Annotated in this window: 51 protein-coding genes and 1 riboswitch (1 of these 52 only partly in view); of the genes, 17 read left to right on the forward strand and 34 right to left on the reverse strand. The window is 72.6% G+C overall.

Translation table 11 applies throughout. The features are described 5' to 3' along the window. Positions 1-53: 53 nt before the first annotated feature. Both IG86_RS0109355 and IG86_RS0109360 read right to left on the reverse strand, forming a co-directional pair. Positions 54-2,504: a DUF4132 domain-containing protein gene (locus IG86_RS0109355; protein WP_051785061.1), complete on the reverse strand. Its 2,451-nt coding sequence runs from the start codon at positions 2,502-2,504 to the stop codon at positions 54-56. After that, positions 2,504-2,896, reverse strand: a complete 393-nt coding sequence (locus IG86_RS0109360) for a hypothetical protein (protein ID WP_030896202.1) — start codon at positions 2,894-2,896, stop codon at positions 2,504-2,506. The genes IG86_RS0109355 and IG86_RS0109360 overlap by 1 nt, the downstream gene beginning before the upstream one ends. Positions 2,897-3,132: 236 nt before the next feature. Between IG86_RS0109360 and IG86_RS0109365 the strand changes: the two genes are divergently transcribed. From IG86_RS0109365 to IG86_RS0109380, 4 genes are all read left to right on the forward strand, one after another. Continuing rightward, positions 3,133-3,681: a hypothetical protein gene (locus IG86_RS0109365; protein WP_030822756.1), complete on the forward strand. Its 549-nt coding sequence runs from the start codon at positions 3,133-3,135 to the stop codon at positions 3,679-3,681. A gap of 158 nt (positions 3,682-3,839) precedes the next feature. Beyond that, complete coding sequence (locus tag IG86_RS0109370; RefSeq protein ID WP_030659403.1) at positions 3,840-4,244, forward strand: hypothetical protein; 405 nt, start codon at positions 3,840-3,842, stop codon at positions 4,242-4,244. 3 nt (positions 4,245-4,247) lie between these two features. Then, the gene (locus IG86_RS38545; RefSeq protein WP_030822752.1) at positions 4,248-4,673 is read left to right on the forward strand and encodes a thiol-disulfide oxidoreductase DCC family protein; all 426 of its coding nucleotides are present in this window, start codon (positions 4,248-4,250) and stop codon (positions 4,671-4,673) included. Positions 4,674-4,684: 11 nt separating this feature from the next. Beyond that, positions 4,685-5,413 (forward strand): TetR/AcrR family transcriptional regulator, encoded by a 729-nt coding sequence (locus tag IG86_RS0109380; protein ID WP_030822749.1) that lies wholly within the window; start codon positions 4,685-4,687, stop codon positions 5,411-5,413. On the opposite strand, the gene IG86_RS0109385 is transcribed toward IG86_RS0109380, so the two are convergent. From IG86_RS0109385 to IG86_RS0109395, 3 genes are all read right to left on the reverse strand, one after another. Next, the gene (locus IG86_RS0109385; RefSeq protein ID WP_030822746.1) at positions 5,410-6,966 is read right to left on the reverse strand and encodes an ABC transporter substrate-binding protein; all 1,557 of its coding nucleotides are present in this window, start codon (positions 6,964-6,966) and stop codon (positions 5,410-5,412) included. The two genes, IG86_RS0109380 and IG86_RS0109385, sit on opposite strands and share 4 nt — an antisense overlap. Before the next feature lie 123 nt (positions 6,967-7,089). Further along, positions 7,090-8,421 (reverse strand): metallophosphoesterase, encoded by a 1,332-nt coding sequence (locus IG86_RS0109390; protein ID WP_030896206.1) that lies wholly within the window; start codon positions 8,419-8,421, stop codon positions 7,090-7,092. A 5-nt stretch (positions 8,422-8,426) separates the two neighbouring features. After that, positions 8,427-8,696: an SCO4848 family membrane protein gene (locus IG86_RS0109395; RefSeq protein ID WP_030822740.1), complete on the reverse strand. Its 270-nt coding sequence runs from the start codon at positions 8,694-8,696 to the stop codon at positions 8,427-8,429. Positions 8,697-8,874: 178 nt separating this feature from the next. Between IG86_RS0109395 and IG86_RS38550 the strand changes: the two genes are divergently transcribed. Beyond that, positions 8,875-10,068 (forward strand): D-alanyl-D-alanine carboxypeptidase family protein, encoded by a 1,194-nt coding sequence (locus IG86_RS38550; protein ID WP_078658825.1) that lies wholly within the window; start codon positions 8,875-8,877, stop codon positions 10,066-10,068. Between the two features lie 194 nt (positions 10,069-10,262). Here the strand turns inward: IG86_RS38550 and IG86_RS0109405 are convergent, their stop codons facing one another. The 4 genes from IG86_RS0109405 to IG86_RS0109420 all read right to left on the reverse strand — a co-directional run bounded on the left by IG86_RS0109405 (position 10,263) and on the right by IG86_RS0109420 (position 14,524). Further along, positions 10,263-11,201, reverse strand: a complete 939-nt coding sequence (locus tag IG86_RS0109405; protein ID WP_030896211.1) for a YihY/virulence factor BrkB family protein — start codon at positions 11,199-11,201, stop codon at positions 10,263-10,265. A 178-nt stretch (positions 11,202-11,379) separates the two neighbouring features. Then, entirely contained in the window at positions 11,380-11,985 is a 606-nt protein-coding gene (locus IG86_RS0109410) for a 2'-5' RNA ligase family protein (protein WP_030822734.1), read from the reverse strand. 97 nt (positions 11,986-12,082) lie between these two features. Then, a complete protein-coding gene (trpS, locus tag IG86_RS0109415) occupies positions 12,083-13,096 on the reverse strand; it encodes a tryptophan--tRNA ligase (RefSeq protein WP_030896214.1) in 1,014 nt (337 codons plus the stop codon). Positions 13,097-13,255: 159 nt separating this feature from the next. Beyond that, the gene (locus tag IG86_RS0109420; protein ID WP_030896217.1) at positions 13,256-14,524 is read right to left on the reverse strand and encodes a serine hydroxymethyltransferase; all 1,269 of its coding nucleotides are present in this window, start codon (positions 14,522-14,524) and stop codon (positions 13,256-13,258) included. A gap of 34 nt (positions 14,525-14,558) precedes the next feature. Further along, a riboswitch (ZMP/ZTP riboswitch) is annotated at positions 14,559-14,649 on the reverse strand. A 170-nt stretch (positions 14,650-14,819) separates the two neighbouring features. Between IG86_RS0109420 and rocD the strand changes: the two genes are divergently transcribed. Further along, positions 14,820-16,025 (forward strand): ornithine--oxo-acid transaminase, encoded by a 1,206-nt coding sequence (gene rocD / locus IG86_RS0109425; protein ID WP_030822724.1) that lies wholly within the window; start codon positions 14,820-14,822, stop codon positions 16,023-16,025. A gap of 21 nt (positions 16,026-16,046) precedes the next feature. Here rocD and IG86_RS0109430 read toward each other — a convergent pair whose 3' ends face one another. Beyond that, positions 16,047-17,249 (reverse strand): glutathionylspermidine synthase family protein, encoded by a 1,203-nt coding sequence (locus IG86_RS0109430; protein ID WP_030822721.1) that lies wholly within the window; start codon positions 17,247-17,249, stop codon positions 16,047-16,049. A gap of 7 nt (positions 17,250-17,256) precedes the next feature. After that, positions 17,257-17,553: a hypothetical protein gene (locus IG86_RS0109435; protein WP_030659419.1), complete on the reverse strand. Its 297-nt coding sequence runs from the start codon at positions 17,551-17,553 to the stop codon at positions 17,257-17,259. A 104-nt stretch (positions 17,554-17,657) separates the two neighbouring features. On the opposite strand from IG86_RS0109435, the gene IG86_RS0109440 reads away from it, so the two are divergent. After that, positions 17,658-18,512 carry a DMT family protein gene (locus IG86_RS0109440; RefSeq protein ID WP_030896219.1) on the forward strand — a complete coding sequence of 285 codons (855 nt, stop codon included), beginning with the start codon at positions 17,658-17,660 and terminating at the stop codon, positions 18,510-18,512. A 64-nt stretch (positions 18,513-18,576) separates the two neighbouring features. Here IG86_RS0109440 and pdxR read toward each other — a convergent pair whose 3' ends face one another. Continuing rightward, positions 18,577-19,974: a MocR-like pyridoxine biosynthesis transcription factor PdxR gene (gene pdxR, locus IG86_RS0109445; RefSeq protein ID WP_030896222.1), complete on the reverse strand. Its 1,398-nt coding sequence runs from the start codon at positions 19,972-19,974 to the stop codon at positions 18,577-18,579. 47 nt (positions 19,975-20,021) lie between these two features. Here pdxR and IG86_RS0109450 point away from each other — a divergent pair, with 47 nt between their 5' ends. Next, on the forward strand, positions 20,022-20,546 hold the full coding sequence (locus tag IG86_RS0109450) for a carboxymuconolactone decarboxylase family protein (RefSeq protein WP_030822711.1): 525 nt from the start codon (positions 20,022-20,024) through the stop codon (positions 20,544-20,546). A 104-nt stretch (positions 20,547-20,650) separates the two neighbouring features. Here the strand turns inward: IG86_RS0109450 and IG86_RS45010 are convergent, their stop codons facing one another. From IG86_RS45010 to IG86_RS0109480, 6 genes are all read right to left on the reverse strand, one after another. After that, complete coding sequence (locus tag IG86_RS45010; RefSeq protein WP_051785063.1) at positions 20,651-21,574, reverse strand: hypothetical protein; 924 nt, start codon at positions 21,572-21,574, stop codon at positions 20,651-20,653. A gap of 2 nt (positions 21,575-21,576) precedes the next feature. Beyond that, positions 21,577-21,960: a hypothetical protein gene (locus tag IG86_RS0109460; RefSeq protein WP_030822705.1), complete on the reverse strand. Its 384-nt coding sequence runs from the start codon at positions 21,958-21,960 to the stop codon at positions 21,577-21,579. Then, entirely contained in the window at positions 21,947-23,668 is a 1,722-nt protein-coding gene (locus tag IG86_RS0109465) for a hypothetical protein (protein ID WP_078848112.1), read from the reverse strand. Before IG86_RS0109465 ends, IG86_RS0109460 begins: the two co-directional genes overlap by 14 nt. 143 nt (positions 23,669-23,811) lie before the next feature. After that, the gene (locus IG86_RS0109470) at positions 23,812-24,801 is read right to left on the reverse strand and encodes a malate dehydrogenase (RefSeq protein WP_030659435.1); all 990 of its coding nucleotides are present in this window, start codon (positions 24,799-24,801) and stop codon (positions 23,812-23,814) included. Positions 24,802-25,023: 222 nt separating this feature from the next. Further along, a complete protein-coding gene (locus IG86_RS0109475; RefSeq protein WP_045936367.1) occupies positions 25,024-25,455 on the reverse strand; it encodes a DUF3017 domain-containing protein in 432 nt (143 codons plus the stop codon). Next, positions 25,445-26,305: a bifunctional methylenetetrahydrofolate dehydrogenase/methenyltetrahydrofolate cyclohydrolase gene (locus IG86_RS0109480; RefSeq protein ID WP_030659440.1), complete on the reverse strand. Its 861-nt coding sequence runs from the start codon at positions 26,303-26,305 to the stop codon at positions 25,445-25,447. The genes IG86_RS0109475 and IG86_RS0109480 overlap by 11 nt, the downstream gene beginning before the upstream one ends. A 244-nt stretch (positions 26,306-26,549) precedes the next feature. On the opposite strand from IG86_RS0109480, the gene IG86_RS0109485 reads away from it, so the two are divergent. Beyond that, on the forward strand, positions 26,550-27,227 hold the full coding sequence (locus IG86_RS0109485; RefSeq protein WP_030822697.1) for a hypothetical protein: 678 nt from the start codon (positions 26,550-26,552) through the stop codon (positions 27,225-27,227). Between the two features lie 81 nt (positions 27,228-27,308). Here the strand turns inward: IG86_RS0109485 and purH are convergent, their stop codons facing one another. Both purH and purN read right to left on the reverse strand, forming a co-directional pair. Beyond that, entirely contained in the window at positions 27,309-28,904 is a 1,596-nt protein-coding gene (gene purH, locus IG86_RS0109490; protein WP_030896228.1) for a bifunctional phosphoribosylaminoimidazolecarboxamide formyltransferase/IMP cyclohydrolase, read from the reverse strand. Continuing rightward, entirely contained in the window at positions 28,901-29,524 is a 624-nt protein-coding gene (gene purN, locus IG86_RS0109495; protein ID WP_030822691.1) for a phosphoribosylglycinamide formyltransferase, read from the reverse strand. The genes purH and purN overlap by 4 nt, the downstream gene beginning before the upstream one ends. A gap of 243 nt (positions 29,525-29,767) precedes the next feature. On the opposite strand from purN, the gene IG86_RS0109500 reads away from it, so the two are divergent. After that, entirely contained in the window at positions 29,768-30,352 is a 585-nt protein-coding gene (locus IG86_RS0109500) for a hypothetical protein (protein ID WP_030659451.1), read from the forward strand. A 278-nt stretch (positions 30,353-30,630) separates the two neighbouring features. Here the strand turns inward: IG86_RS0109500 and IG86_RS0109505 are convergent, their stop codons facing one another. Further along, a complete protein-coding gene (locus IG86_RS0109505; protein WP_157854799.1) occupies positions 30,631-32,217 on the reverse strand; it encodes a cell division protein PerM in 1,587 nt (528 codons plus the stop codon). Between the two features lie 119 nt (positions 32,218-32,336). Between IG86_RS0109505 and IG86_RS0109510 the strand changes: the two genes are divergently transcribed. Continuing rightward, positions 32,337-33,551 carry a helix-turn-helix domain-containing protein gene (locus IG86_RS0109510; protein WP_030896235.1) on the forward strand — a complete coding sequence of 405 codons (1,215 nt, stop codon included), beginning with the start codon at positions 32,337-32,339 and terminating at the stop codon, positions 33,549-33,551. Between the two features lie 75 nt (positions 33,552-33,626). Here IG86_RS0109510 and sucD read toward each other — a convergent pair whose 3' ends face one another. The 5 genes from sucD to IG86_RS0109535 form a co-directional block, all read right to left on the reverse strand. After that, the gene (gene sucD / locus IG86_RS0109515; RefSeq protein ID WP_030659457.1) at positions 33,627-34,517 is read right to left on the reverse strand and encodes a succinate--CoA ligase subunit alpha; all 891 of its coding nucleotides are present in this window, start codon (positions 34,515-34,517) and stop codon (positions 33,627-33,629) included. A gap of 21 nt (positions 34,518-34,538) precedes the next feature. Then, positions 34,539-35,717, reverse strand: a complete 1,179-nt coding sequence (sucC, locus tag IG86_RS0109520; protein WP_030659459.1) for an ADP-forming succinate--CoA ligase subunit beta — start codon at positions 35,715-35,717, stop codon at positions 34,539-34,541. Between the two features lie 291 nt (positions 35,718-36,008). Then, positions 36,009-37,205 (reverse strand): VWA domain-containing protein, encoded by a 1,197-nt coding sequence (locus tag IG86_RS0109525; protein WP_045936798.1) that lies wholly within the window; start codon positions 37,203-37,205, stop codon positions 36,009-36,011. 40 nt (positions 37,206-37,245) lie between these two features. Beyond that, positions 37,246-39,537 (reverse strand): DUF5682 family protein, encoded by a 2,292-nt coding sequence (locus tag IG86_RS0109530; RefSeq protein WP_037848382.1) that lies wholly within the window; start codon positions 39,535-39,537, stop codon positions 37,246-37,248. Then, entirely contained in the window at positions 39,534-40,640 is a 1,107-nt protein-coding gene (locus IG86_RS0109535) for an ATP-binding protein (protein ID WP_030896241.1), read from the reverse strand. Before IG86_RS0109535 ends, IG86_RS0109530 begins: the two co-directional genes overlap by 4 nt. A gap of 134 nt (positions 40,641-40,774) precedes the next feature. Between IG86_RS0109535 and IG86_RS0109540 the strand changes: the two genes are divergently transcribed. Further along, entirely contained in the window at positions 40,775-42,118 is a 1,344-nt protein-coding gene (locus tag IG86_RS0109540; protein ID WP_078848337.1) for an SWIM zinc finger family protein, read from the forward strand. Between the two features lie 252 nt (positions 42,119-42,370). Further along, on the forward strand, positions 42,371-43,951 hold the full coding sequence (locus IG86_RS44245; protein ID WP_037848380.1) for a DUF5691 domain-containing protein: 1,581 nt from the start codon (positions 42,371-42,373) through the stop codon (positions 43,949-43,951). A 112-nt stretch (positions 43,952-44,063) separates the two neighbouring features. Here the strand turns inward: IG86_RS44245 and IG86_RS0109550 are convergent, their stop codons facing one another. Continuing rightward, positions 44,064-44,465, reverse strand: coding sequence for a coenzyme B12-dependent isobutyryl CoA mutase small subunit (locus tag IG86_RS0109550; RefSeq protein WP_030659469.1), 402 nt, complete (start codon positions 44,463-44,465; stop codon positions 44,064-44,066). 173 nt (positions 44,466-44,638) lie between these two features. Here IG86_RS0109550 and IG86_RS0109555 point away from each other — a divergent pair, with 173 nt between their 5' ends. Continuing rightward, entirely contained in the window at positions 44,639-45,421 is a 783-nt protein-coding gene (locus IG86_RS0109555; protein ID WP_030822667.1) for an esterase/lipase family protein, read from the forward strand. A 164-nt stretch (positions 45,422-45,585) separates the two neighbouring features. Further along, positions 45,586-47,193 (forward strand): M23 family metallopeptidase, encoded by a 1,608-nt coding sequence (locus IG86_RS0109560; RefSeq protein WP_244305821.1) that lies wholly within the window; start codon positions 45,586-45,588, stop codon positions 47,191-47,193. Positions 47,194-47,286: 93 nt separating this feature from the next. On the opposite strand, the gene pcrA is transcribed toward IG86_RS0109560, so the two are convergent. Beyond that, positions 47,287-49,806: a DNA helicase PcrA gene (gene pcrA / locus IG86_RS0109565; protein ID WP_030896248.1), complete on the reverse strand. Its 2,520-nt coding sequence runs from the start codon at positions 49,804-49,806 to the stop codon at positions 47,287-47,289. Then, entirely contained in the window at positions 49,790-50,137 is a 348-nt protein-coding gene (locus IG86_RS0109570; RefSeq protein WP_030896252.1) for an ArsR/SmtB family transcription factor, read from the reverse strand. The genes pcrA and IG86_RS0109570 overlap by 17 nt, the downstream gene beginning before the upstream one ends. 145 nt (positions 50,138-50,282) lie before the next feature. Here IG86_RS0109570 and IG86_RS0109575 point away from each other — a divergent pair, with 145 nt between their 5' ends. Together IG86_RS0109575 and IG86_RS0109580 are read left to right on the forward strand one after the other, a co-directional pair. Next, a complete protein-coding gene (locus IG86_RS0109575) occupies positions 50,283-50,636 on the forward strand; it encodes a hypothetical protein (protein ID WP_030822657.1) in 354 nt (117 codons plus the stop codon). Positions 50,637-50,782: 146 nt separating this feature from the next. After that, on the forward strand, positions 50,783-51,832 hold the full coding sequence (locus tag IG86_RS0109580; protein WP_030896254.1) for a C40 family peptidase: 1,050 nt from the start codon (positions 50,783-50,785) through the stop codon (positions 51,830-51,832). A gap of 48 nt (positions 51,833-51,880) precedes the next feature. On the opposite strand, the gene IG86_RS42175 is transcribed toward IG86_RS0109580, so the two are convergent. The 5 genes from IG86_RS42175 to IG86_RS0109605 all read right to left on the reverse strand — a co-directional run. Beyond that, positions 51,881-52,570, reverse strand: a complete 690-nt coding sequence (locus IG86_RS42175) for a hypothetical protein (RefSeq protein ID WP_051785066.1) — start codon at positions 52,568-52,570, stop codon at positions 51,881-51,883. A gap of 1 nt (position 52,571) precedes the next feature. After that, positions 52,572-53,882 carry a hypothetical protein gene (locus IG86_RS0109590; protein ID WP_157854800.1) on the reverse strand — a complete coding sequence of 437 codons (1,311 nt, stop codon included), beginning with the start codon at positions 53,880-53,882 and terminating at the stop codon, positions 52,572-52,574. Between the two features lie 234 nt (positions 53,883-54,116). Then, positions 54,117-55,220 carry an alpha/beta hydrolase gene (locus IG86_RS0109595; RefSeq protein ID WP_030822645.1) on the reverse strand — a complete coding sequence of 368 codons (1,104 nt, stop codon included), beginning with the start codon at positions 55,218-55,220 and terminating at the stop codon, positions 54,117-54,119. Between the two features lie 138 nt (positions 55,221-55,358). Further along, positions 55,359-56,057: a LuxR C-terminal-related transcriptional regulator gene (locus tag IG86_RS0109600; RefSeq protein WP_030659486.1), complete on the reverse strand. Its 699-nt coding sequence runs from the start codon at positions 56,055-56,057 to the stop codon at positions 55,359-55,361. Further along, positions 56,054-56,375 carry the 3' portion of an ATP-binding protein gene (locus IG86_RS0109605; RefSeq protein WP_030822642.1) on the reverse strand. Its footprint extends 974 nt past the window's final position, so only the last 322 of its 1,296 coding nucleotides appear in the window; its start codon lies off the right edge, out of view; its stop codon occupies positions 56,054-56,056. The genes IG86_RS0109600 and IG86_RS0109605 overlap by 4 nt, the downstream gene beginning before the upstream one ends.

Below are 56,375 nucleotides of genomic sequence, written 5' to 3' on the forward strand. Positions count from 1 at the left end.
CCCGTCCCCGGTTCGTCCGGGGGCGGGGCCCTCGTGCGTCGCGGGAGGCGCCGTCAGCGGCGCCGCAGCTGGCTGGTGATCGTCGGGTCGGTGATCTCCGTGTCCTTCGCGAGGAGCATCGCCTTGGAGAGGATGACGGCGAGGGTGCGGTCCCCCTCGAAGGGCAGGTAGCCCGGTTCGGTGGCGGCCGGGGCGCCCGCGCCGCCGGGCACGATGCACAGGTACTGGTCGTTCGGCGACATCAGGATGTTCCCCGAGCCGAGGTGGATCTTGTACGTGTGCAGCTCGCCGCGGACGTGCAGGAAGCGGCCCTCGACGGTGCAGCGGTCCGCGACGGCGAGCCTCGGCACCAGCCGCTCCAGCAGGGCCCGCCGGGTCTCGGCGCTCGCGCCCAGCTCGCCGAAGCCGTAGGAGGTCCAGTAGTCCCGGAAGCGGCCCTGCGGCCCGCCGTCGGACCAGGTCGGGTCGTTGCCGACGCTGGCCACGCCGACGAACAGGTCCACGTCGCGCATCACCTCGCTCAGCACCAGCTCCGGTACCTCGGTGAGCGGCAGTGGATCGGCCCCGGTGCGCCGGCCGTCCGCCGGCCACATCTCGTACCCGCCGCCGTAGGTGCTCGCCCAGTTCTGCGGGGCGTCGATCGGATAGAAGCGCACCTGGTCGGTGCGCAGCCGCAGGTAGGTGCCCGACTCGGTGGTGTCGATCCCGTACTCGTGCCCCTCGCCCTCGATCCAGTACTCGGCCCGCAGCCCCCACTGGGGCAGCTCGCGGGTGGCGGGCGGGACGGAGTCGTCGACGCACAGGCGGAGCCTGTTGTGCCATCCCCGGGCCGAGGTGAGCGAGTTGAACTGGTGCTGGCGCAGGACGTGCGCGGCGAACCGGTTGGAATACGTCCGCGTCCTGCGTTCGGCGTCGGTCAGCAGGTACACCTCGCGGTGGGCCTGCTTGAAGGGCTGGGTCACGGCGTACCGCTCCAGCCACTCCCGCCAGGCGAGCACCTCGGCGGGCTCCCGGCCGACGGGGTGCCACAGCTCGACGGCGGCCCCTTCGGCGGGGGCGGTGCGGCCGGTGAGGTCGGTGAGGGCGGCTCCCGCGAGGGTGCGCAGCGCACCGTCCACGAAGCAGACGGGCGTCCCGTCCACGGTCCAGATCAGCCGCCGGGCCAGCGTGCCGACCAGCGGGTGGTCGAGGTACCGCTCGCGCCATTGCCCGTACGTCCACCGGCGGCGGGCGAGGAACTGCCGGTCCAGCCGCTCGGCCTGCGCCGACAGTGACTTGTCGATGTCCTTGACCAGGCCCTTGAGCTCCTTGAGTTCCTCGGGGTGGTCCCGCCGCACGGCGGCGGGCACGGTCTTGACCGGCCTTCCGGCGGCGTTGCGCCAGACCAGGACCGCCCGGTTCCCGCGCACCGCCAGCTCCGCGGTGGCCTCCCCAATGTGGTGGACGGCCTTGCCCACCTCCGTGAGCCCGTACGCGGGAACGGCCAGCTCCTCGATCTCCTCGCGGCTCAGCCCGAGCGCGGTGGCCCGGGCCTCCAGCGCCGCGTCGACGAGCTTGAGGGTGCCCTTGTACGTGACCCGGGTGCCGAGCCGGGCCAGTTCGGCCAGCGTGGCCTCGCCGTCGGCCCGGGCCAGGGCGCCCACCGCCGCGTTGGCCACCTTGGGGTTGCGCGGGCCGAGGCCGGCGGCCTTGCGCAGCGATGTCTCCACGAGCGAGCCCAGTGCGCGCACCGTGTCGGGGTGCGACGGGAGCAGAGCCAGCAGCCAGACCAGGCCGCGCAGGGCGTTGGCGTTGTAGGGGTCGAAGGCGGCGTTGACGTCCGGCTCGTATTCCGCCCGGTCCAGCTCGAAGGTGCGGGGCCGGCCGACCAGGGCGAGCAGGGGCAGCACCGCCTCGCGCACGGTCGCGGCCCCGAGGGCCTCGACGAGCGCCCGGCCGCGCTTCTCCCAGGCGGCGGAGGGCTTGGCGGCCTTGGCGGTCAGCGCGTGCGCCAGCACCTCGCGCAGGCGCTCGTCCTCCATGGCCCGCTCCGCCCACGGCTCGCCGACGTTGAGCACGGGTTCGGTGAACCGCCCGGCGAACCGGACGATCTCCTGGTCGGCGTAGGCGCCCACGGCGGTGCGCCGGACGGTCGCGATGACGGCGGGCGAGAGTGCCCGGCCGGCGGCGGCCTCGGCCTCGACGAGGGTCTCGCAGCGGTCGCCGTACCAGAAGGAGTGGGCGCGGCCGAGGACGTCGAGCTGCGCGGCCCGCTCCGCGGCCAGCGGGAGGCCGCCCAGGCCCCGGCCGACCAGCGCGGTCAGCGTGAGCAGCTTGAGCCGCACCGGGTCGGTGTCGCTCCCCTGCCGGTGGCGCTCGGCGAACGCCTCGACCAGCGGGAGCCGTTCCTCCGGCGGGAGCTGCTGGATCTCGCCGAGCCGCTGCTTGACGGCGGGGTGGTGGAAGGAGCAGTCGACCACCCTGCGCACCAGCCGGTCCGCCATGACCTTGACGTTCTGGGTCATCAGCCACCCACCAGCGCGACGAGCTTGAGGAAGGTGACCTCGACGCCGAGCGGGAGGGCCACCTCCTCGTCCAGTCCGGTGATCTGACGGTCCCCCACCAGGACCAGGAACCCGTTGCGCTCGAAGGCCCGCAACGCCAGCTCGGTCTGCTGCTGCGGGTCGATGCGGCGCGGTGTCCGCAGCGCGTAGCCGTTGAGGGTCCGCTCGGCGCCCTCCGGCTGCACCAGGCCCTGGAACACCTCGGGCCGCCGGGCGTGGTACTCCGCGACCTCCTGGAACACCCTGCGCCTGATCAGCTCGCGCAGCGCGAGCCGCTCCTCGGCGATCTCAAGTCCCCAGCCGTCGCCACGGCCCCCGGCGGTCGTCTCGTCGACGAAGGTCACCATTCCCATGCCTTCGACCGTAGGGGGGACCACTGACAACGGCCCCCGCGCGCCGGTGCGGCCGTGGCGGAGGGCGGCATGGTCCCCAACGCCCCGATCTGGAAAGGTTCATGACACGAGCGGGGTGTTCGCCACCGAGGGCGGGCGCCGGACCGCCGTCCCTCCCCCGTCCCGCCCTCCGACCGGGCCGCCGAGCTGCGGGACCCGGGGTACAGGGCGGGGGTGCCTGTGGAAGGATCGGCCGTATGAGCGAGCAGCAGCCCAACCCGTACACGAGCGGTCCCGCCGGCCAGGGCGGCCCGGCCGGCGCGCCCGGCCAGGGCGACTACAAGTGGGGCCCCGGTGAGGCCAGTTACGGCTACCCCCAGCCCTACCCGGCGGCCCCGGCGTACCAGCCGACCATCGGCGCGGGCATGTCCGTCCCCGGCGGCTACCCCGCCGCGCCGGTCGGCGGCGCCGGCTTCGCCCTCGGCGACATCACCGTGGCCGGCGACCAGATCATCACCCCGTCGGGCCCCATGCCGCTCAGGGGTGCGATGTGGAACGCGACCGACTTCTCGCGCACCGAGGAGAAGATCCCGCCCCACGCGATCGTGCTGGCGATCGTCTTCTTCCTGTTCTGCCTGCTCGGCCTGCTCTTCCTCCTGATGAAGGAGAAGACCACCACCGGCTACATCCAGGTCACGGTGACCAGCGGCGGCCGCCACCACTCCACGATGATCCCGGCGGTGGACGCGAACACCTACCACTGGGTGATGTCGCAGCTCAACCACGCGCGTGCGCTCAGCATGTGAGGTTCACGCGCGACGCTTCGGGCCCCGGCCACACGGCCGGGGCCCGCGCGCGTTTCCGGGCCGCCCGAAACGGGCGGGACATCGCTTGAACTTGTTCAAAAAAGGCTCTAGAGTCGTCGACGTCAGAGCATTTGAACATGTTCAAGGGGGCTGGGGCAATGGACCTCACCGTGGTCACGTACGTCATCTACCTGCTCATCAGCATCGCGCTCACCGTCTGGGTGGCGCGCACGCTCAGCCGCAACGGGCGCGTCTTCATCGGCGACGTCCTCCAGGGCAACGAGAAGCTCGCGGACGCCGTCAACCAGCTGCTCGTGGTCGGCTTCTACCTCGTCAACATCGGGTTCGTGACCCTCTACCTGCGCTCCAGCGAGGAGATCGACACCGCACGCGCCCTCTTCGAGGCGCTCTCGGTCAAGCTCGGCGTCGTCCTGCTGGTCCTGGGCGTCATGCACCTCGGCAACGTGTGGGTGCTGAACAGGATGCGCCGCCGCGGCATCATGGAGCGCCAGCAGACCCCGCCCGTCGCCCCGCAGGGGTGGACCGCGCCGGTCGGGGCCTGAACCGTGGCGCCCACCGGGGCCGTGCGGCACCTGACCGTCCTCTACGACGCCGACTGCCCGCTCTGCGTGCACATCCGGCACTGGCTGCTCGCGCAGCGCCGGCTCCTCCCGATCGCCCTGGTCCCCGCCGCGTCCTGGGAGGCGCGGCGGCGGTTCCCCCGGCTCGACCACGCCTCGACGCTCCGGGAGATCACCGTCGTGGGGGAATCCGGGCAGGTGTGGACCGGGACCGACGCCTTCATCGTGTGCCTGTGGGCACTGGTCGAACACCGGCCGAAGGCGAACTGGCTGGCGACGCCGGCCGGCCGCCCGTTCGCCCGGGCCGCCATGTACACGGCCTCCGCGTGGCGGCAGGCCGTGCGCACCGAGGGCCCGCCCGCGGCCGTCGAGGGACCGGCCTGTGACGACCAGTGCTCCGTCCCCCGATAGGCTCATACACCGTGACTGATCAGAAGGCTCCCAAGAGCGAGCAGACCCGCACGCTCATCCTCGAAACCGCGCTCCGCCTCTTCCAGGAGCGCGGCTTCGACAAGACGACCATGCGGGGCATCGCGAAGGAAGCCGGTGTCTCGGTCGGCAACGCCTACTACTACTTCGAGTCGAAGGAACACCTGGTCCAGGGCTTCTACGACCGGATCAGCGCCGCCCACCAGGCGGCGGTCCGGCCCATCCTGGACAACGAGACCGATCTGCAGAAGCGGCTCGCGGGCGTGCTGACGAGCTGGCTGGACATCGGCGCTCCGTACCACGAGTTCGCCTCGCAGTTCTTCAAGAACGCGGCCGACCCCGAGAGTCCGCTCAGCCCCTTCTCACCGGAGTCGGAACCGGCGCGCAAGGCCGCGATCGACATCCACCGCGAGGTGCTGGCGGGCGCGAAGACCAAGGTGCCGGCCGAGCTCGCCGACGTCCTGCCCGAGCTGATGTGGCTCTCGCAGATGGGCCTGGTCCTGTACTGGGTCTTCGACCGCTCCCCGGACAGCGAGAAGTCGCGGCGGCTCGCCGAGCGCGGCGCGCAGCTCACGACGCGGGGCATCGTGCTGGCCCGCTTCCGCGTGCTGCGGCCGCTGGTGCGCGAGGTCCACGAGCTGTTCGCGGACTTCCTGCCGGGCATGGCCCAGACGGCGGCGGGCCGGCGCAAGGCGTCGGATCCGCACCCGGACGCCGACTAGAGCCAGTTGAGCTCCCACAGACGCCAGACGCCGGTGCCGTCGGACAGGTTCTGGGCACCGGTGACGGCCTCGCGGGACATCACGTAGTCCTTCTTCTGCCAGATCGGCACCATCGGGGCCTGCTGGGCGACCACCTTCTGCAGGTCGCGGAACTCGGCGGAGGCGTCGGCGCGCTCCGAGTGGGACTGGGTACGGGTGATCAGCTCGTCGACGTGCTTGTCGGAGAAGCCGTTGTTCATGGAGGAGTCGGCGCCGACGAGCGGGGCGAGGAAGTTGTCCGCGTCCGGGAAGTCCGCGATCCACCCGATCGTGTAGGCGTCGAACTCGCCCGCCGCGTAACCCTTCTGGAAGTCCTTCCACTCCTCCACCGGCTTGAGGGTCACCTGGAAGAGGCCGGTGGCCTCCAGCTGCCGCTCGATCTCCTCGGCCTCGGGCATGTTCGCGCCGCGTACGTTCACACCGAGCCCGAGGTGCACGGGGCCGTTGATCCCGGCGTCCTTGAAGAGCTTCTTGGCGGTGGCCCCGTCGGGCGCCGGATAGGCGTCGAAGAACGGCGTGCTGTGGCCGGCGATGCCCGCCGGGACCAGGGAGTACAGCGGAGTGACCGTGCCCCGGTAGACGTCGCCGGCGACCTTGGTGCGGTCCAGGACGGCGGCGACGGCCTGGCGGACGGCGAGCGGGGCGGCGGCGGAGCCCGGGCGGACGTTGAAGACGATCGAGCGGGTCTCGCTGCCGCCGGATGCCTGGTAACGGGTGTCCTTCATGCCCGGGTTGAGGCCGGCGAGCACAGCAGGCGGCATCTCCCGGTGGGCGACCTCGATCTGGCGGCCGTTCCAGGCCTGGTCGAGCTGCTCGGAGTCCTTGAAGTACTTGACCGTGACGGACGCGCGGGCGGGCTTGCCCTGCCCCTTGTACGAGGTGTTGGGCCTGAGCTCGGCGCTCGCACCGGCCTTGTACGAGCCCAGCGTGTACGGGCCGGAGCCGTCGACCTTGGCGTCCTCGCGCAGGGACTTCGCCGGGTACTTGTCCTTGTCGACGATCGAGGCGGCACCCGTCGCGATCTTGAACGGGAAGGTGGCGTCGCCGGCGGACAGGGTGAAGGTGACCGTAAGGCCCTCGGCCTGGACCGATTCCAGGGTGTTGAAGAGCGGGGCCGGACCCTGGTCGGAGTTGATCGCCTTGATCCGGTCGAAGGAGTGCTTGACGTCCTCGGCGGTGATCGCGCGGCCGCCGGCGAACTTCACGTCGGGGCGGAGTTCGCACCGGTAGGTGGTGAGCTTCTGGCCGACGAAGGCGCAGGAGGCGGCGGCGTCCGGCACGGGCGCGTCGGAGCCGGGCCTGATGGTCAGCAGCGACTGGTAGACGTTGCTGAACAGGGCCCAGGAGCCCGCGTCGTACGCCCCGGCGGGGTCGAGGGAGGAGACGACGTCACTGGTCCCGACGCGGATGGCGCCGCGGTCGCCGCCGCCCTCGGGCAGCAGCTGCCAGGCGCCGACACCGGCCACGCCGAGGACCAGCCCGGCCGCGATGATCTTCCAGCGGACAGACCGCATCCCGTGAACCCCACCCCTAGTCCCGGAGACAGCGACCCGCTGTCCGATTAACGGATATCCCATCACGGAATATCAGCCACCGGAAGATCGGTTCGTGCAGGGCCAGTTGACGGTTGGGGAGGGTCAGGCCTGGTATGAGGCGAGTTCTACGACTGTGATGTCGGACGGCGCGCCGACGCGCACCGGCGGCCCCCAGGCGCCCGCCCCGCGGGAGACGTAGAGCTGGGTGTCGCCGTAGCGCTCCAGCCCGGCGACGGTGGGGTTGGCCAGCTCGGCGAGGAAGTTGCCGGGCCAGAGCTGGCCGCCGTGGGTGTGGCCGGAGAGCTGCAGGTCGACGCCGTGCCGGACGGCGTCGTGGATGACCACCGGCTGGTGGGCGAGGAGTACGGCGGCCCGCGTCCGGTCGCGGTCGCCGAGGGCGGCCCGGAAGTCGGGGCCGCTCCCCTCCCGCTCCCCCTGGATGTCGTTGACGCCCGCGAGGTCGAAGTGCGGCAGGGCGCGCCGGGCGTTCTCCAGCGGGGTCAGGCCGAGTTCGCGGACGTGCTCGACCCACTGCTCGGCGCCGGAGAAGTATTCGTGGTTGCCGGTGACGAAGAAGGAGCCGTGGCGGGCGGTCAGCCCGCGCAGCGGCTCCGCCGCCGGCCCGAGGTCGGGGACGCTGCCGTCGACGAGGTCGCCGACGATGGCGATGAGGTCGGGCTGGGTGCGGTTGACCGTGTCGACGACGCGCTGGGCGTGGGCGCGGCCGAGCACCGGTCCGAGGTGGACGTCGCTGACGACGGCGATCCGGAAGCCGTGTGCCGCGCGCGGCAGTTTGGCCAGGGGGACCTGGACGCGCCGCACGCCGGGCCCGCGCAGCACGCCGTACGTGCCGTTGCCGACGGTGCCGAGGGCGACGGCGGCGGCCGCCCCGCCCACCGTGCGCGCGACGAAGGTGCGCCGGCTGAGCCCGCCGCCCGGCGCCGCCGCGGCCGGGCCCCGGGCCGCGCCGTCCGCGGCGAGCACCGCGCCGGGCTCCGCACCGGCACCGGCACCGGCACCGGCGGAGGACGACGACGCCGCGGCCGTGCCGGATTCGGAGGTGCCCGACGGGGCAGCGGAGGGCTCCGCCGGAGGTCCCGCTACCGCCCCGGAGGGGTCCCGGTGGGCCAGACGGCGGAGCAACAGCGCGCGGATCGGCTCCGCGACCAGCATCGTCAGGGTCAGGTACAGGAGCACCGCGAGCCACAGGTACCCCGGCCAGGACACCGTCTGCTGCAGCCAGAACGGGGCCCCGGCGCGGCCCGCGGTCAGGGCGGCGACGGCGAGGAGGGGCAGGGCGATGGCCAACGCGGTGCCGACGCGGCGGGGCAGGCCGCCCGGGGCGGTGGTGTCACGGACCAGCCGGATCCACAGCCAGCGGTGCACCGCGGCCAGCAGGGCGCAGACCGCCAGTGCGACCAGGGCGAAGACCACGATCGTCATGCCGCACCGCCCTCGGCGCCGGAACGTGATCCGCGCCGCAGGGCCAGGACCCCGCGCAACCCGATCACACCGACCGCCGTCCCCAGGAGAAAGGACGTCACCGCAAGCGTCAGGTGGACCCAGAAGTAGGCAGTGGGGTCGCCCGCCGTGTCAAAGGCCAGGCCACTGCCGTTCTTCCACAGGTTCCGGACGAAAGACACCCAGATGAACCAGGTCCACACTCCGAAGGCGAGCAGGAACCAGGAAGCGGCACGGCTGAGTTTCATGTCCTCAGTATCGGTTTCGTCCCCGGGACGGACGCGCCGGGGTGGGCTGTCCCGGGGTTGGTTGCCACGAAATGGCCGGTCCGCGACGCCATCCAGCTCATCGGGAGGTACTTTCACCTGCGTGTCTGCCAAGACGACCGCTCTGACGGTCCTTACCGCCGCGTTGCTGGTGCCCACCATGCTGGTGGCGCCCGCGCACTCCGCGCCGACCCCGCCGGCCGACGGGAAGGGCGGGCCGGCCAAGGCTCCCGCGGCGCCCGCACCGCCCGCGTCGATGTCCACGGTCGGCGGATCCCTGCTCGGTCAGCCCGGGACGCAGGTGAACCTGCTGCCCGGCGCGCCCGCCCTCCCGACCACCCTCACCGGCCGGTCGTGGATCGTGGCGGACGCCGAGTCCGGCGAGGTCCTGGCGGCGTACAACGCGCACTGGCGGCTGCCCCCCGCCTCCACGATGAAGATGCTCTTCGCGGACACCCTGCTGCCGGGCCTGCCCAAGGAGCAGGTCCACAAGGTCACCGACCAGGACATGGACGGCGTGGGCCCGGGCAGCAGCCTGGTCGGCGTCAAGGAGGACCACGAGTACTCCGTCCACGACCTGTGGCTGGGGGTGTTCCTGCGGTCGGGGAACGACGCCGTGCACGTACTTTCGGCCATGAACGGCGGCGTCGAGAAGACCGTCAAGGACATGCAGGCGCACGCGGAGGAGCTCCAGGCGCTGGACACCCACGTGGTGTCGCCCGACGGGTACGACGCCCCGGAGCAGGTGTCGAGCGCGTACGACCTCACGCTGATCGCCCGCTCCGGACTGCAGAAGCAGGACTTCCGGGAGTACTGCGGCACGGCGAGCGCGAAGTTCCCCGGACTGCAGGAGCCGGGGAAGCCGCGGGACTACTTCGAGATCCAGAACACCAACCGGCTGATGACGGGCGCGGGCGGGATCTCCCCGTACAAGGGCATCGCCGGGGTGAAGAACGGCAACACGACCATGGCGGGCTCCACCTTCACGGGCGCGGCGCAGCAGGGCTCCCGGAAGCTGCTGGTCACCGTGATGAACCCGGGCGCGGGCGGCGCGAACTCGGTCTACGAGGAGACGGCCGCACTCTTCGACTGGGGCTTCGCCGCGGCCGGGAAGGTCAAGCCGGTGGGTGAGCTGGTGCCGCCGAAGAGCGCGGACACCTCCCCCCACGGCTCGCCCGCCCAGTCGCACGAGAACAACGCGTCGGGAGACGGCCTGGGTCCGGCCGGCGGTGTGGGCACCGCGCTGGGCGTCGCGGGCGGTGCGCTCGCGGTCCTGGCGGGCGGCGCCTTCGTGGTCAACCGCCGCTGGCCCCGCGGCCGGCGCAGCCGGGGCCACGACGAGGAGCTCGTCTAGACACCCCCGGGTCGTGGACCCCCGCCACCCGCTCGGGCGGCGGGGGTCCACGACCGGACGCTCAGGCGGCCGGGCCGATCGGTCCCGTGCATCGTGCACGGAACCTCGCGGACGGCCTACCCCCCTCGTGCGGCCGAGCCCTGGGTTCACTCGAACGGGTCCTTCGGAGGTCTCACCTGCGGGGTTCGCGCACCTCACCGCCCGCCGGCCGGCTCCTGTTCCGCCGCGGCCGGGGGCTCCCCGTCGCCGTCGTCGCCCCCCTCGCCGTCACCGCCGCCGTCGCCGTCCTCGCGCGTGGCCGTCCAGGAGGAGACGTACAGCAGCAGCTTCGCCATGAAGTTGATCCAGAGCAGCAGGGCGATCGGCACGCCGAAGGCGCCGTACACGCTCTTCGCGGCGACCTCGCGCATGTAGCCGCTGAGGAGCAGCTTCAGCAGCTCGAAGCCGGCCGCGCCGATCAGCGCCGCCTCGATCAGCCGGCGCCTCGGCGGTTCGACGCCGGGGAGCAGGGTCAGCAGGTAGAGCAGCACCAGGAAGGCGGCGACCACGCCGACGAGGAAGGCGAAGGCGCGCAGCAGCGCGCCGCCCGGGCCCTCGCGCGGGATGCCCAGCCAGTCGGCGGTCTTCCCGACCGCGCTGGACCCGAGGATCGAGGCCGCCGCGGAGACCAGGCCGACGGCGCCGAGACCGAGCAGGACGAGCCCGTCCTTGCCCTTGCGGACGATGGGGTTCCCCTCGTCCTCGTCGTCCTTCTCCCACACCGCGCGCAGGCAGTCCCGCATCGAACCCACCCAGCCGATGCCGGTGAAGAGGAGGAGGGCGCCGGCGACGAGGCCGATCGTGGCGGCGTTCGCGACGAGCCCCCCGATGTCGAGCTGGTCGGAGATGCCGGGGACCTGTTCGGCGAAGTTCTTCTCCAGCGTGTCCAGCTGCTCGTCGCTGAGCAGCGCCGCCCCGACCGCGGCGGCCACGGCGATCAGCGGGAAGAGCGCGAGGAAGCTGATGAAGGTGATCGCGGCGGCGAGCCGGGTCCAGTGCACGCGGTCGAGGCGTTCGTAGGAGCGCCACGCGTGCGTCTTCATCAGACGGTCCGCCAGCGGCCCGACCACCGGGAGTTTCGTCAGCCAGTCCATGGGGTCACCGTAAATGAGGCGCCGGAAATAGCCGGGATTGTCGCTTTCAGGGACTACGGTCGTCGATTGTGACTTTTCGCCCAGCGCCCTCGACGGGGCGCCCGTTCCACACCCTGGTCCTTCGGAGGCTGAGGTTCCGTGCCCGGCGCACCGCCCGGCTGACCCTGCGCCCGCTCCGTCAGGAAGGCCGTACGGTCGCCCCGGCCGCCTCGGCGGTCTGGTCCGCGGGCGAACCCGGCTGCGCCGGAACGCCTATGGGCCCACTCCCGAACGGGTACTCGCGCAGCTTGCGCCAGACCCCGTCGGAGCCCTGCTCGTAGAGGGCGAACCCGGCGCAGACCCACTCGGCGGCGTACTCGGCCAGTGTCGTGAACGCCAGGTCCATCGCCTCTTCGGAGATGCCGTGGGCGACGGTGACGTGCGGGTGGTACGGGAAGGCCAGCTCGCGGCTGAGCGGCCCGGAGGGGTCGCGGACCTCGCCCTGGAGCCGGGTGCAGCCCGCGGCACCCTCGACGATCTGGACGAAGACGACCGGCGAGACGGGCCGGAAGGTGCCCGTCCCCTCCAGTCGCATCGGGAAGGCGCGGAAGGCGGCCGCCACCGCGGTCAGGTGGGCCCGGATCGCCGGGAGCCGGTCCGCCTCCACCTCGGTCGGCGGTACGAGGGTGACGTGCGTGGGGATGCCGTGCGCGGCAACGTCCCCGAAGCCCGCGCGCAGCTCCTGGAGCTGGCTGCCGTACGGCTCCGGGACCGCGATCGAAACGCCGAGCGTTACGGTCCCCACGTATCTCTCCTCCGCTTGTCCCTGTGGACTCCTGCCGCCCCAGTGTGCGGCCAGGACCCCTCTTCGTGCCAGAGCCGACTTTCCGTAGGTGCGTTCGTCAGTGCTTGGCGGGCAGCAGACCCAGCCGGTCGTACGCCTGCGCGAGGGTCTCCGCGGCCACCGCGCGGGCCTTCTCCGCGCCCTTGGCCAGGATGGAGTCCAGCGTCTCGGGGTCGTCCAGGTACTCCTGGGTGCGCTGCTTGAAGGGTGTGACGAAATCGACCATCACACCGGCCAGGTCCGTCTTGAGCGCGCCGTAGCCCTTGCCCGCGTACTTCTCCTCCAGGGCGGGGATCGACTCGCCCGTGAGGGTGGAGTAGATCGTGAGCAGGTTGCTGACGCCGGGCTTCTTCTCGGTGTCGAACCGGATCTCGGCCTCGGTGTCGGTGACCGCGCTCTTGATCTTCTTCTCGGTGACCTTGGCCTCGTCGAGGAGGTTGATCAGGCCCTTGGGGGACGACGCCGACTTCGACATCTTGATCGCCGGGTCCTGGAGGTCGTAGATCTTCGCGACCTCCTTGACGATGTGCGCCGCCGGGAGGGTGAAGGTCTGGCCGAAGCGGCCGTTGAAACGCTCGGCCAGGTCGCGGGTCAGCTCGATGTGCTGGCGCTGGTCCTCGCCGACCGGGACGGCGTCCGCCTGGTAGAGCAGGATGTCGGCGACCTGGAGGATCGGGTACGTGAAGAGGCCGACGCTGGCGCTGTTGACGCCGCCCTTGGCGGACTTGTCCTTGAACTGCGTCATCCGGCTGGCCTCGCCGAAGCCGGTGATGCAGTTCATCACCCAGCCGAGCTGCGCGTGCTCGGGGACGTGGCTCTGGATGAAGAGCGTGCAGCGCTCCGGGTCCAGACCGGCGGCGAGCAGCTGCGCGGCGGAGAGGCGGGTGTTCGCGCGCAGGTCCTTCGGATCCTGGGGCATGGTGATCGCGTGCAGGTCGACGACCATGTAGAACGCGTCGTGCGTCTCCTGGAGGGCGACGTACTGGCGGATGGCTCCGAGGTAGTTCCCGAGGTGGAACGAACCGGAGGTGGGCTGGATGCCGGAGAGCGCGCGAGGACGATCAGAAGCCATGGCCCCATTCTCTCAGGTGCGGAGCGGGCTCACGCCCGCCCTCGGCCGGTTCCTTGCGCCGCGCGGTGCCCTTCGGGCGCTGCCGACCCCCGCGCCTCGAACGCCGGCGTTCGAGGCGCGGGGGTCGGGGGGCGGCGCCCCCGGCAGCGGCGGCGCAGGTCAGGACAGCGGCAGGCCCGGGGCCGGGAAGGCGGCCATCAGGTCGCCCACCTCCGCACGGATCACGGCCAGGGCCGGCTCGTCGCCCTTGGCCGCGGCGTCCACCGCCCGGGCGATCCAGTCCGCGACCACCGGCATGTGCTCCGTGGTCAGCCCCCGCGACGTCAGCGACGGCGTACCGATCCGCACCCCCGAGGGGTCGAACGGCTTGCGCGGGTCGAACGGCACCGTGTTGTAGTTCACGACGATCCCCGCCCGGTCCAGCGCCTTGGCCGCGACCTTGCCCGGCACCTCCTTGCCCGTCAGGTCGATCAGGATCAGGTGGTTGTCCGTACCGCCCGACACCAGGTCGAAGCCCCGCTCCAGCAGTGCCGCGGCCAGCGCCTTGGCGTTGGCCACGACCGCGTGCGCGTACCGGACGAAGGACGGCTGCGCCGCCTCGTGCAGCGCCACCGCGATGCCGGCCGTCGTCTGGTTGTGCGGACCGCCCTGCAGGCCCGGGAAGACGGCCTTGTCGATCGCCTTCGCGTGCTCCTCGCGGCACATCAGCATCGCGCCGCGCGGTCCGCGCAGGGTCTTGTGGGTCGTGGTGGAGATGACGTCCACGTGGTCCGCCGGGGACGGGTGCGCGCCGCCCGCGATCAGGCCGGCGATGTGGGCGACGTCCGCGACCAGGACCGAGCCCGCCTCGCGCGCGATCTCCGCGAAGGCGGCGAAGTCGATGGTCCTCGGCAGGGCCGTGCCACCGCAGAAGATCACCTTGGGCCGCTCGGCGAGGGCCAGCTCGCGCACGGCGTCGTAGTCGATCAGGCCCGTGTCGGCGCGGACGCCGTACTGCACGCCCCGGAACCACGAGCCCGTCGCCGAGACGCCCCATCCGTGCGTCAGGTGGCCGCCCATCGGCAGCGCCATGCCCATGACCGTGTCGCCGGGCTTCGCGAAGGCCAGGTACACGGCCAGGTTGGCCGGGGAGCCGGAGTACGGCTGCACGTTGGCGTGGTCCACGCCGAACAGGCCCTTGGCGCGCTCGATCGCCAGCGCCTCGACCCGGTCGATGTTCTGCTGGCCCTCGTAGTAGCGGCGGCCGGGGTAGCCCTCGCTGTACTTGTTCTGCAGCACGGTGCCGGAGGCTTCGAGGACGGCCGCGGACACGTAGTTCTCGCTGGGGATCAGGCGCAGGGTCTCCGCCTGGAGGACTTCCTCCGCGGCGACGTAGGACGCCAGTTCGGGATCGGTCGCGGAAAGGGCGGGATGGCGGCTCGCGGACACGGCGGGCTCCTCCGGGGTCGATGTGATCGGTACCCCGCGAGGCCCAGGCGAGCGGCCCTGTATGCGGTCGAGCGCGCACGACTCCCCCGGAGTTGGTTCTCCGTACGCCAGTCGCCGTGCGTACCGACACCCTAGATGAGCGGGTCCGCAGCGTCGCCCGCGGGGCCGCCGCCAACCCGCTCGCCCGGCGGGCGCGCCGCGGAACAGGTTTCTGCGTCCGGGATACGAGCGACGATAAGAAGGTGACGCCACCCTCGTCACCGCTTCACCGGCCAGACGGACGATCGGAGACCCCGTGTCGACAACAGCTGATGCCATCCGCTCCGCCGACGCGCACAGCGCGCACAACTACCACCCGCTGCCCGTCGTCGTCGCGTCCGCGGAAGGCGCGTGGATGACCGATGTGGAAGGCCGCAGATACCTCGACATGCTCGCCGGGTACTCCGCGCTCAACTTCGGTCACGGCAACCGCCGTCTGATCGACGCCGCGCACGCCCAGCTGGAGCGGGTCACGCTCACCTCGCGCGCCTTCCACCACGACCGTTTCGCCGACTTCTGCACCGAACTCGCCGCGCTGTGCGGCAAGGAGATGGTGCTGCCCATGAACACGGGTGCGGAGGCGGTGGAGACGGCGGTGAAGACCGCCCGCAAGTGGGGCTACGAGGTCAAGGGCGTCCCGGACGGCCACGCCAAGATCGTGGTGGCCGCCGACAACTTCCACGGGCGGACCACGACCGTCGTCTCCTTCTCGACGGACCACGACGCCCGCGACCACTTCGGCCCGTACACGCCCGGCTTCGAGATCGTCCCGTACGGAGACCTCACCGCGCTGTCCCACGCCGTCACGGAGAACACCGTGGCCGTGCTGCTGGAGCCGATCCAGGGCGAGGCGGGGGTGCTGGTGCCGCCCGCCGGATACCTGAGCGGCGTACGGGAACTGACCCGCGAACGCAACGTGCTCTTCATGGCCGACGAGATCCAGTCGGGCCTCGGCCGGACCGGGAAGACCTTCGCCTGCGAGCACGAGGGGGTCGTCCCCGACGTCTACATCCTCGGCAAGGCGCTCGGCGGCGGGGTCGTGCCGGTGTCGGCGGTCGTCGCCGACCGGGACGTGCTGGGGGTGTTCGGGCCCGGCCAGCACGGGTCCACCTTCGGCGGGAACCCGCTCGCCTGCGCCGTCGCGCTGGAGGTGATCGCCATGCTGCGGACCGGCGAGCACCAGCAGCGGGCCACCGAACTGGGCGACCACCTCCACCGCGAGCTGAACCTGCTCGTCGGCGGGGGCGCCGTGACCGCGGTGCGCGGCCGCGGCCTGTGGGCGGGCGTCGACATCGACCCCTCCCGCGGTACGGGCCGGGAGATCTCCGAGAAGCTGATGGAGCTCGGGGTGCTCGTGAAGGACACCCACGGCTCGACGATCCGGATCGCCCCGCCGCTGGTGATCACCAAGGAGGACCTGGACTGGGGCCTGGACCAGCTCCGCTCGGTGCTCGGCGCGTAGGACGAGCCGGGCACACACCCCTCAGAGGATGACGTGGGGCAGGAAGCGGGCGTACTCGTCCGTGACCGGCCCCGCCGATTCGCGGATCCCGAGCCCCGCCGCCTCGTCCTCGACGACCCACGCGCCGAGCACCACGCGGTTGCCGTCGAAGTCGGGCAGCGGGGCCAGCCCCTGGAAGCAGTACCGCTCCCCCGGCTCGGGTACGAACGGCTCCCCGTCCGGGCCCGGCCCGTGCAGGGTGACGCCGGCGCCCTCACGGCCGAGGAGGGGCTTGGCCACGTAGCCGGCCGACCCGGGCTCCGCCAGCTCGCGCGGGCCGTCGAGGTAGGCGGGCAGCAGGTTCGGGTGCTCCGGGAACAGCTCCCACAGGATCGCGAGCAGCGCCTTGTTGGAGAGCAGCATCTTCCACAGCGGCTCGATCCAGCAGGTGGTGCCGGAGCCGCCGCCGTGGTCGTAGGTGCCGAGGACCTGCGGGCCGAACTCGTCCGTGGCCAGCCACTCCCACGGGTAGAGCTTGAAGCAGCTGCGGATGAAGCGGAGCTTTTCGTCGACGAACCGGCCGGACAGGCTGTCCCAGCCGATCTGCTCCACGGACAGGGCGTGGGTCTCCAGGCCGGCCTGGTCCGCGGTCTCCTGGAGGTAGGCGACCGTCATCAGGTCCTCGCCGAGCTCGTCGGTCTCGGAGTGCGCGAAGTGCAGCGGGCCGGGCGCCAGCAGCTCCGCCTGGCGGCGCCAGGCGTCGACGAGGCGCTCGTGGAGGGAGTTCCACTGGTCGGCGCCGGGGAAGCGCTCCTCCATCCAGAACCACTGCGGGCTGGCCGCCTCCACCAGGGAGGTCGGGGTGTCCGCGTTGTACTCCAGCATCTTGGCCGGGCTGCCGCTGCCGTCGTAGCGCAGGTCGAAACGGCCGTAGAGGGAGGGCTGTTCGGCGCGGCGGCGCCAGGACTCGGTGATCAGCGCGGCGAGCCGCGGATCGGTGATGCCGAGGTCGGCGAAGCGGTCGTGCTCGACGATGTGCGCGGCGGCGGCCAGGCACATGGCGTGCAGTTCCTCGACGACGTTCTCCAGGGCCTCGATCTCCGGGAGGGAGAAGGAGTAGTAGGCGCTCTCGTCCCAGTAGGGGCGCAGCGAGTCGTCGGGGTAGCGGGTGAGGGGGTAGATCAGCCCCTGCTCCTCGACCGTCTTCTGCCAGCCGGGACGTGGCTCGATGGTGTGCCGCTGCATCGTGTGATCAGCCGCCGCTGGAGCTGGAGTGGCCGCCGATGCCGCCGCGGGTGACGGCGGACTTGTCGAAGCTGCCGCCGGTGACCTTGCCGTTGCTGACGCGGCCGCCGTAGTAGTACGCGCCGGTTCCGCCGGTCTTGCACTCCTTGCTGTTCAAGTGGTCCAGCGTGGAGCGGGACGCGCAACGGCGGTCCGGCTCGTCGCTGCTGCCGCAGGCCACGAGGGTGGCCGCGAGCAGGCCCATGCCTCCGAGGGCGACGGCGCCTGAGCGCATCCGGCGCTGGTTGGTGCTGCTGCTGTCCATGTCTGCTGCTCCCCCTGGGGCCTGGCGTGCTCCCGACAGACTAGAGCGGGGCCCCCGGCCGATGGAATCCGGCCGCCGTGAGATCCGTGACCTAAAGTCAGTTCGTGCTGATTGGGATGATTTGCTCGCTGGGTGCGGCGGTGTGCTTCGGCACGGCGTCCGTTCTGCAGGCCGTCGCGACGCGGGCGGTGGAGCCCGGCAGCGGCTCCGGGGTGGACGCGGCGCTGTTCCTGCGGGCCGCGCGGCAGTGGCGCTACGTGCTGGGCCTCGTCCTGGACGCGGCCGGATTCGTACTGCAGATCATCGCGTTGCGGCACGTGCCGATCTACGTGGTCGGGGCCGCGCTGGCCGCCAGTCTGGCGGTGACGGCCGTGGTCGCGTCGAGGCTGATGGCGGTACGGCTGTCCACGGCGGAGTGGTGCGCGGTGGGCGTGGTGTGCGCGGGGCTGCTGATGCTGGGGCTGTCCGCGGGGGAGGAGGGCGCCGGGACGGGTTCGCTCGCGCTGAAGCTGGGGCTGCTGGGCGTGGCGGTGCTGGTGCTGCTGGTCGGGGCGGTCGCGGGCGGGCTGCCGGACGGGCCGCGCGCCCTGGTCCTCGGCCTGGGGTCGGGCACGGGCTTCGGGGTGGTGGAGGTCTCGGTGCGGCTCATCGACTCGGTGTGGGACTTCGCCAACCCGGCCCTGTACGCGCTGCTGCTGGGCGGGGCGGCCGGCTTCCTGCTCCTGACCTCGGCGCTGGCGCGCGGCTCGGTGACGGTCGCGACGGCCGGCCTGGTGCTCGGCGAGACGATCGGCCCGGCACTGGTGGGCGTGGTCTGGCTCGGCGACCGCACCCGGGAGGGCCTGACGTGGCTGGCGGTGACGGGCTTCGCGGTGGCCGTGGCCGGCTCCCTGGCCCTCTCCCGCTTCGGCGAACCGAAGTCGCCGCCGGGGCCGCACTCCGGCCCCGCCGGCGTTTGAGGCGCGGGGGTCCGGGGGCGGAGCCCCCGCAACGGTGCGCCCACCGCCTCCCCCGGCGGAGCCGTCACGGCAGCGAGGCGGCCAGCGCCGCGAGGGTCGGGGCCCACGCGCTGTCCGACGGCGTGCCGTAGCCGACGACCAGCGCGTCCCGCGGCGCGACATCGGCCTGCGGGTGGCGGAAGGCGGAGAGGCCGTGCAGGGCCAGGTCCTGCCAGGCCGCCGACTGCAGCACCGACCGTTCCGTGCCCGCCGGGAGGTCCAGCACCGCGTGCAGGCCCGCCGCGATCCCCGAGACCCCCACCACCCGGCCGGCCACCGCCGCCACCAGCTCGTCCCGCCGCCGCCGGTAGCGCAGCCGCATCCCGCGCACGTGCCGGTCGTACGCCCCGGATTCGATGAACTCCGCCAGCGTGAGCTGGTCCGGCGCGCTGGAGGTCCAGTCCGTGTGCCCCTTCGCCGCGGTGACCTCCTCCAGCAGGCCCGGCGGGAGCACCATCCAGCCGATCCGCAGCCCCGGGGCGAGGGACTTGCTGGCCGTGCCGAGGTACACCACCCGGTCCGGGTCCAGGCCCTGCAGGGCACCCACCGGCTGCCGGTCGTAGCGGAACTCGCCGTCGTAGTCGTCCTCCAGGATCAGCCCGCCGGTGGTCCGGGCCCAGTCGACCGCGGCCGCACGGCGGGCCGGGGTCAGGGCCGCGCCCGTCGGGAACTGGTGGGCCGGGGTCAGCAGGACCGCACCCGCAGCCGCGGTCAGCTCCCCCGTACGGGCCCCCTCGCCGTCCACCCCGAGCGGTGTGGTCCGCAGCCCCGCCCCCACCAGCACGTCCCGGTGGAAGTCCAGGCCGTACCCCTCGACGGCGACCTCCCGAACCCGCCGCGCCCGCAGCACCGCCGCGAGCAGCTTCAGCCCGTGCAGGAAGCCCGCGCACAGCACGATCCGGTCCGGGTCCGCGTAGACCCCGCGCGCCCGCGCCAGGTAGCCCGCCAGCGCCTGCCGCAGCTCGACGCGGCCGCGGCCGTCGGTCGCGTAGCCGAAGGCCTCGTTCGGGGCGGCGGTCAGCGCCCGCCGGGCCGCCGACAGCCAGGCCGCGCGCGGGAAACCGCCCAGGTCCGGGGTGCCGGGGATGAGGCTGTACGCGGGCCCGCCGCGCGCGGGGCGGCGTACGGGGGCGGCCGCCGCGGCCCGGCGCGGGCGGGCCCGTTCGGCGACCCGGGTGCCGGAGCCCTGCCGGGCCGTGAGCCAGCCCTCCGCGACGAGCTCGGCGTACGCCTCGGCGACCGTGTTCCGTGCGATGCCCAGGTCGGCCGCGAGGGTCCGGGAGGACGGCAGCCGGGTGCCGGCCGCCAGCCGCCCGCTGCGCGCGGCCTCCCGCAGCGCCTCGGTGAGCCCGGCCCGAAGACCGCGCCCGGCGGAGAGGTCCAGATGCAGGTCGGCTCCGAAAGTGGCCCAAGGATCCGTCATGGATATGGACCATATCGGCGGGCCGCCTCGCTCCTAGTGTGGATCACATGACGACCACCGCAGAGAACCGCCGGACCCACTCGCACGCCCACGACCACGCCCCCGAGCACACACCGCGCATGCACATGGCGAAGCTCGCCCCCGAGGTCTACAAGGCCGTCCTGGCCCTGGAACTCGCCGCCCGCAAGGGCCTGGAGCCGTCCCTGGTCGAGCTCGTCAAGATCCGGGCCTCCCAGGTCAACCACTGCGCCTTCTGCCTCGACATGCACACCAAGGACGCGATCGCCGCCGGTGAGAGCGTCGAGCGGATCGTGCAGCTGGGCGCCTGGGAGGAGTCGCGGCACTTCTACACGGAGAAGGAGCTCGCCGCGATCGAGTTCACCGAGGCGGTCACGGTGCTGACGGACGGCTTCGTGCCCGACGAGGTGTACGCGAAGGCCGCGGCGCACTTCGAAGAGCGCGAGCTGGCCCAGCTGATCGCCGTCATCGCGACGATCAACGTGTGGAACCGCATCGGTGTCACCACCCGCATGGTGCCGGGCCACTACACGCCGGGCATGTACAAGAGCTGACCCGACCCGGGCCGGGCCCACCCGACCCGGGCCGGGCCCACCCGGGCCGGGCCGGGCCCACCCGGGCCGGGCCGGGCCCACCCGGGCCGGGCCGGGCCGGCCCGTCAGCCGGTCGGCCGGAACGCCGCCAGCGCCGCAGCGTGGTGGTCCTGCGTGACCTGCCACTCGGCGACGGGACCCGCCGTCAACAGCGCCCACTTGGTGCCGTCCGCCGCGAGGAAGACCCGTTCGACGCCGCGCCGCACCCCGCGCGACTCCTCGCTGTCGTACTGGTAGACGAGCTCCGCCGCATTCGGGCTGCCTGACACCGGGCCGACGCTGATCTCCTCGTACCCCCGGGTGCCGCCCCGCAGGTAGGTGGAGGCCTGCTTGACCGCCTGGAGCGGGCTCAGCTCCGGCTCCGACACCCGGAACACCTGGATCAGCGCGCTCCGGTCGGCCGAGCGGTAGAAGACGCCCTCCTTGAGCTCCTCGCGCGCCCAGCCCGCCGGGACGGCGATGGTGAAGCCCGCCGCGTCCTGCTTCGTCTCGTGGGCTCCCGCGCCGGGCCCGGTGCCGGTGCCGGTGGGGCTCGGGGTGGGCGTCCGGGTCGGTCCGGAACCGGTGGAAGGGGCGCCGGTGGCGGTGGACGGGCCGCCGCCGGACCCCGTCGGCGCGCCCGAGGTCACCGTCCCGTTCTTCTCCCCCGCGCGGTCCGCGTCGCCGGTGTCCCGGGCCACGAACCACACGGCGGCCGCGCCGATCGCGACGGAGGCGACCGCGATGCCCGCCGTCGCCGGGGTCAGCCAGCGGCCGCGCGGCCTGTCGGCGGCCCCGTGGCCGGGCTGCGGCGGCACGGGCGGCGGCCCGTACGGGGGCGTGGGCGCGGTCGGCGGCTGCGGCGGAAGCGGCGGCAGGCCCTGGACGCCACCCGGCGGGGGTCCGGCCTGGGCCCCGGTCTGGGGCCCGGCCGGGGCCTGGTCGACCACCCAGCGCTGCGCCTGCGCGTCCCAGCGGCGCGGGCCCGACGGCGGCTGCGGCGGAGCCACGATCAGCCCCCCAGCGCGCCGAGCAGGCTGCCCAGGGCAGCGGCCGCGCTCACCGACTCCACCAGCGGGGCCCACCGCTCCAGCGCCCCGCGCAGCCGGGTGACCAGGCCGGGCCGGATCTCCTCGGTGTCCTCCAGCTGCTCGGCGACCCCGTCCAGTTCGGCGTCGAGCGCGCTCCGGTCGGCGCCCCGCGGCGCCTCCCGGACGAGGGCCTGGCGCAGGGCGAGCACCGCCTCCAGCAGTTCGGCCGCGCCGGGCGCGTCCGCCCCCGTACCGCCCTGGTGGACGGTGTTGGTGTTGCCGGAACCGCCGATGCTGAACGCGCTGCCGTGGACGCTGCCGATCCGCACGGCGGGCTCCTGCGCGCCCCCGTCACCTGTTGCCATGGCTCCCCCTGTGTGTGCTGTTGTGGTTCCCGCTGCCGCCGAAGCTGGCCGCGCTGTCGTGCATCGACCCGATGTACGTCCCGCCGGCGCCGACGTAGACGTCGGCGCGCCGCGCGAACGCCTCGGTGTGCCAGCCGGCTTCGTCCAGGACCACGGTAATGCCGGCGACGATCCGGTCCTGAATGGTCTTCAGATACCGGTCGAGGTCCATGAGGTGGAACAGCGATCCGTTGTCCTGCGCGGCGAGTTCGCGCACCGACGCCCGCGGCCCCTCCGGGCGGGCCCCGCCGTTGCCGGCGGTGGCGATCCGCCACCAGCTCGCGATGCCGCGGCCCAGGGTGACGAGGGCGGCCGTGAAGGAGGCGGGCGTGTGCCGCAGGGCCCAGACGGCCTTGCCGAACCGGCTGTTGTTCAGGTAGCGGTGGGCGTCCGCGTCGGCGTTGTGGAAGGCGACGTGCACGGGCAGCAGCACGTGCGGCGCCACCTCCACCATCATCATCCCGCCCTGGGTGTGGACCCGTACGAACACGGTGACGACGAGGTTCTCGTCCCAGCCGCCGACCCGGACGCGCAGGAAGTACCGGCGGCGCTCGCCGCCCTCCTCCACGGCGGCGGCCCGGTGCGCCTCGAAGTCGGCCCGCAGGTGGGGTCCTTCGTCGCGGTGGTCCAGCCCTCCGCCCGGCAGGAACACACAGCTGTCGACGACCAGCTCGCGCATGCGGTCCAGTACGGCGGCCTCGGCCTGCGGGGACCCGTGCTGCGACGGCACCCGCAGCCGCTCCAGCAGCGGCACGATCCGCTCCACGATGCGGGCGTTGGTGAGCGGCTCCGGTTCGCGTCCGGCTTCGAGGTCCTCGCGGGCGCGCAGCTCGAAGGACACCTGCCAGGGGCGGTACGCCTCACCGGCCCCGACGAACGGGTCGTTGATGTCGTACATGATCATCGGCGCGTGCTGCTCGTGCAGGATGCGCTGCCGCACGCGGGCGAACCGTACGCCCTGCTCCGCTTCCGCCGGGTCGGCGGAACGGTGGGCGTACCGGTCGCGGTTGAGGTCGGTGGCGATGGTCCGGGCGACGTGGCCGCGCTGGAGTCCGACGACGGTGACGACCGCGGCGAAGACCGCCGGGATCCATCCGAGGACGAAGCCGGCCGCCGGGCCGCCGATGCCCTGGGAGAAGAGCAGCGCGCCGAGGCCGATGGGGCCTTCGTCCTCGTCGCCGAAGGCACCGAGGAGGGCCAGCCAGATCCCGAGGACGAGGACCACGATGACGGCGAGGTTCCACCAGGCGTAGATCCGCACGACGAGGGCCAGCAGGCGCGGCAGCAGCCCGGACCGGGCCCTGAGCCAGCCGGCGAGGCTCAGCAGCAGGAACGGGAAGAGCACCACCACGAGGGCGCCCCCGGTGAGGAGGGACCCCGCGAACCAGGCGCCGAGTATGCCGACCGCCCAGCCGAGTTCGGCGCGACGGGCGCGCAGGGCGTGGGCGAGGACGCGCGAGGCGTCGAAGCCGTAGGAGGGCGCGACGATGCGCTCCTCGTGGACGTACAGCTCCTCGATGACGCGGTCGCGGTACCCGGCGTCGAGGTAGGTGCCCGCACACAGGAAGCGGCCGGCCTCGCTGACCGCCGGGTCGACGGGGGGACGGCCGGTGCGGGGGTCGTCCTGCGGGGCGCCGGTGTGCTGGCGGGGAATCGGGCTCTCGGTCACCGACCGACCTTAGATTTCCCTTACAACTTGCGACAGGCGGAATCACGCCAAAGCGCCCCGGCCAGTGGGGGCCGGGGCGCTTCGGTACGTGCTTTTCGCCGAGGTGGCGGAGGTGTCCGCGCTCCTCGGTGAGGAGCGACGGATCAGATCAGGCCGAGCTCGCGGACCGCGTCGCGCTCCTCCGACAGCTCCTGGACGGAGGCGTCGATGCGGGTGCGGGAGAACTCGTTGACGTCCAGGCCCTGGACGATCTCGTACTTGCCGTCCTTGCAGGTGACGGGGAAGGAGGAGATCAGACCCTCCGGGACGCCGTAGGAGCCGTCCGACGGGATGCCCATCGAGGTCCAGTCGCCCTCGGCGGTGCCGTTGACCCAGGTGTGCACGTGGTCGATGGCGGCGTTGGCGGCCGAGGCGGCCGAGGACGCACCACGGGCCTCGATGATCGCGGCGCCGCGCTTGGCGACGGTCGGGATGAAGGTGTCGGCGAGCCACACCTGGTCGTTCACGACCTCGGCGGCGTTCTTGCCGGCGATCTCCGCGTGGAAGATGTCCGGGTACTGGGTCGCCGAGTGGTTGCCCCAGATCGTCAGGCGCTTGATGTCGGAGACGGCGGCACCGGTCTTGGCGGCCAGCTGCGAGATCGCGCGGTTGTGGTCCAGGCGGGTCATCGCGGTGAAGCGCTCGGCCGGTACGTCCGGGGCGGCGGCCTGCGCGATGAGCGCGTTGGTGTTGGCCGGGTTGCCCACGACGAGGACCTTGATGTCGTCCGCGGCGTGCGCGTTGATGGCCTGGCCCTGCGGCTTGAAGATGCCGCCGTTGGCGGCGAGCAGGTCGCCGCGCTCCATGCCCTTGGTGCGCGGGCGGGCGCCCACGAGCAGCGCGACGTTGGCACCCTCGAAGCCCTTGTTCGGGTCGTCGAAGATGTCGATGCCGGCGAGCAGCGGGAAGGCGCAGTCGTCGAGCTCCATGGCGGTGCCCTCGGCGGCCTTCATGCCCTGGGGGATCTCCAGGAGGCGGAGCTTGACCGGCACGTCGGCGCCGAGCAGGTGACCGGACGCGATACGGAAGAGCAGCGCGTAGCCGATCTGGCCGGCGGCGCCGGTGACGGTGACATTCACAGGAGTGCGGGTCATGGCCTTCTCCGTTAGACAGCTGGCGGTGGGGCGTCCCTGCCCCATGTGCTGGAGGACGCCGCTCCCCTGTAAATCTTGACGTGAAGAGACATCCGCGGTCAGGCTATCCGACCCGGGCGCGGCCCAACCCCCGGGTCCCTGTGGTGCGTGGCACACGTACTCCGGCGTTTCGAAGGCGAAGCCGGTCCCCGGGCCTCTGTTCGACGACTCGGCACCGTGTGTTCAGCGCACGGTGAAGCGGACCGCGCTCTCCAGGAACGGGATATCCAGCAGGGGCTTGGGCTCCATCACCAGGGCCAGCAGCGTGATCGCCACGCCCAGCATCCCGTAGGTGATCATGTCCGTGAAGCGGGAGCGCACCGCGAGCATCCCCACCGAGGGGAGCACGCGCCGCAGCACCGACGCCGCGATCAGGGCCACACCGATCACCAGGCAGCCGAACCGGGCCTGCCCGAGCGCCGTCGTCAGCAGCCCCACCGCGGTCGCGGCGAGCACGCTGAGCATCGGCCACTGGCGCGCGGGCGTGGACACGGCTCCCGGGACGGCGCGGCCGCTGCCCTCGGGGCGGGCCGTGTCCCGCGTGATGGACGGGAAGCGGCGGGACTTGGCCGCGCCGCTCCCGTTCACCTGCTCGGCACCCGGTTCAGCCCGCACGGCCGGTCCGCTCCGCCGCCTCGACGACGTTGACGAGCAGCTGGGCGCGGGTCATCGGGCCGACACCGCCCGGGTTCGGCGAGATCCACGCCGCGACCTCGGCGACACCGGGGTGCACGTCGCCGACGATCTTCCCGGCCTCGTCGCGGCTGACGCCCACGTCGAGCACGGCCGCGCCCGGCTTCACGTCCTCGGGCTTGACCAGGTGCGGGACGCCGGCCGCGGCGACGATGATGTCCGCCTGGCGCAGCAGCCCGGAGAGGTCGCGCGTACCGGTGTGGCACAGCGTCACGGTGGCGTTCTCGGACTTGCGGGTCAGCAGCAGGCCGATGGACCGCCCGACGGTGATCCCGCGGCCCAGGACGACGACGTGCGCCCCGTTGATCTCGACGTCGTGGTGGCGCAGCAGTTCGACGATCCCGTACGGGGTGCAGGGCAGCGGGCCCGGCTCGTTCAGCACGAGCCGGCCCAGGGAGGTGGGGTGCAGGCCGTCGGCGTCCTTCAGCGGGTCCATCAGCTCCAGGACCCGGTTGGTGTCGATGCCCTTGGGGAGCGGGAGTTGGACGATGTAGCCCGTGCACTGCGGGTTGGCGTTGAGCTCCCGCACGACCTCCTCGATGTCCTCCTGGGAGGCCGTCGCGGGCAGTTCGCGCTGGATGGAGGCGATGCCGACCTCGGCGCAGTCCTTGTGCTTGCCGTTGACGTACCAGCGGCTGCCCGGATCGTCGCCGACCAGCAGGGTGCCGAGGCCGGGGGTGATGCCCCGGGCCTTCAGGGCCGCCACACGGGCGGTCAGTTCGGACTTGATCGCGGCGGCGGTGGCCTTGCCATCGAGAATCTGGGCGGTCATGCCCCCATCCTCCCGGATGAGGTGGCCATGGTTCCAGTCAAGGCGCTCGCAGGACCTCAGGGTTCATTGCACTTGCACAACAAGTGACCGTCCGTATGCCAACCGGCTGGACAAGGCCTCGCCGGTCGGACCACGATGAAACGACTGAGTGCCGCGGGCAGTGCCGGGGGGCGGACCGCACCGTGCAGGATTCCTCCGCGCTCATTGCCGTGCGTCCCCGCACTTCCACGGAGGAACACCCCAGATGAGTTTCGGCGACCCGCACAATCCGTACGGACAGCAGCCGGCGCAGGGCCAGCCCGGTTACGGCTACCCGCAGCAGGCCCCGCAGGGCATCCCGCCGCAGGGCGGCTACGCCTACCCGCAGCAGGCCCCGCAGGGCTACCCCGGCGGCCCCGCCGGCTACCCGGGCGGTCCGGGCGGCTACCCGGGTGCCCACATGGAGATGCCCGGCGGTGCGAAGGCCGCCCGCGTCATCCTCTTCGTCGTCGGCGCCCTGCAGGTTTTGGGCGGCCTGTTCTTCATCATCGGCGGCGCCGTGTTCGCCGCGGCGCTCTCCGACTCCGGCACCGGCTACTCGGACTCCTCGGCGGAGGACGCCGGCGCCATCGCCGGGACGGCGGGCGTCGTCGTGGGCCTCCTCTTCATCGCCTTCGCCCTGTGGCCCATCCTGACCGCGGCCAAGCTGGCCAAGGGGCGCGGCGGAGTGCGCGTCTCCGGCATCATCTACGGCTCGCTCCAGACCCTCTTCGCCGCTCTCGGCGTACTGGTGTACCTGGTCGCGCTCGGTGCGAGCGAGCACAACGCGGCCGGCGCCACCTTCATCGCCGTGCTGCCGTCCCTGGTCTCCCTCGCCCTCGGCCTCACGGTCGTCATCGGCCTCGCGAAGGCGGGCGACTACTTCCGGCGCCCCCAGTACTGAACCTCTGCCGTCCGCACACGGCGAAGGCCGCGACCCGCAGTGCGGGTCGCGGCCTTCGCCGTGTCGGGGGGGGAGCCGGACTCAGTGGAAGAAGTGCCGGGTGCCGGTGAAGTACATCGTCACGCCGGCCTTCCGCGCGGCCTCGACGACCTGCTCGTCACGGACCGAACCGCCGGGCTGGACGACGGCCTTGATGCCCGCGGCCGTCAGGATCTCCAGCCCGTCCGGGAAGGGGAAGAAGGCGTCGGACGCGGCGTACGAGCCCTGCGCGCGCTCGGTGCCGGCCCGCTCGACGGCGAGCTTCGCCGAGTCGACGCGGTTGACCTGGCCCATGCCGACGCCGACCGAGGCGCCGTCCTTGGCGAGCAGGATCGCGTTCGACTTGACGGCCCGGCAGGCCCGCCACGCGAAGGCCAGCTCGGCGAGCTCGGCCGGGGACAGGGCGTCGCCGGTGGCCAGGGTCCAGTTGGCCGGGTCGTCGCCCTCGGCCTGGAAGAGGTCCGACTGCTGCAGCAGCGCGCCGCCGGAGACCGGCTTCAGGTCGCCCGGCTGGTGCGGGGTCCCGTCGACCTTCAGGACGCGGATGTTCTTCTTCTTGGCCAGGATCTCGACCGCGCCGTCCTCGTAGCCGGGGGCGGCGATGACCTCGGTGAAGATCTCCGCCACCTGCTCGGCGAGCTCGACGGTCACCGGACGGTTGACGGCGATGACGCCGCCGAACGCCGACAGCGGGTCACAGGCGTGCGCCTTGCGGTGGGCTGCGGCGACGTCCGCACCCACGGCGATGCCGCACGGGTTGGCGTGCTTGATGATCGCGACGCACGGCTCTTCGTGGTCGTAGGCGGCGCGGCGCGCGGCCTCGGTGTCCACGTAGTTGTTGAAGGACATCTCCTTGCCGTGCAGCTGCTCGGCGTTGGCGAGCCCGCCCGGCTGCCCGTCCGTGTAGAGGGCGGCGGCCTGGTGCGGGTTCTCGCCGTAGCGCAGGGTGGACTTGCGCTCCCAGGCGCCGGCGAGGAACTCGGGCAGCGCGCCCTCCTCGCCCTCCGGGGCGTACGCGTTCGTGAACCAGGAGGCGACGGCCACGTCGTAGGCGGCGGTGTGCTGGAAGGCCTCGGCCGCCAGCCGCTTGCGCGCGGTGAGGTCGAAGCCGCCGCCCTGGGCCGCGGCGATGACGTCGGCGTAGCGCGCGGGGCTGGTGACCACGGAGACCGACGGGTGGTTCTTGGCGGCGGCGCGGACCATCGAGGGCCCGCCGATGTCGATCTGCTCGACGCACTCGTCGGGAGTGGCACCCGACCGGACGGTGGCCTGGAACGGGTACAGGTTGACGACGACGAGGTCGAAGGGCTCGACGCCCAGCTCGGCGAGCTGGTTGCGGTGGTCCTCCAGGCGCAGGTCGGCGAGGATGCCGGCGTGCACGCGCGGGTGCAGGGTCTTGACCCGGCCGTCCAGGCACTCGGGGAAGCCGGTCAGCTCCTCCACCTTGGTGACGGGCACCCCGGCGGCGGCGATCTTCGAGGCGGTGGAGCCGGTGGAGACGAGCGCGACGCCCGCCCCGTGCAGGCCGCGGGCCAGCTCTTCCAGTCCCGTCTTGTCGTAGACGCTGATGAGCGCACGCCGGATCGGCCGCCGGGTCGTGGTCGGGTCGTTGCTCGCTGCGGTGTCTGCGGCGGTCACTGGATTGTTACCTTTCGTCCCTCAATGCGGTAGCCGTGCCGGGCCAGGCGCCCCACGACATCGACGAGCAGCTTTCGCTCGACTTCCTTGATGCGCTCGTGAAGAGCGGCTTCGTCGTCCTCGTCCCGGACCTCGACCACACCCTGGGCGATGATCGGACCGGTGTCCACGCCGCTGTCCACGAAGTGGACCGTGCAGCCGGTGACCTTCGCGCCGTAGGCGAGCGCGTCCCGTACGCCGTGGGCTCCGGGGAAGGCGGGGAGGAGGGCGGGGTGGGTGTTGACGAACCGGCCGCCGAAGCGGTCGATGAACTCCTTGCCCACGATCTTCATGAAACCGGCCGACACGACGAGGTCGGGCGCGTACGCGTCGGTCGCCGCGGTGAGGGCGGCGTCCCACTCGACGCGGCTCCCGTAGTCCTTCACCGGGCAGACGAAGGTGGGGATCCCGGCCTTCTCCGCCCGCTCCAGGCCGGCGATGTTCGCGCGGTCGGCTCCCACGGCGACGACTTCGGCGCCGAAGCCCTCGGATCCGCCGGGGTGGGCGTCGATGGCGTCGAGCAGGGCCTGGAGGTTGGTGCCGGACCCTGAGACCAGCACGACCAGGCGGGAGGCGGCCATGGGAGGCCCTTTCTCGCGGAATTGCGGTGTTCGTCTTTGTGTGGTCATACGAAACTTCGGGGTACCGATATACGGGGAACCATACGAAGCCGCCGACCGCCTGCAACGATACCGGCACACCGGACGGCCCCCGAGGGACGGGGGGACGGGCGGGCGGTAGCGTCTGGCCTACAAGCCGCAAACTGGCCTACCTCGCCTCGATGTCCTCGCGACGTCCACGACACAGGGGAAGTAACACACCCGATGCCGGACCGCCGTCAGCCCGACTCCCCCACCGACGACAACCCCTTCGCGGCCCCGCCGGAAGGCCGGCCCGACCAGCCGTGGCAGCCGCGCAGCGGTGGTGACGGCGGGAACGGCGACGGGAACGGCCCGGGGGACTCGGGCGGGCAACGGGGTCCGGCGCGCTGGGACCCGACCGACCCGATCCAGCGCCGCGCCCGGTACGCGCTGCTGGCGGGCATGTGGGGCTTCTTCTTCGGGATCTTCGGGATCCCGTCGGTCGGCCTGCTGCTGGGTGCGCTCGCCCTGTACTGGGGGATCAGCGCGCTGCGCGGCAAGCCGGCGGCGGCGACCGGCGAGCCGGGCGCACCGACGGGCCTGGACGCCCTCGGCCCGGCGGCCCGCCCCCAGCGCACGGCGGCGGTGAGCGGCCTGGTCACCGCGTCACTGGCGATCCTGCTGGCCATGAGCTCGTACGCACTGCAGCTCGCGTACAAGGACTTCTACGTGTGCCGCGACGACGCCCTCACCAAGTCGGCGGAACTCCAGTGCAACACCCTCCTCCCGAACAACTTCGTCGGCGAGGTCCTGAAGGTCCGCCAGTAACGTCGCCCGAGGCGCGGAGCGCCGCTGTTTCAGCCCCGCCGGCCCACCCAGCCCCGCCGGCCCACCCGGCCCCGCCGGCGTTTGAGGCGCGGGGGTGCGGGGCGGAGCGCCCGCTGTTTCAGCCCCGCCGGCCCACCCAGCCCCGCCGGCGTTTGAGGCGCGGGGGTGCGGGGCGGAGCGCCCGCTGTTTCAGCCCCGCCGGCGTTTGAGGCGCGGGGGTGCGGGGGCAGCGCCCCCGCGAACGGCGCCGCACCCGGCAGGACACGACACCCCGCGGCCTACACGGGCGGCTTCCGCCGAGCCAGCACCCGCACCCCGGCCACAGACGGCACGGCCGGAACCGGCGGGTCCACGGGGGCCACGGGGGCCACGGGGGCCGGCCCCAGATCCAGCCCCGCCACCACGGTCACCGCCCGCCGCGCCACCCGAACGGCCGGCTCCGGAGCCACCGGAACCGGCGGAGCCACCGGCTCCGGCGCGATCTCCGGCACCAGCGTCCCCGACGCCTTCCGCATCAGCTCCCAGCGAAGCTCCCGCACCCCGCTGTCGTGCCACCCACCGCCCACCGGAACATCCCCGTCCGCGTCCCCGTCCGCGCCCACCGCCACCGGACCGGCCGCCGGGCGGTAGCGCCACGCGTGCACCCCCACCGCCACCGGCACGGCCAGCACCAGCGTCCACGCGAAGGCCGCCGCACCCGTGGCCCACCACACCGGCCCGAACTCGGCCAGCCGCCGCGAGCCCAGCGGGCCCGCCGAGGCCGCCGCCAGCCCGGCCATCGCCAGTCCGCACACCACCGCTCCGAGGGCCGCCGTCAGCGCGGTCTCCCCGTACGACACCTCGCGCGCCCGGCGTACCGCGAACCAGCCCACCGCCAGCCCCGCGACCACCGGCACCCCGACGGCCGCCCAGGTCAGCGGAGTGCCCGGGCCCGCGGCCGGGAGCGCCTCCAGCAGCGGGAAGCGGGGCAGCGCGGGCGCGCTGCCGGAGCCGAGCGGGGTGGCCGTCACCCCGGCGCCGAGGGCGAAACCGGGACCGAGGGCGTAGGCCGCTCCCCAGACCATGGCGTTCGGAATCAGCGCGAGCGCGAGCAGCAGGACGGCGAACCGGCCCGACCACACCCCGGTGAGCGACAGGAACGAGGCCTGGACCTGCGCCCCGTGCCAGGCGAGCGAGGCGCCGACGAGCAGCGCTCCGCCGCCCAGGAGTACGAGGGCACCGCCCGCGCCCGCCCGCAGCGCCAGCGCGTACCGAGGGCGCACGAACCCCCTCCGCACGCCCCTTGGCAGCCAGTTCGGCAGCGGTCCGAGCGGACGCCCCTTGGCTCCCCACACCCCACCGGCCGCGGCCAGTACGGCGACCAGCGGAACGTGCCAGGCGGCGCTGATCGGGTCGGCCGGCATCGGGCCCCCGGCGGCGTACACCGTGGCGAGAGCCCCGACGGCGAGGTATCCGCAGAGCACGGCCGAGAACACGGCCGTCGCGGGCAGCACCTCCTCGTCGTCGTCGCAGGCGCCGCCCAGCCGGGCGGCGCGCCGCATGAGCAGGACGGGCAGCGCGACAAGGAGCAGGGGCGTCACCCCAACGGGTGCCGGGACGCCGGAAAGCGTCTCGTACCGCACCAGCTCGGTGCCGTGGGCGAGCAGCCACAGCCCGGCGGCGAGGTGCAGGGCCCCGCCGGGGCCGCTGTCCGGATAGGGGGAACTGATCCACAGGACGATGACGAGCACGGCGAGGAAGCCGAGCCCGAGTCCGGCCGCCACGGCACCGCCCACCACGCATGCGGCGGCGGCCGGCGAACGCCGCCGCACACCGGCTCGCGGGGCCGCCGGCAACCGGGTCCCGCGTTCGGTCACTTGGGTCACCCCGCCATGGTGCCAACGACACGCGCTATGGGCGGGTAACAGGCGAATGTCCGTGGTGTCGCCCAATATACGTTTATGTACTTTTTCGCTCAGGGCTGCCGGGTCGCGGGGAGTGCGGCATGACACGAAACGTCGAGGGCCTGCCCGCCCCGAACGAGCGCCGAAGACTGCGCGAAGCTGCGGAACTGACACTCGATGAGGTCGCGACGGCGGTCGGCGTCACCGCGGCGACGGTGCGCTCCTGGGAGTCCGGGCGCACCACCCCGCGCGGCCGCAAGCGCGACGCGTACACGCGCTTCCTGGCCGGCATCCCCGAACTGGCGCCGGCGGCGGACGCGACCGGCCCGCCGGGCCGTGCCGACCCGGCCGACCCGGCCGACCCGGCCGACCCTGCCGCCCCGGCCGAACCGGTCCTGGTGGCGGTCGCGCCCGGAGCCGGGGCCGAGGGCGTTGCGGAGGCTCCCGTCGGGCCGGCCGACACCGCCGCCGGGCCGGCCACCCGGACCGAGGTACGTCTCGTCGTCGATCCGGCCGATGCCTTCGACACCCTCTACGACCTGGCCGCACCCGCCCTCGCCCGGCAGGCCTACCTGCTCACCGGCCGCCGCGCGCTCGCCCTGGAGGCCGTGGACCGGGCCTTCACGCGTGCCTGGGACCAGTGGCCCGAGGTGGCCACCGACCCGGACCCGGTGGGCTGGGTGCGCACGATCGTGTACGAGTACGCGCTCTCCCCCTGGCACCGCTTCCGGCGCTCCCACCGCCGGCCCGACCGGCCCCCGGCCGATCCCGCCGACCGGATCCTGCTCGACGCCCTGCTCGCCCTGCCCAGGTTCCACCGCCGCACCGTCCTGCTCTACGACGGCGTCGGCCTCGACCTGCCCGACACCGCCGCCGAGACGGAGGCCACCACCCCCGCCACCGGCAACCGCATCCTCAACGCGCACGCCGACCTCGCCGCCCGGGTGCCCGAACTGGCCGACGTACCGGTCGAGAAGCAGTCCGCGGCGCTGCGGGAGCGGCTGGCCGCGCTGCGGCCGCCGTTCTCCCTCGACCCGCGCCCGGCGGCGGCGGTCCGTGGCGGCGGCGAGCGGCGCACCCGGCAGTGGACCCGGGCAACCCTCGGGCTGACCGCGGTGATCACGGCCGCCACCGCCTACACGGCGGTGACCGCGCCCACCCAGTACGATCCCCCGCTCGCACCCGGCGAGAGCGTCTCCGGGGTACCGCCGCTCAGCGGTCCGCAGCAGCTCACCGAACGGAGCAGGCAACTCCACGACAAGCTCCGCGCGGACCCGGAGGCGGGTCCGGCGCGCATCGCCCCGAGGCTCGACTGAGACGGCGTACGCGAACGGGCGTGGCCCGCACCCCGAGGGGTGCGGGCCACGCCCGTTCAGCCGTGAGGCCGGTGCCTACTGAGCGGCGTTCAGGATCGCGCGCGCGAGCTGGGCGGTCTCGGTCGGCGTCTTGCCGACCTTGACGCCGGCGGCCTCGAGGGCCTCCTTCTTGGCCTGCGCGGTGCCGGAGGAGCCGGAGACGATGGCGCCGGCGTGGCCCATGGTCTTGCCCTCGGGGGCGGTGAAGCCCGCGACGTAGCCGACGACCGGCTTGGTGACGTTCTTCGCGATGAAGTCCGCCGCACGCTCCTCGGCGTCGCCGCCGATCTCGCCGATCATGACGATCAGCTCGGTCTCCGGGTCGGCCTCGAAGGCCTCCAGGGCGTCGATGTGCGTGGTGCCGATGACCGGGTCGCCACCGATGCCGACGGCGGAGGTGAAGCCGATGTCGCGCAGCTCGTACATCATCTGGTAGGTCAGCGTGCCGGACTTGGACACGAGACCGATCTTGCCGGGCTTGGTGATGTCGCCCGGGATGATGCCGGCGTTGGACTGGCCGGGGGTGATCAGACCCGGGCAGTTCGGGCCGATGATGCGGGTCTTGTTGCCCTTGGCGGTCGCGTACGCCCAGAAGGCGGCGGAGTCGTGCACCGCGATGCCCTCGGTGATGACGACGGCCAGCGGGATCTCGGCGTCGATGGCCTCGACGACGGCGGCCTTGGCGAAGGCCGGCGGGACGAAGAGGACGGAGACGTTGGCGCCCGTCTTCTCCATCGCCTCGGCGACGGAACCGAAGACCGGGACCTCGGTGCCGTCGAAGTCGACGGTGGTGCCGGCCTTGCGCGGGTTCACGCCGCCGACGATGTTGGTGCCGTCAGCCAGCATCAGCTTGGTGTGCTTCATGCCCGTGGCACCGGTCATGCCCTGGACGATGACCTTGCTGTCCTTGTTGAGGAAGATAGCCATGTGAGTCTTTGACCTCTGCCCTTACTTCGCAGCCGCGAGCTCGGCGGCCTTGTCGGCCGCGCCGTCCATGGTGTCCACGCGCTGCACCAGCGGGTGGTTGGCGTCCGAGAGGATCTTGCGACCCAGCTCGGCGTTGTTGCCGTCGAGACGGACGACGAGCGGCTTGGTGACCGCCTCGCCCTTCTCCTCCAGCAGGGCCAGCGCCTGGACGATGCCGTTGGCGACCTCGTCGCACGCGGTGATGCCACCGAAGACGTTGACGAAGACGGACTTGACGTCCGGGTCCCCGAGGATGATCTCGAGACCGTTGGCCATGACGGCGGCGGAGGCGCCACCGCCGATGTCCAGGAAGTTGGCGGGCTTGACGCCACCGTGGTTCTCACCGGCGTAGGCGACGACGTCCAGGGTGCTCATGACGAGACCCGCGCCGTTGCCGATGATGCCGACCTCACCGTCGAGCTTGACGTAGTTGAGGTTCTTCGCCTTGGCGGCGGCCTCGAGCGGGTTCGCGGCCGCGTGGTCCACGAACTCCTCGTGACCCGGCTGGCGGAACTCGGCGTTCTCGTCGAGCGAAACCTTGCCGTCGAGGGCGATGACCTCGCCGGAGGCGACCTTCGCGAGCGGGTTGACCTCGACGAGGAGCGCGTCCTCGGCGATGAAGGTGTCCCACAGGGTCACGAGGACCTCGGCGACCTTCTCGGCGACCTCGGCCGGGAACTGCGCCAGCGCGACGATCTCGCGGGCCTTCTCGATGGTCACGCCCTCGTTGGCGTTCACCGGGACCTTGGCGAGCTTCTCCGGGGTCTCCTCGGCGACCTGCTCGATGTCCATGCCGCCCGCGACCGAGGCCATGGCCAGGAAGGTGCGGTTGGTGCGGTCGAGGAGGTACGAGACGTAGTACTCCTCAAGGATCTCGGGAGCGGTCTCCGCGATCATCACCTTGTGGACCGTGTGGCCCTTGATGTCCATGCCCAGGATGTCCGTCGCGCGGGCGACGGCCTCGTCCGGGGTGGCGGCCAGCTTCACGCCGCCGGCCTTGCCGCGGCCGCCGACCTTCACCTGCGCCTTGACGACCGACTTGCCGCCCAGCCGCTCGGTGGCCTCGCGAGCCGCCTCAGGCGTGTCGATGACTTCACCGGCCAGCACCGGTACACCGTGCTTGGCGAAGAGGTCCCTCGCCTGGTACTCGAACAGGTCCACGCGCGTCCGTCCCTTGTCTTTTTAAAGATTCGCAGTGATTCGCGGTTGTCTGCTATCTGCGTGGGCGTGCCGCGGAGGGCAACGTGACGGCGCTGTCACAAGGAAGGCGCACACGGTGACCGTGGACGCGGCATGTCCGTCCGGCAGGTTATCCCCGTGGGGCGTGCGTCCCTAAATCGCAGATCACACCTGAGCGGTGATACCTGTCACAGAACACCTCACGGTTGAACTGGAAATTCGTGTGATCGGCCGATTCACACGGGGTGCCGGGGCGGGCGTGTCGGAGGATCGTCAGGGGGTCGGCAGGGGCCGCTTCTCCAGCGCCGCGGCCATCACCTCCGGGAACAGGTCGGGGGTGCAGGCGAAGGCCGGCGCACCGAGCGCGGCGAGGGCCGCGGCGTGCTCGCGGTCGTAGGCCGGGGCCCCCTCGTCGGACAGGGCCAGCAGGGTCACGAACTCCACGCCCGCCCCCTTCATGGCGGCCACGCGCTTCAGCATCTCGTTGCGTATGCCGCCCTCGTAGAGATCGCTGATGAGGACGACGACCGTGTCGGCGGGTCGGGTGATCTTCGACTGGCAGTAGGCGAGGGCGCGGTTGATGTCCGTGCCGCCGCCCAGCTGGGTGCCGAAGAGGACGTCGACCGGGTCGTCGAGCTGGTCGGTCAGGTCGACGACGGCGGTGTCGAACACGACCAGGCGGGTGGCGATCGAGCGCATGGAGGCGAGGACCGCGCCGAAGACGGAGGCGTAGACGACGGAGGCCGCCATCGAACCCGACTGGTCGATGCAGAGGATCACCTCTTTCTTCACCGATTGCGCCGCCCGGCCGTATCCGATCAGCCGCTCGGGGACGACGGTGCCGTATTCGGGCAGGTAGTTCTTGAGGTTGGCGCGGATCGTGCGGTCCCAGTCGATGTCGCGGTGGCGCGGGCGGCTGATCCGGGCGGAGCGGTCGAGCGCTCCGGTGAGGGTGGCCCGGGTGCGGGTCGCGAGCCGCTTCTCCAGCTGCTCCACCACCTTGCGGACCACGGCCCGCGCCGTCTCCTTCGTCGTCTCGGGCATCGCCTTGTTCAGGGAGAGCAGGGTGCCGACCAGGTGGACGTCCGGTTCGACGGCTTCCAGCATCTCCGGCTCCAGCAGCAGGGCGGACAGTCCGAGCCGCTCGATCGCGTCGCGCTGCATCACCTGGACCACCGAGCTGGGGAAGTACGTCCGGATGTCCCCGAGCCAGCGGGCCACGTTCGGCGCGGAGCCGCCGAGCCCGGCCGAGCGCGCCGCCCCCGAGGTCCTGCGCGGACCCCCTTCGCCGCCTCCGCCGTACAGCGCGCCGAGCGCCGCGTCCATCGCCGCGTCCCGCCCGGTCAGCGCGTGCCCGGTGCCGTCCGCGTCTCCGCCGCCGAGCACCATCCGCCACCGCCGCAGCCGCTCGCCTCCGGCGGAGCCCGCGGTGTCCTGTGCCGCCGCCACGCCCATGTCCGTACCGCTCATCCGTCGATCCCCTCCACTTGTCGTATCCACCGGCCGGCGCTCAGGCGGCCGCGACCCCGTCGGGAGACGCGAGCAGCATCCGGACCAGCTCCGTCACCGCGTCCGCCCGCTCCGGATCGAGATCGGGGGCGAAGCCCTCGGGAGCCGATCCCGTCGCGCGCGCCGCCTGCGCGGAGGCGGCCGGACCGCGCCGGACCAGCTCGCCCAGCGTCCGCTTCACCCCCGGCTCGTACGCCCCGAACGTCCGCCTCAGCAGCGGCAGCACGTCGGTGAAGGCGCGCTCCGGGACCCCCACCAGCCAGGTGTCGATCAGGCCCAGCAGCCGGTCGTCGTGGACCAGCAGGGTGCCGCCGCCCGAACTCCCGCCCGCGAAGCCCTCGATCCAGCCCGCCGCGTCGGCGGGCGGGGCCGCCGGGGACAGCGCGAGCCCCATCAGCCGGGCCGTCTCCCCGGCCTCCAGCCGCCCGTCGTCGAGGAGGAGCCGGGCCGCCCTGCCACGGATGACGCCCGGCACGGTGTCCCGGTCCGCCAGCGTCCGCAGCACGGCGGACCAGCGCTCCCGCAGCCCGTCGTCGGCGTCCGCGAGCAGGCCGACCGCCGCGTGCACGCCGTCCACGTGGCCGCGCAGCTCCGCCGCCGCGTCGGCGTCCAGACCGGCCGCGCAGGCCGGCGGGAGCGCGACGCATATCCGCTCGGCGAGCCCGGCCGCGACCGCGCCGAGCGCCGTCGCGTCGGTGCCCCGTACGTCCCCGTACCGCAGTGAACGGGCCAGCGCCGGCAGGGCCTTCGCGAGCCGTGCGACGTCGGTGTCCAGCGCGGCGCGGTCCGCGAGGGCCCGCAGTACGGCGGGCAGCGCCTCGGACAGTCCGGCGAGGAGGCACTTTTCGGCCAGCTCCGTCACCTCGCCCAGCTCCTCGGCGGCCGCCGCGTCCGCCTCCGCCCTGGCGGTGGCCGCGGCGAGGACGGTGGTGCCCCAGATCCCGGCCTCGGCCACCCGGACGGACAGCTCCGGCTCCCAGCGCAGCCGCCAGGTCTCCCGGAAGGTTCCGGTGCTGCTGCGGGAGGCGGTCGGGGTGCCCCAGCCGATGCCGAGCAGCCGCAGCCGGTGCAGCAGCAGGGACTTGGCCGCGTCGGTGTCCTTGCGCAGGTCGAGTTCCAGCTCGCGTTCCTGCGCCTCCGCCTTGAGCCGCAGGGAGCGCTGCTGCCGCGTCAGGTCCCGCTGGAGGGGGACGACGGGCGCCCCGTCCGGGACCTCGCCGAGCACGTCGCCGACGACGAGGCGGTCCTCGATGAGCGCGAGCGGTATGTCGGAGCCGTCGCACATCACCGCCCGCACCGATTCCAGGGTCTCGGTCAGACCGGGCAGGGGCCGCCCCCGCATCGCGGCCAGGGTCTCGGCGAGCCGGACCGCTTCGATGACGTGCGCCGAGGACACCTGCCGGTCCTCCTCGCGCAGCAGGCCGGCGACCTTGGTCAGCCACCGCTCGACGGGCCGGTCCCGGGCGGAGAAGAGGTGGGCGTACCAGCCGGGCGAGGTGATCCCCGCTCCGTACCCGCCGGCCCGGGCGAGCCGGCGGTGGGTCCACGGCACCCAGGTGGTCTCCACCTTGACCTTCGCCAGCCCCGTCAGCAGCGCCTTGTCGGCGGCCACGGTGGTCTTCGCCCGCAGCGCCGGGACGTGCCAGGCGCCGCACACCACGGCGTACCCGTCGCCGAACTCGCGGCGGGCGGCCCGCATCCGCTGGCGCATGTACGCCTCGCGGACCAGGTCGCGGTGGTGGCCGCCGTCGCCGTAGGTCTCGCGCAGGGCGCCCATGGCCTCCCCGAGCGCCTCGAACGCGCCGAGCGCCTCCTCGCCCGCACCGCCGGTCCCCCGGTGCTCGACGACGTCCTCCCACCAGCGCTCGGGGTCGTCGTACCCGGCGGTCCCGGCGAGCACCGCGAGGGGGTCCAGCCTGACCGCGTCGGACTCGGCACGGTCGGGGTCCGGCTCCCCGGCGGCGGCCAGTGAGTGGGCGGCGGGCAGGTCCATGAAGCGGACCGGTACGCCCGCCTCCTGTGCCCAGCGGATCGCGACCCACTCCGGGGAGAAGTCGGCGAGCGGCCAGAACGCGGCCCGGCCCGGGTCGTCCGCGGCGTGCGCGAGCAGCGCCACGGGCGGCCGCATGCCGGGGTCGGCGGCCAGTTCCAGCAGTGCGTCGCCCTCGGGCGGCCCCTCGATCAGCACGGCCGCCGGGCGGGCCTCGTCCAGCGCGGCCCGGACCGCGCGGGCCGATCCGGGTCCGTGGTGGCGCACGCCGAGGAGCAGCGGGCCCTGGCGGGCGGTGCTCATACCGTCACCTCCCGGCAGGCCCGGTAGAAGTCCTTCCAGCCGTCGCGCTCGCGGACCACGGCCTCCAGGTACTCCTGCCAGACGACCTTGTCTGCCGCCGGGTCGCGCACGACCGCGCCGAGGATCCCCGCGGCCACGTCGGAGGGGCGCAGGACGCCGTCCCCGAAGTGGGCCGCCAGGGCCAGGCCGTTGGTGACGACGGAGATGGCCTCGGCGGTGGAGAGGGTGCCGCTGGGCGACTTCACCTTCGTGCGGCCGTCGCCGGTGACGCCGTCGCGCAGCTCGCGGAAGACGGTGACGACGCGGCGGATCTCCTCCAGGCCCTCGGGCACGGCCGGCAGGTCGAGGGCGCGGCCCATCTGGTCGACGCGGCGGGCCACGATGTCGACCTCGGCGTCCGCGGTGGCGGGCAGCGGCAGGACGACGGTGTTGAAGCGGCGGCGCAGCGCGCTGGAGAGCTCGTTGACCCCGCGGTCGCGGTCGTTGGCGGTGGCGATGAGGTTGAAGCCGCGCACGGCCTGGACCTCTTCGCCGAGCTCCGGTATCGGCAGGGTCTTCTCGGACAGGACGGTGATGAGGGTGTCCTGGACGTCGGCGGGGATGCGGGTGAGCTCCTCGACGCGGGCGGTCATGCCGTCGGCCATGGCCCGCATGACGGGGCTGGGGACGAGGGCTTCGCGGCTGGGGCCCTGGGCGAGGAGCCGGGCGTAGTTCCAGCCGTACCGGATGGCCTCTTCCGGGGTGCCGGCGGTGCCCTGGACGAGGAGGGTGGAGTCGCCGCTGACTGCGGCCGCGAGGTGCTCGGACACCCAGGTCTTGGCGGTGCCGGGAACACCGAGCAGGAGCAGGGCGCGGTCGGTGGCCAGGGTGGTGACCGCGACTTCGACGATGCGGCGCGGGCCGACGTACTTGGGTGTGATCACCGTGCCGTCGTCGAGGGTGCCGCCGAGCAGGTAGGTGGCGACGGCCCACGGGGAGAGCTTCCAGCGGGTCGGGCGGGGCCTGTCGTCGGCGGCCGCCAGGGCTTTCAGTTCGTGCGCGAAGGCGTCTTCGGCGTGCGGTCGCAGCGCCTCGGCGCCGATGCCGTTCTCGGGCTTGCTCATGGTCCCCCTCCAATGCTCGGCAGCCGCTCCCGACTGCTGTTCCCACGGTGCACCACGCCACTGACAACGCCCCCCACTCATCACGTCGTTGCAGGTCAGGGCGATTGTCAGAGGGGGTCTCTACGGTGGTTCACATGACTGAGCAGGGGGTCCGCTGGACGGCGGAACAGGTACTGGCTCTGGCTCCTGACGATGCCTCACGCAAGGCGGGTGGCAAACTCGGCGGGGCGGGGCCATGGTCACAGATCGGAGGTTCCGCTTCCGGTTCTGTGTGGGGGTTGTGCAAGGGCAGCGGGAGCAATCCGTACCGGACGGTCGTCGACCTGACGGGACCGGCCTACAAGTGCTCCTGCCCGAGCCGGAAGTTCCCGTGCAAGCACGCACTGGGACTGCTCCTGCTCTGGTCCGCCGAGGGGGTCGGTGAGCCCGGGGAGGCGCCGGACTGGGCCGCGCAGTGGCTGGCGGACCGTGCGGCCAAGGCCGCGCGGACGGCGGCCGGGGCGACCGGGCCGGTGGACGAGGAGGGGGCACGGCGCCGGGCCGAGCGGCGGGCGGCGCGCATCGGGGCGGGCGTGGGCGAGCTGGAACAGCGGCTGGCCGACCTGATGCGCGGCGGCCTCGCAGGCCAGGAGCACGCGGGGTACGCGGCGTGGGAGGAGACCGCCGCCAGGATGGTGGACGCCCAGGCGCCCGGACTGGCCGGTCGCGTAAGGGAGTTGGGGACGATACCCAGTTGCGGCCCCGGCTGGCCCGCCCGGATGCTGGAGGAGGCGGCGCTGCTGCACCTGCTGGACCGGGCCTGGATGGGGGTGACGGGGCTTCCGGACCAGTTGGCGGCGACCGTGCGCAGCCGGGTGGGACTGCCGGCCTCCGGGGAGGGGGAGGCCGTACGGGACCGCTGGCTGGTGCTCGCCCAGTACGACTCGGCGTCGCCGGACGGCCGGCTCACCACCCGGCGGATATGGCTGCGGGGGCTGTCGGGGGGACGGCCCGCGCTGGTGCTGGACTTCGGACCGCCCGGGCGCCCGCCGGGGCTGGCGCTGCCGGTGGGGCTGGTGCTGGAGGCGGAGATGCGTTTCCGGGCCGGCTCGGCGGGGCTGCGGGCGGACCTCGGGGAGAGGTTCGCGGCGGCCGCGCCGTGCACGGAGGTTCCGGCCGGGGTGAGTACACGGGCGGCCCTGGAGGCCTACGGGGCGGCGCTGCGGGAGGACCCGTGGCTGGAGTCCTGGCCGGTGGTGCTCGGTCCGGTGGTTCCGATACCGGGAGAGCTCGGCTGGCAGCTGGCGGACGCGGAGGGCACCTCCGCCCTGCCGGTGCCCCTCACCGGGGCGGGCAGCCGCTCCCGCGGAGGGCTGTGGCAGCTGGCCGCGTTGTCGGGCGGGGGCCCGGTGACGGTCTTCGGCGAGTGCGGCCACCGCGGGTTCACCCCGCTGACGGCATGGCAGCCCGGCTCTTCCGAGCCGGTCGCCCTGTCCTGAGCGGGACAGGGAACGGACAACGACATCGCAGGGGGCCTGGGGGGTCCTGTGCCGTCACACGAGGACGGCCGGGAGAGGTGCGGCGCCGGGGGGCGCCGTGGACGCAACGACGAGGAGCCGGGGGGCTTTCATGAACGACAACCACGCCAGTTGACCGAAGCCGTACGAGGAACAGACTGCCCCGGTCCCGCGGAGGGGGCGGGACCGGGGCACCGGACACGACCGAGGACGAGCAGCGAGGGAGGGGCACCGATGGGCGAGGGTGACGAGGGGTACGGGGAGTGGCAGGAGCTGGTCGGCGCCGCGCTGCTGGGCACCGACCGGCGCCGGGGCGGGGGTCCGGCCGGCTCGCCGGAGGCACTGCTGGACGCGGCGGCCGTGCACGCCGTCCGCCGCCGGGCCGGGTTGCGGCCGGCGGGGGCGCGTCCGCGCCCGGAGCCCGCGCCCCGCGATCCCCGGCCGGTGCCCCCGGAGGCGGCGGGCCACCGGCTCGCGCAACTGCTGGCGGGCCGCGGCGGCCCGGTGAACGGCGGCGGGCGGCGCGGGTCGGCCCCGGACCTGACGGAGCTGCTCCCGCAGTGGCTGGCCGCGGCCGGACGGCACGGCTACCGCGCGCCCGACGCGCTCGTACCGGCACTGCTGGACGCCGCCCGGGCCCGCAGCGACCTGCGCCCGCACGCCCTGGCCCTGGCCGGGACGCGGGGGCTGTGGCTGGCGCGGATGAATCCCGACTGGCGCTTCGCCCTGCGCGGCGGGGCGGGCGGCGGGGAGCTGCCGGACGTGACCGACCCCTCCGCGGTGGAACGGCTGTGGGAGGAGGGGCTGTTCGCGGAGCGGGTGGCGCTGCTGGGCGCGGTACGGGCCCACGAACCGGCGGCCGCGCCGCGGCTGCTGGCGACGACCTGGGCGAGCGAACGGGCCGAGGACCGGCTGATGTTCCTCGATTCGCTGAGGTCGGGGCTGTCCTTGGAGGACGAGTCCTTCCTCGAGGCGGCGCTGGGCGACCGCAGCCGCAACGTGCGTGCGACGGCCGCCGAACTGCTGTCCGCGCTGCCGCAGTCGGCGCTGGCGGGACGGATGGCCGAGCGCGCGCTGGCCTGCGTGGGCCCGGAGGGGGTGACGCCGCCGGCCGAGTGCGATGCGGGGATGCTCCGCGACGGGGTGGTCAAGCGGCCGCCCGCCGGACGTGGGGAGCGCGCCTGGTGGCTCGGCCAACTGGTGGAGGCGGCGCCGCTGTCGTGCTGGCGGGAGCGGTTCGGGGGCCTCGGCCCAGCCGAGATGGTCGCCCTGCCGGTGGCCGCGGCCGAGGGCTGGACGGAGGAACTGCACGCCGCGTGGTGCCGGGCCGCGGTGCGCCAGCGGGACCCGGAATGGTCGCGGGCCCTGCTCGGCCCGGCGTCGGCACCGCCCGCGGCGGGTCCCGGCACGGCCTCCCTCGCGGAGCGGGCCAAACTGCTGGAGACCCTGCCCGACGCGGAACGGGCCGCATGGGTCGCGGAGTTCATACGGGCCCACGGGCTCTCCGAGGCCTTCCAGCTGCTCGGGGTGTGCGTGGTGCCGTGGGCGGGAGCGCTGGGCCGGGCGGTGGTGGACGCGCTGGACATCGCCCGGGAGGCGGGCAGCTACCCGTGGAGCTTCAGCGGGGTGATGGGCCTGGCCGAGCGCTGCCTCGACCCGGCCGAGGCCGTCCGGCTGGAGGCCCTGACCGCAGCCGCGGAGGAACCGCCGGACGCGTCCCCGGGCGCGGCGGCGTACTGGGCGGAGGCCTTCCAGCGGCTGGTGGCCACGCTCCGGCTGCGCGCGGCGATGCTGTCGGAACTGGCCCCGGCCTGATCCCTCCCGGGCGGGGTGGCGGATCCGGTGCGGCGGGAGGCCGGGGACCACCCCCGGCCTCCCGTCCCGCCGGGCGCCGCCCGGGCCGCGCGGCAGCGCCGGAAGGGCGGGGTCAGCGACGGACGTGCGCGTTGACCCAGTCCACGATGGAGGTCGTCGTCGCGCCCGGGGTGAAGATCTCGGCCACGCCCTTCTCCTTGAGGGGGGCGATGTCGTCCTCCGGGATGATGCCGCCGCCGAAGACCTTGATGTCCTCCGCGTCGCGCTCCTTGAGGAGCTCCAGCACGCGCACGAAGAGCGTGTTGTGGGCACCCGAGAGGATCGAGAGGCCGATCGCGTCGGCGTCCTCCTGGATCGCGGTGTCCACGATCTGCTCGGGGGTCTGGTGGAGGCCGGTGTAGATGACCTCCATGCCCGCGTCCCGCAGCGCCCGCGCGATCACCTTGGCCCCGCGGTCGTGGCCGTCGAGACCCGGCTTGGCCACCACCACACGGATCGGACCGGTCACACCCATCGCACTGCCTCCCGAGTGAACGAACGTTAAGTACAGCATCGCGCACGCTGCCGTTTCGCGGTCAAGCACGAGGGGGAAATCACACGTGGGACGGCATTGCGCCACCGTGCCGACAGCCGCACGGCACGGTGGCGCGGCGGCCGCCGCCCCAGGAGGATCACAGGAGGCCGTCGATGGGACTGTCCTTACCCGTGCCCGTCCTTTTGTCCGGCGCCGCGCTGCGGGCCGGCGCGCTGGAGGTCGTCGTGCTCGGCGGGCACCTCCTGCTGTACCCCACTGGGGTGTGCCAGGAGAAGACCGCCGCCGTCCGGGCCACGACGCGCCCGCCCGTCCTGCTCCTCCACGGATTCACCGACAACCGCTCCGTCTTCGTCCTGCTGCGCCGCGTCCTCGCGGCCGGCGGGCTGCGGCACGTGGAGGCGTACAACTACTCACCGCTCACGCTCGACCTGCGCGTCATCGCCCGCCACCTCGCCCGGCGCGTCGAGGAGCTGTGCGAGCGCACCGGCCACGAGCAGGTCGACCTCGTCGGGCACAGCCTGGGCGGCCTGGTCGGGCGCTACTACGTCCAGCGCCTCGGCGGCGACACGCGCGTGCGCACCCTCGTCACGCTCGGCACCCCGCATTCCGGCACGCGGGTCGCCCCCTTCATGGACGCGCACCCGCTGGTGCGGCAGATGCGCCCGGACTCCGAGGTGCTGGCCGAGCTGGCGGCACCCTCGCCCGGCTGCGCCACCCGCTGCGTGGCGTTCTGGAGCGAGTTCGACACGCTGATGACCCCGGTCGGCAGCGCACGGATCGAACACCCGGACTTGTGTGTGGAAAACGTGCAGGTCATGGGCATCGGACATCTCGCCCTTCCGGCACACCCCGCGGTCATCGCGGCAGTCGCCCGCGCCCTCGACGGCCCCGCTCCCACGGCGATATCGGGCCCGGACGCCGCTTCCGTCGCCTGACCGTCCGGCGACCGAGAGTCGAACAGATTTCGAACTCAAGGCCAAGGCTGCGTCTTTCGGCGACCGAAAGACGGCCGAATGCCCGGTTCCGCTGATCTGGGGACCCGGCGAAGATTGTCGTTGCGAGTAACCGCCGGGTACAGTCACGCCACTGCTCTCCTCCGGTGAACTTCGAGTTCCCGGCCACCCAGGCCCCCACTGCCGAGGCGAAAGAGAAGTTGGTGAACGACCGCCCCTCGTCGGGCCAGTACCCGGATCCCGGGTATGACGGCCTTTCCACCACCGCTTTCGCTGGTGACTCGACCTACGTTTCCTATGAAACGCAGGGCCAGGGGGTCAACTACGCCGCCTACGGCTCCTATGAGACCGGCGCGTACGACACCACCGCGTGGACCTCGCAGGACCCCTACCTGTCCACGATCCCGTCGCAGTCCGCACCCGAGGACACCACCGGGAGCTGGGACGCGAGCGCCTGGAACGCGGCGGGGGCGGGAACGGACCACTCCGGCTACGCCGCCTACCCGTCGGCCTCCTTCGGCTACGACACCTCCGCCGAGCAGACCGGCCACTGGGCGATGCCGGGCTTCGGCACCACCGGTACCGAGACCGGCGCCTACGACGCGACCGCCTGGAACACCGTCACGCAGACCCCGGCGCAGCCCGAGGCCGAATACGCGTACGACTACCAGCCCGCGCAGCAGGACTACGCGTACGGCACGACCACCCTCGGCACCGTCGGCTACACCCATGAGGCCCACGAGGTCCATGAGGCCCAGGAGACCGGGGCAGGCAACGCCTACAGCGAGACCGCCGTCTTCGAGGTGCTCACCGACGAGGCGACCGGGGTTCCCGAGGGCCCCGAAGCACACGAGGCGTACGAGCTGCCCGAGGTCCACGAACTGCACGGCGTCCACGACATGCCCACCCAGGCCATGCCGGTGACCTCGGCGCCGCGCGCCGCGCGCCGCAACGCCGCCAAGGGCAGCACCGCCAAGGGGAACGCCAAGACGGCCGGCGCGAAGGCGGCCGGCAGCCGTCGGCGCACCCCGGCGAAGCGTTCCGCCCTGCTGACCGTCGCCGTTCCCTCCGCCTGCGTGATGGGTGTCGCGGGCGTCGCGGCCGCCTCCGTCGGCGGGCTCACCGGTACGGACAAGTCCGGCGAGGACACCACCACGATGGCCGCGCCCGACCCGGCCTCGGTGAAGCCGGTCGCGGCGAACACCAAGCTCGACACCCAACTGGTCGCGCTCAGCGCCGACGCGGGCGACTTCGCGGACCGCGCGAGCCGCACGCAGGAGCGCATCGACCTGCGCGAGCGCCAGGAAGAGGAAAAGAAGAAGAAGGCCGAGGAGGCCGCGGCCAAGGAGGCCGCCCGCCCCAAGTTCGCCATCCCCGTGAACCAGCACGGCCTGAGCGCCAACTTCGGTCAGGCCGGCGGCATGTGGATGTCGGTGCACACCGGCATCGACTTCCCGGTGTCCTACGGGACCCCGGTCATGGCGGCCACCGACGGCACCGTGCGCACCCAGTACAACAGCGCCTACGGGAACATGGCCATAGTGACCGCGCCCGACGGCACCGAGACCTGGTACTGCCACCTCAGCTCCACCAAGATCCGCGGCGGCAAGGTCAAGGCGGGCGACGTCATCGCCTACTCGGGCAACTCCGGCAACTCCACCGGCCCGCACCTCCACTTCGAGGTCCGGCCCGGCGGCGGCTCCGCGATCGACCCGCTGGCCTGGCTCCGCAGCCACGGTCTCGACCCGAGGTGACGACCTCGGTCCCGAGGTGACACCTCGGCCCCACCGGCTCCACGGGTGCCCGGCAGCGTTCTCGCTGCCGGGCATTCGCACGTGGTCCGGTCCTCAGAGCTTCTGCACCGGCGCGTAGCGCAGCAGCAGCCGCTTCGGCTTGTCGTCACCGAAGTCGATGGTGGCCTGCGCGTCCGCGCCCGCTCCCTTGACCTCCATGACGGTGCCGAGCCCGAACTGGTCGTGCGTGACCCGGTCCCCGACCACCAGCGCGATGACCGGCTTGTCGGAGGCCCGGCGCGTCGCGAACCCGGACGGGCCCGACTTCGTACGCGACGACGACAGGAAGGCCTCGGGCGAGGTGCCGAACGACGACCGTCCGCCGCCGGCGCCCGAACCGTAGCCGGAACTGCGCATCGGACCGGCCGGCTTCTGGGCCGCTCCCGTGCGCTTCCACTGCAGGTACTGGTCCGGGATCTCCTCCAGGAACCGCGAGGGCGGGTTGTACGAGGGGGTGCCCCACGCGCTGCGCATGCTGGAGCGGGTCAGGTACAGCCGCTCGCGCGCCCGCGTGATGCCGACGTAGGCGAGGCGGCGCTCCTCCTCCAGCTCCTTGGTCTGGCCCAGCGCCCGCATGTGCGGGAAGACCCCGTCCTCCATGCCGGTCAGGAACACCACCGGGAACTCGAGGCCCTTGGCGGTGTGCAGGGTCATGAGGGTGATGACGCCGGAGCCGTCCTCGTCCTCGTCGGGGATCTGGTCGGAGTCGGCGACGAGGGCGACCTGCTCCAGGAACTCGGCGAGCGTGCCGGGGCCGGCCGGCGTCGCCGCGCCCTCCGGCGCCTCGGCGGCCGCGGCCTCGCGCGCCTGCTCGAACTCCAGCGCCACCGCCGCCAGTTCCTGGAGGTTCTCGATCCGCGTCTCGTCCTGCGGGTCGGTCGACGCCTGGAGTTCGGCGAGGTAGCCGGTGCGCTCCAGGACCGCCTCCAGCACCACCGCCGGGCCCGCGCCCGAGTCGACGATCGTGCGGAGCTCCTCCATCAGCGCGTTGAACCGCTTCACCGCGTTGGTGGAGCGGGCCGCCATGCCGAAGGCCTCGTCCACGCGCCGCAGCGCCTGCGGGAAGGTGATCTTCTCGCGCAGTGCGAGCGCGTCGACCATGGCCTCGGCGCGCTCGCCGATGCCGCGCTTGGGCACGTTCAGGATGCGGCGCAGCGGGACGTTGTCCTCCGGGTTCGCGAGGACGCGCAGGTACGCGAGGACGTCGCGGACCTCCTTGCGCTCGTAGAAGCGGACGCCGCCGACGACCTTGTACGGCAGGCCGACCCGGATGAAGATCTCCTCGAAGACGCGCGACTGGGCGTTGGTCCGGTAGAAGATCGCGACGTCGCCGGCCTTGGCGTCCCCGGCGTCGGTGAGCCGGTCGATCTCGTCGGCGACGAACTGGGCCTCGTCGTGCTCGGTGTCCGCGACGTAGCCGGTGATGACCGCGCCGGAGCCGGCCTGGGTCCACAGGTTCTTGGCGCGGCGGTTCTCGTTGCGCTCGATGACGGCGTTGGCGGCGGAGAGGATCGTCTGGGTGGAGCGGTAGTTCTGCTCCAGCAGGATCGTCGTCGCGTCCTTGTAGTCCTCCTCGAACTGGAGGATGTTGCGGATCGTCGCGCCGCGGAAGGCGTAGATCGACTGGTCGGCGTCACCCACCACGCACAGCTCGGCCGGGGGCAGGTCCGGGTAGCCGGTGCCGACCAGCTCGCGCACCAGCGTGTACTGCGCGTGGTTGGTGTCCTGGTACTCGTCGACCAGGACGTGCCGGAAGCGGCGCCGGTAGTGCTCGGCGACGTCCGGGAAGGCCTGGAGCAGGTGGACCGTGGTCATGATGATGTCGTCGAAGTCGAGGGCGTTGGCCTCGCGCAGCCGTGCCTGGTACATCACGTACGCCTGGGCGAGGGTCTTCTCGAAGCCGTCGGCGGCCTGGTCGGCGAAGGCGTCTTCGTCGATCAGCTCGTTCTTCAGGTTCGAGATCTTGGCGTTGAAGGACTTCGGCGGGAATTTCTTCGGGTCCAGGTCCAGGTCGCGGCAGACGAGCGCCATGAGGCGCTTGGAGTCGGCCGCGTCGTAGATCGAGAACGAGGAGGTGAAGCCGAGCCGCTTGGACTCGCGGCGCAGTATGCGCACGCACGCGCTGTGGAAGGTGGAGACCCACATGGCGCCCGCACGCGGGCCGACCAGGCCCTCGACGCGCTCCTTCATCTCGCCGGCGGCCTTGTTGGTGAAGGTGATCGCCAGGATCTGGCCGGGGTGGACGTTGCGCGCGGACAGCAGGTGCCCGATGCGGTGCGTCAGCACCCTGGTCTTGCCGGAGCCCGCACCGGCCACGATGAGCAGCGGGGAGCCCGCGTGCACCACGGCCGCGGCCTGCTGCTCGTTCAGGCCGTCGAGGAGCGTCGCCGGGTCGATGACGGGCCTGGGGGCGCCGTCCCGGTAGTACGCGTCCCCGGTCATGGGCACGTCGAAGTGCCCCCCGAAGAGGTCGTCCGCACCCGCCTCCGGGGCGGGGTGCTCCTCGGGCGGCGGCGGGACCTCGTCGGAGGGGGTGAGGTCCGCCAGGAAGCTGTCGTCAAAGAGGCTGCTCATCGCATTCCGAGTCTAGGGGGCGGGACCGACAGGCCAGCACGAGTTCCAGCAGACCGGGGAAACGGAGCTCCAGGTCGTCGCGGCGCAGCGCGAGGTAGAGCTTGCGGCCCTGGGGGCGCTGGCGGATGACGCCGCTCTCGCGCAGTGTCCTGAGGTGGTGCGTGACGCTCGACCGGGGCAGGTCGGGCACGACCTCGCCGCAGAAGGCCTCCGCGCCGGAGGCGAGCTTGCGGACGATCTCCAGCCGGACGGGGTGTCCGAGCGCCGCCAGGACGCCGACGAGCTCGATGCGGTCGGCGGCGGGGTGCGTCAGGTCGGCAGCGGCAGGCATGCCCCCCACTGTACGCAGACCTCGTACGGACATACGGGCCGCCATCGGGCCGCCACCGGCCGCCATCGGGCCTCCATCGGGAGCCGCCGTCGACGGGCCGACCCGCTGCCCGGGCTGATCATCCGCCCCCGTACGCTCGACTGCCATGGACGTACTCATCAGTGTCTTCGTCGGCCTGCACATCATCGGGATCGCGGCCCTGCTCGGCGGCTTCCTGACCCAGATGAAGGCGATGAGCGCGGGCACCGCCCGCTTCACGCCCGCCATGCTGCACGGCGCGCTCACCATGCTCGTCACCGGCGTGCTCCTCGTCGGCTTCAACGAGATGGACGGCAGCCCCGTCAACAACGTCAAGGTCGGCGTGAAGCTCGCCCTCCTCTTCGTGATCCTCGCCCTCGTCTACGTCAAGCGCGACGAGGAGCAGGTGGACAAGGCGATGTTCGCCGCCGTCGGCGGCCTGACCGTGATCAACATCTTCATCGCCCTTCTCTGGCACTGACCCGCCCCGGAACGATCCACTCCGGTCCTGCGCGGCCAGCTCCGGTCGCATCAGGGCACTTGCGATCATCGCGTCATCCGCCCGTGACCTCCGGGTCTAGCGTCCTCCTCCAAGCAGCACCGGCAGAGGAAGGACGTGAGGCCCTCGTGGCCAGTCATCGAAAGCCCAGGCAGCGCCCGCTCTCCGGCGGCTCGGTACGGACCGCCGCCACCATCGCCCTCGCGGGCGCTGCCACCGCCACCGCCTTCGAAGGCACCTCCCAGGCCGACCCCCGGCCCACCCCCGCCCAGATCAAGACGGAGGTGGACCGGCTCTACGAGGAGGCCGAGGCGGCGACCGAGCGGTACAACGGGGCGAAGGAGCAGGCCGACGACGCCGAACGGGCCCTGACCGGGCTGCGCGACGAGGCCGCCCGCAAGGCCGAGCAGCTCAACAGCGCCCGCAGCGCGCTCGGGACGCTCGCCGCCTCCCAGTACCGCAGCGGCTCCCTGGGCACCGCCGTACAGCTCGCCCTGGCGGAGGACCCGCAGGAGTACCTCGCCCAGGCCTCCTTCATCTCGCGCGCCGGGGAGCGCAACGCCGCCGGGATCACCACCGTGCGCCGCAAGCTGGACGAGGTGTCCAAGCTGCGCGAGCAGGCGTCGGGACGGCTCGCCGACCTGCGCACCCGGCAGGACGAACTCGCCGCCCACAAGGCCGAGGCCGAGGAGAAGCTCGCCGCCGCCAAACGGCTGCTGGCCAAGCTCACCGCCGAGGAACGGGCCGCCTACGAGGCCCAGGCGCCCGGCGCCGCCTCTGCGGCTCCCGCCGGCCCGGCCGCCCCCGCGCCCCCGCCGCCCGCCGACGGCTCCCGTGCGGCCCGCGCCGTGGCCTTCGCGTACGGATCGATCGGCAAGCCCTACGTGTGGGGCGCGACGGGGCCCGGCTCCTTCGACTGCTCGGGGCTGACCCAGGCGGCCTGGCGCTCGGCCGGGGTCTCGCTGCCCCGCACCACCTACACCCAGATCAACGCCGGCCGGCGGGTGTCCCGCGACCAGCTGGCCCCCGGTGACCTGGTGTTCTTCTACTCCGGGATCACGCACGTCGGCCTGTACGTCGGCAACGGCCAGATGGTCCACGCCCCGCGCCCGGGATCGACGGTCCGGCTGGCGCCGATCGACTCGATGCCCTGGGCCGGCGCCTCCCGCCCGGCATAGCCCGCGCGGGCCCGCCGGGCGCAGCCCGCCTGGGCCGCCGTCGGAGCGCTACCCAGGGGTATTTCCGTAGGGCGGGGCATCCACGTAGGGGTGACAGAGCTCGAAGACATGGACCGGCACGCAGTCCGGATCGGCGTCCTTCTGCTCGGGTGGGCACTGTGTCGCCAGCGCGTAGAGCAGAACCCCGATCAGCACCAGGATCGCGACGCGGATCAGGCAGCCCGTCCGGCTCGGTGCGGAGGCCACCGACGTGCCCTTGGGCGGCGGCCGCTCCACCACCGTGCGCGGGGTGGCGGCTGATCTCAGCGGAAACTGCCGCCCGGCCTCGACCGTGAAGCCCTCCTCGTCACCGAGGAATCGTCGGTAGACGGCGATCGCCGTCTCGCGACAGGCGTCCAGATCGGCCGGATCCGGTGCGCCGACCTGGCCTTCGTCGCAGACGAATCCGTACATCAACTGGAGGGGGCGGCCGAACTCGTCCCGTGGTGCCTGCTCGATGTCGGCCGCAGTGACCTGGTGCGTCGTGTGCACGACCGTCAGGGGGCGTCCCGACCTGGTGACCACCGGCACGACCTGCACCTGCTCCGCGACTGTGCCCGGCTTCACGAAATCGTCGAGGACCCCGTAATCGCCGTCGGCGAGGAGGAAGTCGGGGGCGAGCAGCGTCCGGTAGCCGCGGTAGCGTCCGCGAGCGACGAGGAACGGCCAGGCGGACCCGCCGTGTGAGGGGCCGTCCATGTCAGGACAGCCTGGAGTGCGGCAACTGGTCTTCCAGGACCGCTACTTTCCGGCGCATGTCTTCGATGACCTGGCGCCGCGCGTCGCGGAACTGCTGATGGTCCCGCTCGGCCTGGCTCAGGTCCTCGTCCAGATGCCCTCGTGGCTCCCCGCGCCCCCCGCCCATGGAGTCGAGGAGCATGCTCATCACGGCGTTCCCCGTCAGTACGGCCGCCGAAGGACCGAATGCGGCGACCATGGCCCTGCCTGCGGTCCGGCCGGCGAAGGTGACCAGGGAGGCGACCGCCTCCAACGGCGTCAGTTGGTTGCGTCGGTGTACCTCGGCGTGGAAGGCCATCCGGGCGTCCTCGTCGAGCCGGCCCTCCACCTGGGCGAACAGGTCGGGAACGACAGCCGACAACGGAACGTCCACGCGGGTGGGATGCACCTTGCCCTCGGGCACTTTGACGACCCTCCCGGTGGAGTCGACGGTCGCGAATCCGGGGCCCACCGCGCTGACGGGGATGAGACGGACGACCCGGGAGCTGCCGTGGATCTTCACCAGCGACCGGAAGTGGTCGTTCGAGGTCAACAGGTCCTGTACGAGTTCCAGGCGGACCCTCTCGTCGGGGTGCACGTCAGCGAGCAGGTCCCACTTGGTGATGACGAAGCTGACGGGACATTCCGCCTCGAGCATGATCGGCACCAGGGCGTTGAGGGTCTGCTCGAGACGGACCTGCCCCTGGGGGGCACCGTCCAGGTGCTGGCGGATGTGGTTGCCGTCGATGATTCCGATCAACGCGTCAGCGCGCCGGATCTCGTCGAACAACCCTTCCTGCACCGTCGATCCGGGCGCCTGCGGCTCCGTCAGCAGTTCCCCCGCGTACTCCAGGTACTTCAGATGGAACATGGGCCGGGGCCGGACACCACTGGCGATCTGGGTCTTCACCGTGAACGTGAAGTGCCGCGTCTCCCCCTTCGCCGTTCCCGGCGGCCAGCCGGCTTCCCCAGACGTGTCCGCCATCTGGCTGAACCACTGATTGAGGTGCAGCACGTCATCCGGCGAGGCCTTGAGGAAATAGCTCTGGCCTGCCGGGGACTTGAGCCGGTGGTACATGCTCGCCAGCAGCAGCGTCTTGCCCGAGCCCTGCAAGCCCAGCGCCACGACCTGGAACGTCGGAGGGGCTTCCTCGAGTTCGAACCCGGGGCGGTTCCTGTTCCGCCTCTCCGCCACACGTTTGCGCCACGCCACGAACGCGATGAGGAGCAGGACCAGAACGACGAACGTTGTGACCAACATGGCTCTCCGTCCTGGCAGCCGGATCACGGCCACCGCATGAACGGGAGTGGGACCGCCGGGCGCTCGTGGACGGGCCTGGAGCTGGAGGGTGGGAGAGGGGCCGGGACAGCGCGCCCGAAGGCCTCATGCTCCCAGTGCTTCACGTCCCCAAAGGGCACCGCTCTCCCTTCCATTTTCCCCGACCGGCCCCGACCCGGCCAGTCGGGACGGGGCCGGTCGGGGAAACGAACACCGGGAGGAGCCGGAAGGAAGCCGGTCGCCCCGGCCCTAGGGGGCCTTGACCACGCCGCTCAGCCAGCCGAAGGTCTGCGGCAGCTGCTTGGACCACGATTCGAGGTTGTGTCCGCCGACGACCTTCTCGGCATGGACGACGGTGGGCTTCTGAGCGATCCCCTTGAGGTCCATGCCCGACAGGTAGCCGTCCTGCTCCGCGCCCGACAGCCACAGCGACACGGCCGGTGGGGCCGGCTGCGCCTTGAGGATGTTCTTCAGGTTGTGGGCGGTCCGCGTCTGCGGGTCCTGTGCGACGAGCGAGGTGGGTTCCTGGCCGGGGTCGTTGTAGCCGGACAGGGAAACGGCCGCGCTGTAGCGGTCGGGGTGGGAGATGGCCAGCTTGGCGGCGCAGTAGGCGCCGGCCGAGTACCCGGCCACGCCCCAGGTGCGGGCCTCGTCGGAGGCACGGAAGTTGTCCACGACCATCTTGCGGACGTCGACGCTGAACCAGCTGTCGGCGTTGACCTTGCCGGGAAGGTTGGCGCAGCCGGTGTCGCCGTTGCCCACCAGCATGGCGCGCGGCGAGACGAGGATGAACGGCTGCACCTTGCCGCTCTTCATCAGCGGCTCCAGCACCTCGTGCGCCTTGAGCCCCTGGAACCAGGACTTGCCCGTCCCCGGTATGCCCGGGATCAGCTCGACGACCGGGAACTTCTTGTCCTTGTAGGCGGGGTCGTCGTACTGCGGCGGCAGCCACACCAGGACGTCGCCCTTGACCCCGGAGATCTTGCCGTCCAGCTCGGTCTTCTGGACCCGCCCGCCCAGCCCCTCGACGGGCTGGAAGGCCTGCTTGACCTTCGGAGCCTCTTCGACCTTCTTTCCGCCGAGCCCGTCCGGACCGAGGTCGGGGGCCGCCGTGACGTACTTGCCGGTGCCGAGCAGGTCGTCCCACGAGTTGTAGAAGTGCTCGGCCCTGTTGACGGCGACGAACACCACGGCGACGGCTGTGACCTGTGCGAACACCACCATCAGGAAGCGCAGGGCGGTACGTACGACGGCGGGGCCGCGCACCTTGCTCCACACGGCCAGGGGCAGGATGACGGCGATCGCGGTCAGCGCGATCACCGTGGCGAAGAAAGGTGTCCCGGTCAGGCTCATCACGCCACCGTAGAGGGCGGCACGCCGGTCCCCGGTTGCCCGGTCGACCTGCGGTTTCGGTCACACCGCAGGTCAACGGCACACGGTGCGGGGCAGCCCTCGGACGTCAGGTGTCCGACATCACGCGGGCCCCACGCGTCACACCAGTCGTCGGGCCGTCGCCCAGCGGGTCAGCTCGTGCCGGTTGGAGAGCTGGAGCTTGCGCAGCACCGCCGAGACGTGCGACTCCACCGTCTTCACCGAGATGAAGAGCTGCTTGGCGATCTCCTTGTACGCGTACCCGCGCGCGATCAGCCGGAGCACCTCGCGCTCGCGCTGCGTGAGCCGGTCCAGGTCCTCGTCCACCGGCGGCGCGTCGGTCGAGGCGAACGCGTCGAGCACGAAGCCGGCCAGGCGCGGCGAGAACACCGCGTCCCCGTCCTGCACGCGGAAGACGGAGTCCACCAGGTCGGTGCCGGTGATGGTCTTGGTGACGTACCCGCGCGCGCCGCCCCGGATGACGCCGATGACGTCCTCGGCCGCGTCCGACACCGACAGCGCGAGGAACCGCACCGGGTTCTCGGCGGCCGCCATCAGCGGGGCGCAGCGCCGCAGCACCTCGACGCCGCCGCCGCCGGGCAGGTGCACGTCGAGGAGGACCACCTCGGGCCGGGTGGCCGTGATGACGGTGACGGCCTGGTCGACGTCGGCGGCCTCACCGACGACCTCCACGCCGGTCCGGTCGGTCTCGCCGATCTCGGCCTGCACCCCGGTGCGGAACATCCTGTGGTCGTCGACGAGCACCACCCGGACGCGCCTGGTCTCCCCCACGCCTGCGTTCTTCTCGTCCTCGGTCATGCCGCGTTCGCCGCCCTCTCCATCTCCAGCTCGACTTCCGTGCCGCCGTCGGGCGCGGACCGCAGTCGTGCGGTCCCGCCGTTGCGCTGCATCCGGCCGATGATCGATTCTCGTACGCCCATGCGGTCGTCGGGTACCGCGTCGATGTCGAAGCCCGGCCCCCGGTCCCGTACGGACACGAACACCGTCTGGCCCTCCACCTCGGCGTACACCTGCACCGGCCCGCCCTCGCCACCGTACTTGGCGGCATTGACCATCGCCTCGCGTGCGGCCTGGACCTGTGCGCCCAGCTTCTCGTCGAGCGGGCAGTCGCCGACG

Origin of the sequence: Streptomyces virginiae (assembly GCF_000720455.1) — a bacterium.
Classification (GTDB): Bacteria; Actinomycetota; Actinomycetes; order Streptomycetales; family Streptomycetaceae; genus Streptomyces; species Streptomyces virginiae.

Coding starts and splice junctions, on each gene's coding strand:
- IG86_RS0109355 (WP_051785061.1), bottom strand. CDS start 2,504: ATGACCCAGAACGTCAAGGTCATGGCGGACCGGCTGGTGCGCAGGGTG.
- IG86_RS0109360 (WP_030896202.1), bottom strand. CDS start 2,896: ATGGGAATGGTGACCTTCGTCGACGAGACGACCGCCGGGGGCCGTGGC.
- IG86_RS0109365 (WP_030822756.1), top strand. CDS start 3,133: ATGAGCGAGCAGCAGCCCAACCCGTACACGAGCGGTCCCGCCGGCCAG.
- IG86_RS0109370 (WP_030659403.1), top strand. CDS start 3,840: ATGGACCTCACCGTGGTCACGTACGTCATCTACCTGCTCATCAGCATC.
- IG86_RS0109385 (WP_030822746.1), bottom strand. CDS start 6,966: ATGCGGTCTGTCCGCTGGAAGATCATCGCGGCCGGGCTGGTCCTCGGC.
- IG86_RS0109395 (WP_030822740.1), bottom strand. CDS start 8,696: ATGAAACTCAGCCGTGCCGCTTCCTGGTTCCTGCTCGCCTTCGGAGTG.
- IG86_RS38550 (WP_078658825.1), top strand. CDS start 8,875: ATGCTGGTGGCGCCCGCGCACTCCGCGCCGACCCCGCCGGCCGACGGG.
- IG86_RS0109405 (WP_030896211.1), bottom strand. CDS start 11,201: ATGGACTGGCTGACGAAACTCCCGGTGGTCGGGCCGCTGGCGGACCGT.
- trpS (WP_030896214.1), bottom strand. CDS start 13,096: ATGGCTTCTGATCGTCCTCGCGCGCTCTCCGGCATCCAGCCCACCTCC.
- IG86_RS0109430 (WP_030822721.1), bottom strand. CDS start 17,249: ATGCAGCGGCACACCATCGAGCCACGTCCCGGCTGGCAGAAGACGGTC.
- IG86_RS0109435 (WP_030659419.1), bottom strand. CDS start 17,553: ATGGACAGCAGCAGCACCAACCAGCGCCGGATGCGCTCAGGCGCCGTC.
- pdxR (WP_030896222.1), bottom strand. CDS start 19,974: ATGACGGATCCTTGGGCCACTTTCGGAGCCGACCTGCATCTGGACCTC.
- IG86_RS0109450 (WP_030822711.1), top strand. CDS start 20,022: ATGACGACCACCGCAGAGAACCGCCGGACCCACTCGCACGCCCACGAC.
- IG86_RS0109460 (WP_030822705.1), bottom strand. CDS start 21,960: ATGGCAACAGGTGACGGGGGCGCGCAGGAGCCCGCCGTGCGGATCGGC.
- IG86_RS0109470 (WP_030659435.1), bottom strand. CDS start 24,801: ATGACCCGCACTCCTGTGAATGTCACCGTCACCGGCGCCGCCGGCCAG.
- IG86_RS0109480 (WP_030659440.1), bottom strand. CDS start 26,305: ATGACCGCCCAGATTCTCGATGGCAAGGCCACCGCCGCCGCGATCAAG.
- IG86_RS0109485 (WP_030822697.1), top strand. CDS start 26,550: ATGAGTTTCGGCGACCCGCACAATCCGTACGGACAGCAGCCGGCGCAG.
- purN (WP_030822691.1), bottom strand. CDS start 29,524: ATGGCCGCCTCCCGCCTGGTCGTGCTGGTCTCAGGGTCCGGCACCAAC.
- IG86_RS0109500 (WP_030659451.1), top strand. CDS start 29,768: ATGCCGGACCGCCGTCAGCCCGACTCCCCCACCGACGACAACCCCTTC.
- IG86_RS0109510 (WP_030896235.1), top strand. CDS start 32,337: ATGACACGAAACGTCGAGGGCCTGCCCGCCCCGAACGAGCGCCGAAGA.
- sucD (WP_030659457.1), bottom strand. CDS start 34,517: ATGGCTATCTTCCTCAACAAGGACAGCAAGGTCATCGTCCAGGGCATG.
- IG86_RS0109525 (WP_045936798.1), bottom strand. CDS start 37,205: ATGAGCGGTACGGACATGGGCGTGGCGGCGGCACAGGACACCGCGGGC.
- IG86_RS0109530 (WP_037848382.1), bottom strand. CDS start 39,537: ATGAGCACCGCCCGCCAGGGCCCGCTGCTCCTCGGCGTGCGCCACCAC.
- IG86_RS0109535 (WP_030896241.1), bottom strand. CDS start 40,640: ATGAGCAAGCCCGAGAACGGCATCGGCGCCGAGGCGCTGCGACCGCAC.
- IG86_RS0109540 (WP_078848337.1), top strand. CDS start 40,775: ATGACTGAGCAGGGGGTCCGCTGGACGGCGGAACAGGTACTGGCTCTG.
- IG86_RS44245 (WP_037848380.1), top strand. CDS start 42,371: ATGGGCGAGGGTGACGAGGGGTACGGGGAGTGGCAGGAGCTGGTCGGC.
- IG86_RS0109550 (WP_030659469.1), bottom strand. CDS start 44,465: ATGGGTGTGACCGGTCCGATCCGTGTGGTGGTGGCCAAGCCGGGTCTC.
- IG86_RS0109555 (WP_030822667.1), top strand. CDS start 44,639: ATGGGACTGTCCTTACCCGTGCCCGTCCTTTTGTCCGGCGCCGCGCTG.
- pcrA (WP_030896248.1), bottom strand. CDS start 49,806: ATGAGCAGCCTCTTTGACGACAGCTTCCTGGCGGACCTCACCCCCTCC.
- IG86_RS0109570 (WP_030896252.1), bottom strand. CDS start 50,137: ATGCCTGCCGCTGCCGACCTGACGCACCCCGCCGCCGACCGCATCGAG.
- IG86_RS0109575 (WP_030822657.1), top strand. CDS start 50,283: ATGGACGTACTCATCAGTGTCTTCGTCGGCCTGCACATCATCGGGATC.
- IG86_RS42175 (WP_051785066.1), bottom strand. CDS start 52,570: ATGGACGGCCCCTCACACGGCGGGTCCGCCTGGCCGTTCCTCGTCGCT.
- IG86_RS0109595 (WP_030822645.1), bottom strand. CDS start 55,220: ATGAGCCTGACCGGGACACCTTTCTTCGCCACGGTGATCGCGCTGACC.
- IG86_RS0109600 (WP_030659486.1), bottom strand. CDS start 56,057: ATGACCGAGGACGAGAAGAACGCAGGCGTGGGGGAGACCAGGCGCGTC.